Genomic DNA, 55,007 nt, shown 5'->3' with positions numbered 1-55,007 from the left:
ATCTTCCGAAAATGAAAGCACGCAAAAAACGCCCAGCGGCCAATTTCTCGGCCACTGGGCGCTACATATCTCTTGCTCGTTAGCTAAACTTCCCCCAATAATTCAACCGCTTATTCCCGCTGGCATTGCCCGAGGCGAGATAACCAAAGCTGCCACCGCTGCGTGGCTGCCGCAGCCAGACATAGCCGCCGGCATAGGCGAAGGCGTCGTACTTGATTTGTTGACCGGCCTTGATCACGGCGATCAATTTGCCACTGGTGCTGGCCGCGGTGCGCAGATTGATCGCGCGATCCGGGGTGAACGTACCGGTTTCTTTGTGCCAGGTCACGGCCGGGGTGGCAACTTTGGCCGGCGAAGAAGTGGCAGGTTTGGCTGGCGCGGCCACGCTGCCGCGGGCCCACGCCGCCCACAGTGCCTTGTCGCCATCGAACCGATCGAGGTCGAGATTGCCCGCATAGCCGGCTAGGCGGCCGGCGCTGGTGTATTGATGCAACAATGCTTTGCCCCAATACTTGGGCGTGCCGTTGAGCGCACGGGTTTGGTAGCCGTTGACCGTGGCCATTGAATTATATTGGGCCACCCACAGCGGATAAGTCTTGGCGACGCTACTCCAGTTCAGCGTGTTGGCGGGACTGAGGCTAATGTACAAGAACATGCGCACGCCAGTTTGTTGCTGAATGTACTGGAGAAACTTCAACGCCTTGGCCGGCCCGGCACTGTTCAACAAGCCGGCCGCCTCGAAGTCTAACGCCAAGATGCCTTGGCCGACATACGGCTGGCTTTTGCTGAGGAAATACTTGGCCTCGGCCACCGGATCGGCGGTGGTTTGGTAATGATACAGGCCGAATAATTTGCCCGCGGCCTTAGCTTGTTTGATGTGGTTGGCCATCAGCGGATTGGTGTAGCTGGTGCCTTCGGTGGCCTTGATGATGGCGAAGTCGCCGGGCACCTTCGTGAGGTCGAGGGGATTGTGACTGGAAACATCGATGCCGTTGAGCGTCATTTTGTTTTCCCTCCTTCGTTGGTGAGGAAGCGGTCGAGTTCGATCAGTAATTTCTGGATCTCGGTGGTCAGCACGTCGAACTTCTTCTCGAGGCGCAGGAGCACCACCATCGCAATGGCGAAGCCGCCTGCCTGCTCAAGGATGATTTTGACTGTTTCTGCATCCATGATGAGACTCCTTTCTAAAAATAGTGCGGATTCGATGCGTCGTCACCACCCGCGAGGCCACGGCGGTCTGCGCGGGCAGGGGGGCGCACCGAGTGGAGATTAATTTAACAGGTTCCGGACGGTGGTGTCGGTGACATAGACGCGGCGCAGTTGATCGCGCGTGTACACCGCCTCGGTTTTAAAGGCGAGGCTGCCGCCAATCATCAACATGGCTTGTTTCACCTGCGCAGGCGTTAGCTCGGCAGTGGCGTTGTGAATGCGCACGTGATATTCGTTGTAGTCGGTGCCGCGAAAGACTAAATCATAGTTTCTCATGGCGGCGCCTACAATTCTTTCAATTCCGTCAAGTCGTAGTCGTCAACGATATACACCCAGGCGTGGTTCAGGCGCATGTTGGCATAGAACATCTCCAAACCGGCGCCCAACAGCGCAATGCTATCGGCGTGGACGAAGTAATCGATGCCGCTGAGGTGAACACGCTGGGTGATTTTCGGATTATCCTTATCAACAAACAGATACGTGACAGTGGCGCCGCCCACACCGGGGCTTGGCGCGTGACTAATATCGTACATGGGCGGACTCCTTTCTGGCCCCGGGTCAAGGTTGTGACCAATAAACGCGGTTACTTTGGCGGCGGGCTAGGCTAGGTACAGTGCATGGGTTTCCGTGACGACGCCGTTGGCCGCCACTGGCGTCGCATAAATGACGTTGTCGTCCTTCTTGAACAGTTTCGTGTCGGCGATGGCTTGCATCGCTTGGCGAATCACGTCGGCGTCAGGGGCTTCGGCGCGGGCCAGGGAAAGCACGCGGCGGCCGCCATTCGTGTCGGTGAAGATGAGCTGCAGGGTTTGCATGATGTCACCTCCTTTCTAGCGCTGATGGGGCTAAGCCTGAATGAGGTAAGTCGGGTTCAGCGTCACGGAGACTTGCGCGCCAGGGTAAAACGTGAGGATCGCCTGGGCGAAGGCAAGCATGTCTTCGTCGGTGGCGTCGTTAGACGTGTTACTGAAGCGGCGAGAAACGGTAACGAAACTCGGATCGTCGGGCTTGGTGATGTTGATGCCCGTGATCTGGTTCTGCAATACGCGTGCCATGTGCTGCACCTCCTTTCGGTGGAAGTTAAGGTTTGCACCTTACACAGATAAATGTCATTGAGAATGCAAAATGTTAAGTTTTTGGCCAATTAGCCCCGGTGTAATAGCATTTCCATTTTGGCAATATTTTGGATTTCGGCTTTTATCCATTTAAACGAAAAAATGGCGGTCGACTTGATGGGAAGGACTGCTCCAGAAAAAATGAGAAAATTCTCATCAAAATCAGTGGCTGTAACCCTTGGTACAATAGGCTTTTGAAATTTGTTGAATTTGCGACCTTAACATTTGGCGATCTCAATGACATTTATAGGTGTAAGGGTCATCACCGGCCGGCAAAAAATGTCTCACACAGACTCGGGCAGTCAGCACCATTTCGTCCAGGCGGGAGCGCCAGCAAGATTTACTCAGGAGGGAATCGCCAGCTTCATCGATTCAGGTGCGAGCACGCCGGCAACCTTTGCGCTCAGACTCGGACCGTCAGCTTTAGTCGTCTAGGCTTCGGGCCGCCAGCACCATTCGCCCGATGACCTGTAAATCTCCTGACCGTGCATTAACGGCGCAAGCCCGCGCAGCTCGAGATGAACAGGCCTGTGATTCAACGACCACTTTGGACCAACTGCGCATCTCGCCACGCGGACATGAGTGAGAACATTGCGTTTCTCCTCACCATTCGCTCAGGGCTTGCCGTGCCTAGCGGATCCGTCAGTTGTTGAATCACAAGGTGTGCGAGCGAACCGGCCGGTGATGCCGCACAGACCTGGGCAGTCAGCAATATTTCGTCTAGGCTTTGTGCCGCCAGCTTCAGTCGCCCATACCTGTGAATCTCCTGACCGTGCATTAACGGCGCAAGCCCGCGCAGCTCGAGATGAACAGGCCCGTGATTCGATAACCATATTGGACCAACTGCGCATCTCGCCACGTGGACATGAGTGAGAACATTGCGTTTCTCCTCACCATTCGCTCAGGGCTTGCCGTGCCTAGCGGATCCGTCGGTTGTTGAATCACAAAATGTGCGAGATTCTCGCACAGGCTGCGGGCCGCCAGCACCATTCGCCCAGCTTCAAACCATCGCGTCGCTTTGCCTTCATACTTGCAAGATGAAGGCGACACCCGGGCCGCGGAGACGTCCGCAACTCTGGTGGTGACAGTCGGCTGCATGCACCGGTTGCCCGCGAGGCAAGATGTTCTAGACATCAAGGATGGTTTGAACGCACGAACAGCCCGCCGCTGAGAAGCAATCTCTCGGTGACGGGCTATTCGTGTGGGTGCAACGCCAAAATTCATCACCAAATCATTGTACAAAAGTAAGTTGCTCGCTGTATAATAATCGGGAAAATTTGAAGATGCGCTCGACAAGCTTAATGTTGATGATTAATGATTGGCAATTTCTTGAATCGAGGTGTATCAGTTATGGCAATGTTTCAACTTGTCCTCACGAATGTTCATACTATTAAGGCACTGCAAGGCGTCATTAAGTTAGGCGAGGTGAAGGCCAGTCAGCAATCCCCGGGTCTCGCTTCAAGCGATTTGATTATCGCCATTGATGGGCCGCCGGGGGCAGGAATTCTGGCCATCGTGAAAGACGTTGGGCCAGTGATTTTAGACCGACGTTTGGCCACGTTGTTAGATCATATTAGTGGCGGCTATTTCGCGGCGAGTATAGAAGTAACCGAAAGTGCCAAACGACGAATGGCGGCCGGTGGTACTGGGATGCGGCGGTTGCCGCTGATGGTGCCGGCTGGTGAAGGAATGTTGACTGGCACCATCACCGGGGCGGTATTTAACACGCAATATCTCGCGACAGTTCGCGTTATCAATCAGCACAAGGTTGAATTTGATATCGTGATTTCACGCCAGCGGCATTGCACAGCGCAACTGACGATGCCTAAGACCAATGTGAGCAATTACGCGGCTAAGTTTGAATTTGTGAAGCCTTACGCCCAACTTCAATATGCGGTGAATATTCTCAAATATGGGCGGGCGACTGGGCGGACCGAAGCCGATCTTCAAGCTGCGCGAGCCGTGGTTACCCGAGCTGGGATTAACAGCGCTAACTTAGAACAAATCGGTAATCTCCGCCGGACTGCTACGCGACTTGCCGATGTAGCAGAGGCGCAAACATGGGTAGTGCTGGCGGAACGGAAAAACCGTCACGTGAGCGACATTCATCTGGTCAAAATCGTGCGCAAAACAGTTTATCACGCGCTGATGCACACAAGATAAGGATCGAAATCTAGTGATGGCGGCAGTTTGTCGTCATCACTTTTTTTATGCGCCGTGAAAGTGCCAGTGTGAAAGGCTTTTGCGCGAAACTCGTGGGCGCGCACGAATAGGGCAATCGCTATACACTAACCATGCATTACCGGTAATGCAATTTCTTAATTCTATGGAGGAATTGCATGATGAACCAACCAGTTGAAGATTCAGAACGTTCCGCGCGAGCTTTCGAACTGTACCTGCAGAATCAGTCCGTGGTGTACGCGGCGGTGTGGCGGACCGGGTTAGTCAAAACGAAGGATGAGCCGCGATTTGATGAACTGGTAGACGAGGGGATGTGGGCATACCACGATTTTTATCTGAAGTATCCGCAGGCGCTAGACTCTGACGACGCCCTCACCAAGTTCAACGCGCTCGCATTGCAAGCGGTGAGCTGGGCGCTGAAGCGTTACTTAGCAACTGAAAGAGCACATGCTGCGACGAACAATGAAGTTCTTAATGATCCAGCGATTGGACGCGACTGGCATGACGAGTCGACGCCAGATTGGTTGGTAGATGAAGAAGCCAGTAAGTTATATGGACGCTTATCCCGGGTGGAAAAGCAGGTATTTCGGCTCTTGTACGACGAGGAATTAAGTCCGAGTGAAATCGTGAAGCAAACGGGCCGTAGCACGGTTAGGATTTCGCAGATTCGCAAGCAAATTCAGGCGAAGTATTTGGCGTTGCAGGCAGAAGAAAATCGCTAAAGTTTACACTAGCTGTAAAATAAAACTGGCGGTCATCGAAATGCGATGGCCGCCAGTTTTGTAACGCGAAAGCTTAGGCGACTTGGGCGTACTGAGGCGAATCCATCGTGGCAAAGATTGAGGCAGTAGCCAGACCGCTGTGGATTAAACTGTTCAGCAGGCAATATTCTCATGACCGTGTCAAAGATATTTGACATTCCAGATGATTACCGCTATTCTGACGGTGTCAAAATGTGTGACTTTACAGGAGGCGAAAATCGTGAGAAAGAACGATGAGATGTATCAGATGTTCAGCAATCAAGGCCTTAAGGTGGCATATGGTTATGTTGTCATCGCAATTGCAGGCTACGTGTTGTATCAAGTACTGATTCAACATCAACTGGCGCCTTTCTGGACTTTTGTCATGGCGTCACAGGGGGTGATATGGATCATCGCGACGCAGGTTTTCCAGATCCGGCGGCTTGGTCGAGCAGGTGTCAGCAAGGGCACCTGGGTTACTTTGGTCATGGTGAGTATTTTGCTGGCATTACTGTTAATTGTGAATGGCTTTGGTTTGATTGCCCTGGTGTTGCACTAATGCGAAATCACATCAATGAACGGCGAACGCAAGCGGGCCTGACGCAACAGGACTTGGCAAATGCCTGCGGAGTATCCCGTCAAACAATTAATGCGATTGAAAATGAGAAATATGATCCCACCTTGAAGCTAGCTTTTGCCTTGGCGAAGCACTTGCACACGACAGTGGATGAATTGTTTCAATATAGTTGAAGCAGGAATCCTCTGATTTCAATCGGGGTAAGAAATGCCGCCGGTTGATTATTGGCAAGACAGCTACAGCGACGCTGGAACTGGTTGACGTCATTTAGGTTATTCAGTCATTGATTCATCTGGTTCAAGGAGAGAATATCTTCGCAGCCAACGATACCAATACCTTCGCGAACATTACCACCACTGCCTCTTTCTATGTGATCGGCTTGCTGCACTATCACTGCAAATATCACGCATAGGGCTTCTAAGCTGGGAAGCAGCATGATTATGCTGATCATTCGTGGCGGAGATGCATTGTAGCCGGCTAAGTGGCAGGCCAAAGCCGGTAACTGAACAATTATGGTAATGCCTCGACGAATGCGATATTTGCCTCACAATAAACTGGCGGTCAGCGCAACGCGCTGGCCGCCAGTTTTTTGAATTCCTAGTGTCTTTTCTGCTTGTGCATCACAACTGACGCAACCACTAGGAGGTACACGGGATAAAGTAATACCGCAACAACAGAAAACAATAGAATCAAATTGAAGAACCGGTGAAAGTACAACTTAGAAATGACTAACGCGACAACAAGGACTGCGACAAAAACGAGATCTCGTGGTCTAGCAGTTTCTAGTATTTTCCTCATAGCAAAGAAATACAACATCGGGTCAATCTCGTCAAGTTCATTTTATCTGCCAAATTTTCTATCTTCCTTGCTTGACAAGTTAGTGCACAGCACATATTCTTGCATTGCAAGATAGTGGGAGGCGGACGAATGCGCAGATTACCATCACAACTGTTAAAAGGCTCGCTGGAAGGGGCGTTGCTTCAAGTCATCGCCAATCGCGAGACCTACGCGTATGAGATTCACCAAGCGTTGGTTGATGCTGGGTTTGGCGAAATCGCCGATGGCACGATTTATCCACTGCTGCTCAAGCTGGAGAAGGCCAACCAGATTTCTGGCGAAAAGCGCGCCTCTCCAAATGGCGGACCGCCGCGCAAGTATTATCATCTGTTGCCGGCTGGCCAAGCGGCGTTAGCGGCGTTTGATGCGGACTGGACGCAACTGGCAACGGCGATGCGCCGACTGAAGGGGGTAGGGAAATGAGTGAGACACTTTTGCCGCGCAATCAGGAGTATTACGATCGGCTGGCGGCGTATGTCACTGACGCAATCGGCGTCGATGGCAAGGCGGCTGAAGAAACAATGGCGGAGATTCATGCGGATTTGTTGCAGGCTCAAGCCAATGGCATCAGCGCCGCGGATTATTTTGGCCATGATCCGAAGACCATCGGGAATCAATTGGTGGCCACCCTGCCGCATCTGACGTGGCAAGACTGGTTGCGATTTGCGGTCATTACCTGGGCCATTTCGTTTTTGGTGTTCGCTTGGCGCTATATCTTCAATGGTCTGAGCCGAGTCCCGCTTGGCACCGCAGCAGTCCTGGCCATCATCCTGCCAGTTGGCGTCCTAGTGGGGATGGCAGTTTATCGCTCCGGCACATTCACGAGGAAAAAGTTTCGTGACTCCGGCATCGTTGTGCTGATTGTGTGCCAAACGATGCTCTTGCCGGTGAGCGATCTTTTTCCAAAATTCGGTCGCGTCGTGATTCCGCCTACAGCACTCGCCGTTATCGGCTTCGGCATGGCATTGGTGTTGATTGGGTTCGGGATTTGGCTGGGGATGCACTCGTGGGTGTTTGCGGCGCTGTGCAGCGTGTTCGCGACTTTGTTCGCGCTACCGGCCGCCGACGCGCTTGGCACGCTGCCCGGCTGGTGGGGGCGGTTGTTGATTCCGGGGATGTTTCTCTTGTTTATGCTGATCATTCGCGGCGGGGATGCATTGTGGCCAGCCAAGTGGCAGGCCAAAGCCGGTGACTGAATCATTATGGGACTGCCTCTGCGAATGCAATATGTTTTCCAATAATCAACTGGTTGTGCTGTTGAACAGCTGATGAGAATCATGCTCACCGACGTATTCGCTGGCGGTCATCGTGTTTTGATGGCCGCCAGTTTGTTTGGTTTGGCGTAGATAAAAAAAGCTTGTTGTGGCCTTCGTAGCCGGGTATACTTCATCTGCGTAGGGAATATATATATTCCCTTAGAGGGGGTGCTCACTTGCAGAACCAGGTGAAGGCGTTTCGGTTAGCCCGGCAGCTGGCGCAAAAGGAGGTCGCTGCCGCGGTTGGAATTACGCGGCAGACGCTGCGGTTAATTGAACACTTTGATTACAATCCGTCGCTGAAGCTTTGTTTACGAATTTGCTACGTGTTGGGCACGACGCTTGATGAGACGTTTTGGGTCGATGAGGATCAATGGGAGGCTGAAAACTGATGCACAAAATTACTGATGAGCGCTTAATTAAGCGTAACTTAATGAATATTCGTGTGGCGTTTGCTGTGGAAAATCTTGCGATTCTGGTGATTTTAGGTGTTCAGTTTGTGAAGGGGATGCCTTGGGGGCAAGTGGTGAGTTACACCAATCTGCCATTTCTCATTCTAATGATTGGCTGCTTTACAACTGTTGTCATGTCCGTCAATATCTCCGCACCGACGGCAGACAAGCGCAAAGTTCCGGTAAACCGGGTACTCCTGCAAGGACTGGTGGCCTGGGTGATTTTTGCGCTACTCTTCCGGGTCATGATTGGCGGGCGTCCTTGGTTGAGCCTGTTGTGTGGATTGGTGGTGGCGGGCGTAGTGACTGGCATCATGTTATTCGCCAACCATTATCGTGATAGTGACGATGCGGACTGAACCATGAGTTAAAACACCCGCCCCACGTAAGGCCGGTAACTGATGCCCGCAAAATCATACGTCGCCAGCTCGGCCAAGGACACGACGGCCGTGGCGCCCACAGCCGGCATCAGATTGACGTCGGCGCCTGGCGCGTCGGGCAACACGAGGACCACCGGTTTGTGGCTGGCAAAAGCGTAGCCCATTTCCCATAAGGCGCCGTGGTCGGTGTCGGCGGGACGCGGATCCAGCAAGGCAATCAGGCAGTCGGTGGCGTCGATGCCGCGAATATCGGTGGCAAAAGTCGCCAGCTGCCACTCGGGGTTGGCGAACATCTCCGGCTGGGTGGCCGGCGTCCAGCCGCGGTAAACGTGCTGTTCCGGGAAGAAGCAATGGGCCCAATCCAGCGTCGGGTTGTGGTGAAGCTGCGCGTAAGCCTGGGTTTGTAAGTCGCGTTGGGCTGGGGTAAACCAGCCGCCCGCCAAGTATGCTGTAGTCATGAGGCACCTCCGTTTCGTTGGCTTTAGCTTAAGCGCCGCCCGGTCAGGCGTCAACTATGCTAAAATCAAGAAAACGCGAAAGTAGGGGCTCTTTATGCAAGTGATTATTACCGTCATTGGCACCGACAAAGTAGGGATTATCGCGCAGGTGACCACGAAGCTGGCGACGCTAGACGTGAACATTCAAGACGTCTCGCAAACCATCATGCAAGGCGCGTTTACCATGATGCTGGCCGCCCAGCTGCCGCCGCAAGCGGACTTTAGTGAAGTCAAAGCCGCGCTGCAGGCACTAGGCGACCAGATTGGCGTGGAGATTCGCGTGACGCGGCAAGAGATTTTTGACGCGATGCACAAGTTGTAGGAGGCCGCGATGGAAACCGAGCAAATCAAAGAAACCATCGAGATGATCAGCGAGGAAAACCTCGATATTCGCACGATTACGATGGGCATCTCGCTGTTAGATTGCGTCACCGGCGACACCGCCACCACTGCTAAAAAAGTCTACGCCAAGATCACGCGCGTGGCGGCGCAGCTGGTGCCGGTGGCCGACGCCTTAAGCAACGAATACGGCCTGCCCATCGTCAACAAGCGCATCGCCGTCACCCCGGTGGCGCTGTTGGCCGGCGCCGACCCGCACCCGGATTTTCTCCCGATTGCCCACGCCTTAGATGACGCGGCGCAGGCGATTGGCGTCGACCTCATCGGCGGCTACGCGGCGCTGGTGGCCAATGGCTGCACACCAGCCGACACGGCGTTAATGCAAAGCTTGCCTGAGGCGCTGGCGACGACCGAGCGCGTGTGCGCGGCGGTGAACGTCGGCAGCTCCCGCGCCGGCATCAACATGGACGCCGTGGCGCAAATGGGCGAAACGGTCAAGGCGATTGCCGCCATCGACCCGGTGAACGCGATGAAGCTGGTCGTGTTCTGCAACGCCGTGGAGGACAATCCCTTCATGGCCGGGGCGTTTTGGGGTGTGTCGGAAGGCGACGTCGCCATCAGCACCGGCGTCTCCGGGCCCGGCGTCGTTCAGCGCGCCGTGGCCAAGTTGCCTAACGCCAGCTTCGAGGTGATTTGCGAGACGATTAAGCAGACGGCCTTCAAGGTGTCGCGCATGGGCGAGTTCATCGGCCAGGCGGCGGCCAAGCGCCTCGGCGTGCCGTTTAACATCGTCGACTTGTCGCTGGCCCCGACGCCGGCGCCGGGGGATTCGGTAGCGGAGATTCTCGAGACGCTGGGGCTCAGCCACGTCGGCACGCCGGGCACCACCGCGGCGTTGGCGTTGTTGAACGACGCGGTGAAAAAAGGCGGCATCATGGCGGCCGCCCGCGTCGGCGGGCTGTCGGGGGCGTTCATTCCCGTCTCCGAGGACCGCAACATGATTGAAGCCGCGCAAGCCGGGCACATCACGCTGGAGAAGCTCGAGGCGATGACCGCGGTGTGCTCCGTCGGCTTAGACATGGTGGCGGTGCCGGGCGATACGCCGGCGACGACCCTGGCCGGCATGATCGCCGATGAGGCCGCCATCGGCATGATCAACAACAAGACCACGGCGGTGCGGGTGATTCCCGTGCCAGGCAAAACGGTGGGCGACACCATCGAGTTCGGCGGCTTGTTCGGCCGGGCGCCAATCATGCCGGTGAACACCGGCGACGCCAGCGCCTTTATCGGCCGCGGCGGCCGGATTCCGGCGCCGATTCATAGTTTTAAGAATTAAGGGAAAACGGCCACGCATGGCGTAATCATCTTCAAGGGGATGATGCGAATGTTCGTGGCTCAAACCACCACCCACGCGTTGGTGACGTTGCGCTCGCATGAACAAGCAGCCGCGTTAACCGGCGCGTTTTTCTGTCCGCAATGCGGCGGGGCGTTGATCATCAAGAATGGCCAGGTGCTACCGGCGCATTTTGCCCACCGCGGCCACGCCTGCACGCCGAGCGAACCCGAGTCGCCGACCCACATGCGCGGCAAGCTCTGGCTGGCGGAGTTAGGCGAGCGACTGGGTTACACCGTGGCCATGGAGCAGTATTACCCAGAGATTCAACAGCGCGCCGACGTCGTGTGGACGCGCGGGGAGACGACCTTGGTGCTGGAGTTTCAGTGCTCGCCGCTCTCCGGCGCGCGGCTAGCCGTGCGCACGCAAGGCTACGCCAAGCTCGGCCTCCGGTGCGTGTGGATTCTCGGCGCACCGTATTTGCGTGGTGCATTCGGCCGGCGGCAGGCGAAATTCTTGCAGTGGTCGGCGCGCGACGGCTGGCACTGGTGGGGGTTTGACGGTCGGCAACTGGTGGTGCACGCCACCAGTCTCACGCGCCAGTGGGACCACGGCTACACGACCGCCGGCGAGTGGCAGCGCGCCCGCCCACTGGTGGCTCAAGCGCTGGCCGAGGCGCGGGCAATCGGGCGGCGGCTGTATTATCGTGACGGCTTAGCGATGGGGCTGCAGGCGCTGGCGTATGTTCAGCAGCGCAATCTCGCCGGGGTGCCGTGGCTGGTGCACGCCGAGCCGACGCGGTTGCCGGGGTTGCTGGCGCCGGAGTGGGCGCTGCGCACGGAATGGCTGTTAACGGTGGGTCGCCAAGACTTCACGGCGGCCGCCGATGCGGCGTGGTGGGCGCACCAGGCGGCGCAGCAGGCGCTACTGACGCCGTTACTGGCGGCCGCGCCGCCGCTGGCCGCGGTGCGCCAGCGCTGGTTGGCGGTATTAACGGCCAGCGGCGCCATCGAAAAAACCGCCACCGGCTGGCGGTGGCGGCAGACATTGCAGTGGTATGACACGTTAGAGGCCAAGCTCACAGCGGGTGCGGCACGGCGGTCCAATTCGGGTTGACGAGAATTTGTTCACACATGCTTTTGAGGCGGTCGTAGCTTTCGAGGTTGCCGATGCGCATGCCCGGGGCATTAGGTTGGCGATTGTCGAACAGCACCATGGCCGGGGTGGAGGTGATGCCCATTTCCCGGGCAATCTTTTGGTCGGAGGCGAAGCAGTCGTGCATCGCCGTGCGCTTGCGGTCGCGGCTGAACACGATGGGATCAATGCCGTGGGCGGCAATGGCGTGGGCGGCAAATTCGCCGCGGTAGCGCCAGTCGTTGTGGTGCAGGAGATTTTGCTCGGTAAATAACAGCGCCCGGGCCTTGTGGTTGCCTTGGAACTGGGCGGCTTTGTAGTCCAGCGCAATGTGGTAGGCGGCTTGGAACAGCTGGTTGCGCAAGGCCAAGTTGTGGGAGTTGAAGCCTTGAACGTTGATCACGTGGTCGATTTCCCGCGGCGACAGCAACAAGACAAAATGCAGCGTGAAGTCAGCGGCCAGCTCTTCTGCCAGCTGCGTGACCGCCAGCTCCGCTTGTTGGGCCACGGTACCGATGGGATTGACGAACAGGAACACTTCAAACATTCGAGTCACCGACTTTCTGGGCGGAGTAGTTAATCTCAGTCTAACAGGTTAACGCCCTGATGCAATAAATATGGTTAGCAATTGGCGGCGGCGCGGGCCACCTTGTTTTGCGGTGGCGTGGCGGTGATGCCAAAGCGGGTCAAGATGGCCTGGAAGGTCGCCGCCGCGGCGTCGCGGTGGTGGTATTCAAGCTCCAGCTCCCAGTCGCTGCGGCCGTTGCCGTAGGTCGTGTGATCAAGCGTCAACAAGCCGGCGGGGAGCTCGGCCAGCCGGCGCTTTGTGGTGGCCACGGCGAATTCTGTCAGCGGCGCGGTGATGCCTTGCGAGCGCAGCCAGTGGCCGACGGTGTTGGTGGCCGTCAGCTGCAAACTGGCGGTGCCGGCGGGCAAGGGGTCAGTGAGCTCGGTGAGCGTGCGGCCCGGGCCGGTGGGGACCTTTAGGGTTTGTTCGGCGTGATCGGCGAATTGGCGCAGGCGCAAGCCGACGTGCAGCTGGCGCAAGGCGCCGCTAGCCGTATCAAAATAGTGGTTGGTTTGGGTGAAGGCCGCGGCAAATGGGTAAGCGGCCGCGATGGCGTGAGCCTGGGCGGCGGTGAGAATGGTTTTAAATTCGCGTTCAATATTCGTTGACATGGCTTCTCCTTGCGTTGCGCCGGTTCGGGTCTATTGTATGCTAAAATACTAACAGATAGACGCAGGAGGCGCAGAGATGACACGTGACTGGGATAGTTTTTTGATGCCGTATCAGCAGGCCGTAGACGAGTTGAAGATTAAATTCCGCGGCATGCGCAAACAATTCCAGCAGGCCAATGAACATACGCCGATTGAATTCGTCACCGGCCGGGTGAAGCCCGTCGATTCGATTATTGAAAAACAGGCGCGGCGCTACATTTCAGACGAATTGCTCGAACAGGACATGCAAGACATCGCCGGGTTGCGGATCCAGTGCCAGTTCGTCGAGGACATTTACCAAATCGTCGACTTGCTGCACCAGCGCACCGACATGAAGGTGGTCGAGGAGCGCGATTACGTCACCAACGTCAAGCCCAGCGGCTACCGGTCGTATCACGTGGTCATCGAATACCCCGTGCAGCTCGTGCACGGCGAGAAGAAGCTCCTGGCCGAGATTCAGATTCGCACCATGTCGATGAACTTCTGGGCCACTATCGAGCACTCGCTGAATTACAAGTATCAAGGCGAGTTTCCCGATGAGCTCAAGGCCCGCTTGAAGCGCGCCGCCGAGGCCAGCTTCATGCTGGACAAGGAGATGTCCGAGATTCGCGAGGAGATTCAAGAGGCGCAGCAATTATTCTCCTATGGCAAGGGCCAAAGCGTCCCGCCACGCCAATGGAATGAGGAGGAGCACGATGAAAATCGCCATCATCAGCAATAGCGGCGCCAAGTCGCAGGCCGCCAGCACCGCCTTGCGCCAGCAGCTCACCGCCGCCGGGTTTGACTTGGGCACCAAGCAGCCCGACGTCGTGATTACCGTCGGCGGCGACGGCACCTTGCTGTCGGCCTTTCACCGCTACGCCGACAGTCTGGCCACCGTGCGCTTCATCGGGGTCCACACCGGCCACCTCGGGTTTTACACCGATTGGCGCGACTACGAAATCGGCGACTTGGTGACGGCCTTGCAGCACGACGCGGGCCAAAGCGTCAGCTACCCGCTGCTGGACGTGCGCGCCGAATTCGCTGACCACACCAGCGCCCATTATTTGGCGTTGAACGAGGCCACCTTGCGCCGCTATGGCTCGACCATGCGTTGCGACGTCGACATTCGCGACAACTTCTTTGAGAACTTTCGCGGCGACGGCTTGTGCGTGTCCACCCCGACCGGCTCCACGGCGTATTCCAAGAGTAACGGCGGCGCCGTGATTCACCCGCGGCTAGACGCCTTGCAGGTGACGGAAATCGCGTCGATCAATAACCGCGTCTTCCGCACGCTGGCCGCACCGATGCTGCTGGCGCCGGATGAATGGGTGACGTTAAAACCCGAACCGCGCGAGGATTATTTGATGACCGTGGATCAATTCACGCTAGACCCGCAGCCCATCGTGTCGCTGACGCTGAAGGTGGCGCAAGAACGCGTGCATTTCGCCCAGTATCGCCACATGCACTTCTGGGACCGCGTGGAAGACGCGTTCATCGGGGCCAAGCAATAATGGAGTTGACCTGGCACTATGCAGGGCCGGCGATTTTGTTGCGCCATTTTCTGCGGCAAGCCGGGTTCTCCCGGGCGCAAATCAAGCACCTGAAGTATCACGGCGGTGCCATTCTCGTCGACCGCCGTGCGCGCCACACCAACTTCTTGGTGCAACCCGGCAGCGAGATTCTGGTGCGCTTGGCGCCGGAAGTGCCGGCGGACACCGTGGTGCCGCAGGCCGGACCGGTGGCGGTGGCGTATGAGGACCGCGACTATCTGGTGGTGAATAAGCCCGCCGGCGTCGCCTCGATTCCCGATGCCGCAAAAGGCGATAACAGCATGGCCAACTGGGTCAAGGCTTACCTGCAGGCGACCCACGCCGAAAGCACGGCCATTCACGTCATCACCCGGCTGGACCGCGACACCAGCGGCTTGATGTTGTTTGCCAAGCACAGTCTGGCCCACAGCCGCATGGACGCCCAGCTACATTCGCCGCGCCTAGAGAAAACCTACCTGGCCGTCGCCGCCAACCCCACGCCGTTGCCGCCGCATGGCTGGATTGTGTTACCCATCGCGCGCAGCCGCGAATTTTACATGCGGCGGGCCATTGTGCTCGGCGGCAAGCGTTCCGTTACCGAGTACTGGCGGCAAGCCGCCACCGGTTCGGCGTTACTGGCGCGGGTGCGGCTGCACACCGGCCGCACGCACCAGATTCGCGTACACTTCGCCGCGGTGGGGCACCCGCTTTACGGCGACGACTTGTATGGCGGGCCCACCGGGTGCCCGCGCCAGGCGCTACACTGCGCCGAGTTGAAGTTCTGGCAGCCATTTACTGAGCAGTGGGTGACCGTGACTGCGCCGCTACCGGCGGATCTCCAGGCCCTGGTTGACCACTTGGGCTTAACTCAAACTGCCGCTAGTCGAGACTGACTGGCGGCAGTTTTTTTTTCGGCTAATTGAGCCGGCAGCCACCTTTCGCTGGTGGCACACCACCATGCGCACACATTAAGCACACTACACGAGCGTCGCGGCCTCTGGCCGCGGCGCTTTTCGCTTGCCCAAAGCCGGCGAAAAACATTTGGCCCGCTAGTTGACAGCCGCCGCTTGCGGCAGTATCTTAGTGGCGAAGGTTAGTTACTTGAGTAATTAACCAAATAACCGCAAGGAGGCCGCCCATGAAATTTGATGCCAGCAGCGTGGTGCCGCTGTACCAACAAATTGCCGATCAGTTTATCGCCGGGATTCTCAGTGGCGCGTTTCCCGAGCAGGCGCAGATTCCCTCGACGACTGAGGTGGCGAAGACTTACGCCATCAACCCGGCCACGGTGCTCAAGGGGATGAACGTCTTGGTCGACTTGGGGTTAATCGAGAAGCGGCGCGGCATTGGCATGTTTGTGGTGCCCGGCGCGCAGGAGCGAATCAAGGCGAAGCGCAAGCACGATTTTTATGCCGAACGCATTGGGGAGCTGGTGGCGGCCGCAAAGGCGCTCGACATCAGCAAGGCGGAACTGATCGTCGCAGTGGAAGAGGGGTATGCGCAATGACGATGGAATTCAAACAAGTTACCCGCAATTTTGGCCGCAAGCAGGTGCTGCGCGGCGTCAACATGACCTGGGACGCCGGCCAGCTGTACGGCTTGCTGGGCCGCAATGGCGCCGGCAAAAGCACGCTGATGAAAATCGTCAACAACCGCCTGTTTCCCACGGCGGGCAAGGTCTTGCTGGATGGCAAAAGCGTCACGGAAAACGCCGCGGCGCAAAATCGCATCTTCTTGATGAGTGCCGCGACGCTGTATCCCGGCGACAGCCGCATCGCCCAGTTGTTCACGCTGACTCAGCAAATGTATGGGCGCTTTGACGACCAGCTGGCCGCGCACCTGGTGCAGGCCTTTGGGTTAGATCCCCACCAGCGGCTGCGCAAACTGTCCACCGGGTATCGCACCATTGCCAAGCTGATTATCGCGCTGTGCGTGCCTTGCGACTTTGTCATGTTGGACGAGCCGGTGCTGGGCCTAGACGCGAATAACCGCGAGATTTTCTATCAGGAGCTGGCCGCCACCTTCGCCAAGCGGCCGCGAACGTTCATCATCGCGTCGCACCTGATCGAGGAAATCGAGAACCTGGTGACGCATGTGTTCGTGCTCGACGGTGGGACCATTACCTTGGATGAAGACGTTGCTGACTTGGCCGTCAAGGGCCGCGTCGTCACCGGCCCAGCCGCCTTGGTGCGCGAGTGGCTCAGCGGGACCTGCGTGCTGCGGACGGTGCAGTTAGGCGGCATGGTGACGGCGTATACGCTGGATGCGCCGCTTGAAAAGCCGCTGCCAACCGGGGTCAGCGTGGACGGCATGGACCTACAACAGCTGTACCTGGAGCTGACGCGCACGGGAGGTGGCCCCCATGTCGATTAAATTTCAGGTAATGCTGAAGCTTCAATTACAAATGATGCGCATCGTGCTGGTCGGCGGCTTGATTGGCTGGCTGGTGCTGGTGGTGGAAAATTTATTCGGGGGTAGCACTGAGATCGGCGCCTGGTCCGCTGAGTTTATGGCCTTGTACATAGCCGCCATTCTCGGCTACTTCGCCACCCCGTGGGCGCTGGGCGCCGCGTTTCAAAATGGCGTCAGCCGCCAGTTGTTCCTGCGTACCGCCGCGGTTGGGCTGGGCTTGTGTGCCATTTTGATGAGTGGGTTTGTCACCATCACCGGGAGCCTCCTCGCCAGTGATGGCGGTTTTTTGGCCGCGATGTATCACCTCAGCGGGGCGGGCGGCATCGTGCTTACCGCCGTCATGCGCGTGGTGGCGTACTTGGCCATTGCGGCGTTAGGGGTGGCCATCGGCTTTTGGACGCTGCCATGGCTCGGCAAAGCGCGGTTTGCCTTTGTGTTTGTGATTTATGGGGTGATGGTGTTACCGGGCATCATCCTGGCGGTAGTGCTGCAGGCGGCACCGAATCTGCCAGCTAGGTCTGGCGGCTTGCGCGGCTGGCTGGCGCTGGTGGGCTTGCCGTGGCACGCCGCCCCGCAGCCGTGGCGCTTGCTGGTGCTGTTGCTGGTCTTGCTACTTGGCGGTGGGGCCCTAGCCATCCACTTGGGCCGGCACGTCGAGTTGACCGACCGGATTTAGGAGGCCCGCTGATGAAATCACGCGTCATGTTGAAAATGCAGCTGCTTGAGCTGCTGAAGCCGTTTCTGGTGTTCGCCGTGGCGATGCTGGGTATCAGCCTCCTGGGCATCCTGGCGTTAAATGCCATGATTGGCGCCAAGCCGGACTGGAATCAACCCTTTGGCAACACGATGATCGTGCCGCTAGCGTTGTTTGCCTACCTTGCCGGGATGGTGCTGACGACCAAATGGCTGCGACTGGCCATGCAATTTGGCCTGCCACGTTGGCAACAATTTTGGCTACAGTTGACTACTTGGCTGTGCTTTGGCGTGGTCGGCTTGGCCTTCGACTGGCTGACCATGAGCCTCTTCGGCACGCCGGTGTTGTTCATCAAGGAGCTCGGTTACGCGGGCTCAGCTTGAGCGATGGCGGCACTGGCCAACGCGGTGTTCATCGTCTTGGCGTTTGCGATATGCGGCGGCGTTGGGCTATTGGTGAACGTGTGGCTGCAGCGGGTGAACCGAGTGGCCGCCGTCTTGACGCTGTGCGGGATCATCGTCGCCTTTGCGTTGGCCTGGTTCCCGGTTGGCCGGCTCATCGCCCCGTCACGTAGCGCGGCCGCCGTGCTGACCCGGCACCTCGCCAGCGGTTCCTTGACGCAGACGTTGCCCGCCGCGCAGGCGAACCCGTACTTAATTGTCGGTGCGGCGGCAGTGGCCTTTGCCGTGATCTTTGGCTTGATTGCGTTGGGGATGCGCCGCATGAGTGTGGCGGAACAGTAGGGAAAAGTTAAGGTTGGTGTGCGCAATCAACGCACAGGGAGGATGCTCATGGCTCATTTAGAGGATGACTTAAATCAGCAAAATCATAATCATTATTACGGCGTGGGCGGGTTACGGACAATTAAGGCGTTCTTTGCGAATTATGTTAATTTCACTGGCAAAAGTAATCGCCGAGAATTCTGGTGGACCACGCTGTTTGAAACCGTGTTTCTCGTGATTCTGTTATTTTCGGCTGGGGCCATTGTCGTGCAGCATGTGCTTAAAGTCATCAACAGTGGGCACTTCGCCAAGGGTAGTGGGCTCTCAGACCTGCTCGGGGGCTCAGTCGTGGCTTTAATCATTCTCTTGGTCGTGATGATTATCCTGTTGTTACCTTCGCTTGCATTAACCATCCGCAGATTTCGTGATGCAGGCGTGAGCTGGATGGTGTATGTCGCATTAGTGCTAATCGGTATCGCCAGCGTGCTGATCTTCTCGAATAATTCGGCTGTTTCCTCTGTCGTTACCGGGTTGGTGAGCACTGCAATGATCATCATCGAACTGTTGCCAACGAAGGCGGATTGATTGACGGCTAGACAAGAATATGCCATGATAGCGTTTGCATACATAACTGCTGAATGAATCACCTCAGGCTGGCGCCGCTTGTTGGCTGATGCAACAAGATAGTCGCCATCACAATCAGACAGGAGGAAGTGACAGATGCGTAAATGGGTTAAGCTACTCAGCATCGGGCTGCTGGTGGTACTGGTAGTGGCGGGGGGCATTGGCTACTATTTCCATCTGCGCAACAGCAATTCGTCGCCTGTGGAGGTGGCTTACGCCATTCCCAATGACCGGCGGGTGCCGCTGCTTCGCACGTATCGCCAGCAAACAATCGCGAAGAAGTCGGCCAGACAACAACAGCAGATTGCCCAATCGGTGGTGCAGCTGAATGGTGAAGGCCCACTGCTCGAGTTCCACGGTCAGGCGCAAACACTTAAATTTCGCTTTACTGCTCACGGGCAGCGAGTCACGCCGACGGGGCGGCCGAAGCTGGAGGTGATTGCTAAAGTGTATGATCACCGCTCGCAATCCGTGACCAAACACTATTCCCTGGCGAAAGGGGCCGGTGGAAATTATCAAGTCACGCTACGTGATTTGTTCCCGCAAGCCAAACTTACCGCCAAATATAATGTTGTGGCAATCTATCAGCTAGCGCTTTACTACACCATTCACCACGTGAGTTATGTGACCTTTACCGCATTTATCACTGGCCATTAACGAGCTGAATTCCTGCCACGCAAAAACGTCGGGTTGCGACCATCATCGCAACCCGACGTTTTCAGTTTACAGCAAGTGCGTGCCATGCACCGCCGGCACGCCGAGCTGTTCGGCGATTGGCGCGGCGTTGGCAGCGGTGATGCCGCCGCCGGGCAGAATCTCCAGCTTGCCCGCGGCCGCCGCGACGAGTTCCTGCAAGTGCGGCAGGGTCTCGGCAATCGGCTGGCTCAGCGGGCCGCCGTGGGTGAGAATGCGGCTGACGCCATGGGCGGCCAGCCAGTCAATGGCGGCCGGCTGCGCTGAATCCGGGATGGCATCAAAGGCCATGTGCATCACCACGGTCATGCCGCCGGCTGCGGCAATCAGGTTTTCCATCGCGTCTTCATCCAGCGCGCCGCTTGCGGTGAGCACCCCGAAGGCCACGGCGTCGACGCCTTGCGCCTGCGCCTCGAATAAGTCTGCCTCCATAATCTTCAACTCGAGATCGTGATAGACGAAGTCGCCGCCGCGCGGGCGAATCATCGCCACCACGCTGGCGTCGTGGTCGTGGGCGTAGGCGGTGGCCTCCGCCATGACACCTTTAGACACCGTGGTGCCGCCCACGGCTAAGTTGTCGTTGAGCTCAACGCGGTGTACCCCGGCGGCCAAGGTCGCCGGCAAATCGGTAAAGTTTTCCAGTGCCACTTCTTTTAACATGGTATCCTCCTATAAAAACAAGACGAGTATGACGACGAGCCCCAAGGCGATGCGGTACCACCCGAACGGCTTGAAGTCGTGGCCTTGGACGAAGTGTAACAGCCACTTGATGGTGGCCCAGGCGACGACAAACGACACCAGCGTCCCCGTGAGCAGCACGGCCCATTCCTGCCCGGTGAAGCTACCGCCGGTGAGTAAGAACTTGCCGATTTTTAAAATAGACACGCCGAACATCGTCGGAATCGCCAGGAAAAACGAGAACTCGGTGGCCACGTACCGGCTGGTACCCAGGATGATGGCGCCGAGAATCGTGGCGCCGGAGCGGCTGGTGCCGGGCACGATGGACAGGGCCTGAAACAAGCCGATGAACAGCGCGGTGTTGAAGCCGATTTCGGCGAGGTTGGTGATGCGTGGCTGGCGGTGGCGGTACAGGTTTTCGATGACGATGAACAAGATGCCGTAGAGAATCAGCATGCTGGCGACGACCAAAGGCTTGTGCAGGTGCGTGTCCATCCAGTCGTTCAGCGGCAAGCCGATGATGACGCTGGGGATGACCGCGACGATCACCTTGCTCCACAGCACCCAGATTGAGCGCCGCTCGGGCTTGGTTTTGCGCGGGTCCAAGGGGTTAAGCTTGTTGAAGTACAACAGGATCACGGCGAAAATGGCGCCGAGTTGGATGACATAGGTGAACATCGCCGTGAAATTCGCGCTTTCATGCAGGTGAATGACGCTATTCACGAGGTCGATGTGGCCGGTGGAACTAACCGGTAGAAACTCGGTCAGCCCCTCAACGATGCCGATGATCACGGCTTTGATAATTTCTAACATGACGCCTCCTTAGATGCCAGTCCATTATAAAAAACGCGCCACCGGATTACCAGTGGCGCAGTTGGCCTTACAAGTAAATTAGTAAAAGCACACGTTGGTGGCTTCTGGGGCGGGGATATCCTGCACCAGCGGCGTCAATAACCCGGTGTCGCTGGCGCGCTTGTACAACGTCGCGTTATCGGACTTTTGGTTCACCGCCAGCACGAAGCCTTGGCTGGGGTCGAGGTCAAAGTCGCGGGGGAAATCGCCGGCGGTGCTGATTTGTTGCACCTGGGTCAAGCTCGTGCCGGTAGTGGCGACGGCATATACCGTCAAACTATTGTGCCCGCGGTTTGACGTGTACAAGAAGCCGTCGTCGGCGCTCAGGCGAATCGCGGCCGCGCCGTTGAAGGCGTGCCAGTCTGCCGGAATCGTCGACCAGGTTTGGCCCAAGGTGAAGGTGCCGTCTGCATAATTTAACACGCTGACCTGACTGGACAGTTCGCCCAGCAGGTAGGCGATTGGCAGGCGGTGGTGGAACACGAGATGCCGCGGGCCGTAGCCGGCGGGCAGGGTCAAGGTGCGCTCGTCGCTGAGCTGGCCGCCGGCGCTCACGGCATACGTCGTGACGGTGTCGTTGCCAAGATCCACCACGGCCAGCCGACCATCCGGCGCGACGGTGGTGAAATGCACATGCGCGCTATCTTGTTCCGGGCGCGGGCCGCTACCGTGGTGCTGCACCGTGTCGGTGTGGGTGAGGCTGCCATCGGCGTTGATGGCGTACACATCCACGCGACCTTCGTGATAGTTGCCGGCAAAGACAAGCTGGCGGGGTTCATCCACGCTGATGTGCGCGGGGCTAGTGCCGGGCTGCAACAGCTGGTTGAGTTGCTTGGGTTGCGCACCTAAGGCAAAACTGGTGACGCCGCCCACGCCGTCGCCGGCCGTGACGGCGTACAGCGTTTTGCCACCGGCCACCGCCAGGTAGGTGGGACTGCCGAGGCTGGTAATATACGGCTGCGGCGTCGTGACCGTGGCCGTGTCCGGGTCGAAGCTGGCCGCGTAAATCCCGGCGCCGCCGCGTTTGGTGTAGCCGCCAATCAGAAATTTTTCAATCATGGAGTGCCTCCCAGCAAAATTTTACCTTCAGTATAGCATGGTTTCGTTTTCCCCAGTTTTATCGGTGTTATGATTCTGGTAATAATTACTGGGGGGACAGCAATGGTAGTGAAAGCGACGGTGGCCGCCATCGGCCAAGACGCGTACGAACCTGCAGAACCAATCTTAATCTTATTCGGCAAAGACGCCACGCCGGTGTTGCGCGACGTCGCCTTGATTCAGTGCTTCGACGGCACAGCGACTCAGCAACAACTGGTACCAGAGCGCGGCACCAAGGTCCAAATCGACGATCAAGTCTACCACGTGACCCACGTCGGCGACCTGGCCACCAAGAACCTGCAGACGCTGGGCCATGTGACCCTGGTCTTCCAGCCGGTGCCCGAGCATGACGCGCTAGAAAGCGCGCTGTATTTGGCGCCAGCCGTGATGCCCAAGGTGCATGTCGGCAGCCACTTGATGTATTGCAATCCGGAAGAATAGATGATCGCTTACTGAACTCGTTTGGGCTTTGCCTGAACGAGTTTTTTGACCAGTTAGCTGCTGAAATGGCAGTTCTTTACAGTAACGCAGCGACCGTGAACGCGGACGATACTCTAAAGAAAATTGACTGAAACGTTCTACGCGCGTAGCATGGCGATAAGCCAATCTTCGATGAGATTGACGAAATGGCAAAAACTCTTGAAGCGCGCAATTGATCATCAAGAAGCTGGCACACGCATTCTTCCTGGGGGCCGAGCAGTCACGCTTGGATGGACGCAGCTAAGTGCCTTCCTAAACTACCGTCATTTAGAAAGGAGCGTTTCTCAATGATGCTCATCAAACGTATTTTAGTATACTTGCTAATTGATATTGTTGTGGCTACGGGGATGGCCATCTCCTATGCCACCACGACGTTAATCTTTAATGGCGAGAACTTCATCCACTCAGTCACATCGTCATTCCCACTCCTGCTCTTAGTCGCTCCGGTCTACTTGATTGGGAATTACTTATGGGACCAACGAAAGAAAGTGCGAAGTGCCAAAGATAAGTAGCTACTGACGCGTGTTGGTTAGACTAAGATCAGCATCAAGCACACCCGACCAACAGTACGCAACCGCATTAAACTAGATTACCGCTTCAGTATTTTGCTAACTTTAGGCTAGTGCAAACAACCCGCTACGATCTTTTTCACATGATCGTAGCGGGTTGTTTTTGAGTGGTTGCGCGGCTGGGGTCTCGCGTGCTATTAGACGAACCCACGGCGGCCATCGAACACGACTTGCATGACCGGTTCTCGAAGCTGAGCGCACACAAACCGTTTTGTTCATCACGCGCCGGTTGGCCTCGGTCGCCATGGCCGATCGCGTCTTATTCATCGCGGCTGGCTGCGTCGCCGGCTGAATCGAGCCTGCGGCAAACAACCATGACGGGAGAGCCTGAAATCTGCTGTCTATCACAGCATTGATTAAGCAGTAACCTTCAATTTTAAATGTAATCCGAGCCCGGCAGCATAGCGGGTTAACGTGCTAAGAGTTGGCATAGCGTCCATCCGCTCGAGCTTAGCGAGTTGAGGTTGCTTCATGCCGATCTTATCTGCAAATTCCCGCTGAGAAATCCCTCGGCGGATCCTTTCAGCTTGCAAATAAGTTAATGTATCCATTACTGACAATTCTTCCGGCGTAAAGGATGTCATGGTGTTTTTGTATTCGTTCCAAGTTGTCATTTTGAGCGCTCCTTTCGAGTTAACCAGTCGTCAAGCAGCCTGAGTGCCCGCTCGACTTGGCGTGAATCCGTCGCGTTTTGCTTCTTGGTATAGTGTGACAGTAGGACATATCGCCCATCCGTCCAAGCAGCATAGAATATTCGCTCGGGAATTGGTCGTAGTTCAAATAGCGGGTGGCGATAGCCTTTTAAATATTTAGCTTGAGGCTCATGCAGTGTGGGTCCTAATAATTGGAGAAGATCCAGCTGATGAGTAATTTTACCAAGCAAGACTTTTTTGGATTTTTCGTTACTTTGATCTAAGTCGTGAAAAAATTCCAGAATTTCGCAGTAGCCGTCGCTGTCTTCGTATAGATCAATCTCATACATTCTCGTTGCCGCCTTAACTCATTTGCTATCACTAATATAACTCGAATGCAATCACGATGCAAGCTGGTGTTTCTTTCGCGTATGCCGGATACAAAAACTCGCTCCAGCTTAGCCGGAACGAGTTTTTATGTTACCACGAAGCCTTGCGGACGCCGGGAATCTGACCTTTATGGGCCAGCCGCCGGAAGTTCAAGCGAGACAGGTGGAACTTGCGCATGTAAGCGTGCGGCCGACCATCGAGTTCGTCGCGGTGATGCAGACGAACCGGGCTGGCGTTACGCGGCAAGGTTTGCAAGGCGGCATAGTTGCCGCTAGCCTTGTATTCCGCGCGCACCGCCGCATACTTCGCGACGGTGGCGGCCATTTTCTGTGCTTTTGCGATTTTTGATTTCTTCGCCATGGTGCTCCTTTCCCCAAAGTGGGTGCTGTGAGCATTCAAACATTCACCACTTACTTTAACACAGTGAACGACGCATGGCTAGTACTGGTCGCCGTTAAAAATCGAATTCTTAACGATGACGTAATCGACCTTGGTCAAGGCGGCGAGGTCGCGGCCGCCGGCATAGGAGACGGCCGACTGCAGGTCTTCGTGCATCTCGTTGAGGGTGTCGGCAATCTTGCCTTTGATCGGCAGGAGAATCTTCTTGCCTTCAACGTTTTTGTGCTGGCCCTTTTGGTATTCGGAGGCCGAGCCGTAGTACTCCTGATACTCCTGGCCGTCGACGGTGACGTGGCGGCCGGGCGTTTCTTCGTGGCCGGCAAACAGCGAGCCAATCATGCACATCGTGGCGCCAAAGCGCAGGGACTTGGCGATGTCGCCGTTGTTGCGAATGCCGCCATCGGTGATGATGGGCTTGCGGGCCGCCTTGGCGCACCAGCGCAACGCCGCCAGCTGCCAGCCGCCGGTGCCGAAGCCGGTTTTCAGCTTAGTGATGCAGACCTTCCCCGGGCCGATACCGACTTTCGTGGCGTCGGCGCCGGCGTTTTCCAGCTCGCGCACGCCTTCGGGAGTCCCAACGTTGCCGGCAATCACGAAGCTCGCCGGCAACAGGCGCTTGATGTGCTGAATCATGTCGATGACGATTTGCGCGTGGCCGTGGGCGATGTCAATGGTGATGTATTCCGGCACCAAGTCGGCGCTGGCGAGTTGTTCAATCAAGGCGAACTCGCTGTCCTTGACCCCGACGGAAATCGAGGCGAACAAGCCGGCCTGGTGCATCTCCTTGACGAAGGCCAGCCGCCGCTCCGGGTTGAAGCGGTGCATGATATAAAAATAATCGTGCTGCGCCAACCATTTGGCCAGGGGTTCATCAATAATGGTTTGCATGTTTGCCGGCACTACCGGCAGCTTAAAGGTGCGGCCGCCGAATTCGGTGGTGGTGTCCACCTCGGCGCGGGAGCGCACGATACATTTATTCGGAATTAACTGAATATCTTCGTAATCAAAAATCTGCATGACAGTCTTCCTTTCGTTAAAGCCGAACAATTAGCCGATGGTTGGCGTCTGAAACACCACCGGCTACTATACGGAATTGTTCGGAAAAAGTCAACGCATCGAGCGGACTTCCAGAATAAAGTTCGTGATTTTGTCAACTTATCGGCATAGTTCGGCCGCCTAGCGCACAATTCCCGATCATTCGCGAAGAAAAACCCGATTCGGCAGGTTACCGAACCGGGCATCAGATTAGAAGTATTTGTTCCGCCAGAACTGCAGGGCCAACAGCGCCCCGATGATTAGCGAAATGATGATGGTGATGATCCAGCTGACGTGCAGGTTCGCCCACGGGAGCTCGACATTCATGCCGTAAAACGAAAACACCAGCGTGGGGATGGTCAAGATGATGGAGTAGCTGGTGAGGAACTTCATCACGCCGTTCATATTATTATTGATGATGTTGGAATAGGTGTCGGCGGTTTCGTTAATAATGGAACTGGAAATCTGCGCCATTTCCGTGCCTTGTTGATTTTCAATGATAATATCATCAAGCAGGTCGGCATCGTCCTCATTGAGCTGCAGGGGATTGCTGCGCTTGAGCTGGTCGAGCACGTTGCGGTCGGTTTTGAGGCTCATGACGAAGTACACCAAGCCGCGCTGCATCTGCATCAAGGCGTAAAGTTCTTCGTTTTTCAAGTTGTTTTGCAGCTTGACGTCGGTGGCCTCGCGAATCTTGTTGATGTCGCGCAGGTAGGCGAGGTAGGCCACGGTGACTTGGTACATCAGCTGCAGCGCCGCGGTTTGCCGGTGCGCCGGGTTGAAGTTGGCCACTTGATTCTCGGCGAACTTGGCCAACAGCGGCTGGGCGGCGGCGTCGATGGTGATGATCGCCGTGGTGGTGAGGATGATGGCCAGCGGCACCGTCGAGTAATTGACGCGGCCCTTGGCGTCTTGCGCGACGACGGGCATGTCAAAAATCAACAGGTGGGTGTCGGCGTCTTCGTCGTATTCGTAGCGCGCCCCTTCGTCTGGGTCCAAGCCATAGAGCAGGAAGGCTTCCGGGACCCGCGCCTTGGTTTGCAACAGATTCAATTCGTCAGGCGTGGGGTTGACGGCGTTGATCCAGACATCCGCCGTAATTTTGGTTTGTGTCCGCAGCGCCCCAGCATTATCATCGAACTTGTAGATTGCGAGCATGGCGTCCTCCGATTCGTTTTCTTTAGTCTACCGAATTGAGCCGGGACGTCAATGGAAGGACGACAGAATGCGTAAAATTGAAACCAAGGCGGCGTGGCTGGCGGCGCACTCGCCACTGTACGCCTGTCCGGTGTGCGCGGCGCCGCTGGCCGTCAGCGGCACCAGCCTGCTGTGCGAAAACGGCCACCGCTACGACCTGGCGAAAAAAGGCACGGTGAACTTTCTGGCGAAGCCCGTGGCCACCGAATACACCAGCGAAATGCTGGCCGCGCGCCGGCGGGTGCTGCAGGCGGGCTTGTTCACCCCGTTTTTACAGGCCATTGCCGCGCAGTTGCGCACCAGCGACAGCCTGTTAGATATCGGCTGCGGGGAAGGCACCCCGACGGCAATGTTGAGCAACAGCGTGGCGGCGGCCGTGGGGTTTGATATTTCCGCCCCGGCGATTCAGCTGGCTGGCGGGTTGACCACGAGCGCGGCATTTTGCGTCGCCGACTTGGCACACCTGCCCTTTGTCGCGCACCGGTTTGACGTCATCACCGATTTGTTTTCGCCAGGGGCGTATGCCGAGTTCGACCGGGTGTTAAAACCAGGCGGCCGCGTGCTCAAAATCGTGCCCACCGGCGGCTACCTGCGCGAGTTGCGCGAAGGGTTGTACGCCGGCACGGCCAAGGCTAGTTACTCCAATGCCGACGTCAAGGCGCGCTTCTTGGCGCATTACCCCGCCGCCAGCGTGACGCCGATCACCTATGACTGGCCGGTGAACGCCACGAGCTTTGCCGACGTGGTGACGATGACGCCGTTATCTTGGCAGGCGCCGGCGGCTAACCGCGCGGCGCTGATCGCCAACCCGCCGGCGGCCATTCACGTCGCGGTGGAATTATTGGCGACCAATGTGTAGACACGTGTTCATGGTTTGACAACAGAACCGGACCGGGGCTGAACCCGCGAAAAATCAGGCTTTTGCTCGAGGCAAAAACCGTTCGTTAGGGGGTTGCAAAGCCCGCGTTCGGGTGTTAAATTACTTTTAAGCTTTTTTATTTCTGGCTTTTATCAGGGCTTGCTTTTGGGAAATTGATAAAAGTTAGCGATAGAAGGACTCACTAACGTATCGTCTCGCCGTGCTAGACACCGAGGTGATGCGTTTTTTTTATGGCCATTGCCGGCTCGAAACTGAACCCGGCTGCGCACCAAGCGGCAGAGTGTGGTTAAATAGAACAAGATTGATTAATAGGAAAGTAGGCATGATTTTGACCAACCATATCGTGTTGTTTGAACCGTTGATTCCGGCTAACACTGGCAATATCGCCCGCACCGCCGCGGCCACCAATAGCGTGCTGCACCTGATTCGGCCGCTGGGGTTTGAGGTGGACGACAAGCACCTGCGTCGCGCCGGGCTGGATTACTGGGCTAGCGTCAACATCGTCTACCACGACTCGCTGGAAGACTTCTTGGCCACCGTGCCCGACCAGCGCTACTTGTACCTGATCACCAAGTTTGCCGATGAGACCTATAGCGACCGCGATTTGTCGGCCACCGACGTCGACCACTACTTCCTGTTCGGCAAGGAAACCACCGGCCTGCCGGAGCCGTTCATGCGCGCCAACCCCGAAAAGGCGCTGCGCATTCCGATGACCGACAAGGTGCGGGCGTTGAACCTCTCCAATTGCGCCGCCTTGGTGGTGTATGAGGCCCTGCGTCAGCAGCGCTTCGCCGGATTGGAAACCACGCACACGTACCCGCATGATAAATTGAAGTAACACCTGATCTTGGAGGAAACCATGGCTCAACAACGACGTAAAACCACTCGAAAACCGACGACCAAGCGGCCGTCCACGCGCAAGAAAACCGACCTGACCCTGAATTGGCTCGGCGTCGTCTTTGCCGTGGTCGGCGTCTTTGCGCTGGGCCGCCTGGGGCTGGTGGGGACGTTGTTGGCCAATTGCTTCCGCCTGCTGGTGGGCAACACCTACCTGTTCGGCGCGGCGGTGTTTACGCTGTTTGGCGTGTGGCTCGTGTTTAGCGGCAGCCTGCCACACCTGCGCCCGCGGGTGTTGTGGGGCGCGGCGTTGACCTACGTGGCGCTATTGCCGATCTTGACCGCCAACACCATGGCGCAAAACGACTGGCACTCGGCGTATTTTCAGCACACCAGCGCCTTGTTGAAGAACGATTTTGCCTTGATGACCACCACCAGCGATGTCGGTGGCGGCGGGCTCGGCGGCATCTTATACGCCGGCTTAGGCCCGCTGCTGAGCCGCGGCGGTGCCGTGTTTGTTTGCGCCGTGTTGATGCTGGTGGGGGTGTTGATTATCTTTGACGTCCGCCCGGCGCAGATTTTTGCCGTGTGCAAGCAAATTGGCGCTGGCCTCGCCAGCGCCAGTGGCCGCGTGCAAGACGCCGTCGCCACCGCGCGCGCCAATCGCCAAACCCGTACCGCCGCCAAACCAGCCGAGTCGACGAAACCTGAGCCTGCGGCCAAACCGCAACCAGTCGCGGCGAGCGACCCCGAGCCCGACGACTTTACGATTAACGCGCCCAGCGTCGACGAAGACGCCTCGGCGCCACCGCAGCCGGCGCCGCAACCCGCACCGCAACCAAGTTCGAGCAGTGCCCCCAGCACGAGTGAGGAACCGGCCGATTCAACCGCGACGGATGACGGCCCAGAAATGGCACTGGGCACTCCCGAAGCGGATTATCAGCTGCCCGACATGGCGCTGCTCAGTGCCCCGGCGGCGGTGGATCAGACGAGTGAGTACAACGCAATCAAGCGCAATCGCGGCAAGCTCAAGGACACCATGGCTAGTTTTGGCGTCGACGTGACGGTGAAGGCCGCCACCCTCGGCCCGTCGATCACGCAATACGAGATTCAACCGGCCACCGGCGTCAAGGTGTCCAAAATTGTCAACCTCGCCGACGACTTGGCGTTGGCCTTGGCCGCCAAGGATATCCGGATCGAAGCGCCGATTCCCGGCAAGTCCTTGATCGGGATTGAAGTGCCGAATGCGCATGTGGCCACCGTCGGCTACCGCGATGTCTTGATGCACACACCGAAGCACCCGGATAAGCCGCTGGTGCTGCCGCTAGGTAAGGACGTCAACGGCAACGTTGTCACGTTTGATTTAACCAAGATGCCGCATCTGTTGATTGCCGGTGCCACTGGGAGTGGGAAGTCCGTGATGATCAACGTGATTATCACCAGTATTTTAATGACCACCAAGCCCACCGAGGTCCGCCTGATGCTCATCGACCCCAAGCGCGTCGAGCTGTCCGTGTATAACGGCGTGCCGCACCTGTTGACGCCGGTGGTCACCGAGGCTAAGAAAGCCCCGTCGGCCTTGAACAAGGTGATCGACGAAATGAACCGGCGCTACGAGCGCTTTTCTGCCGCCGGCGTCCGCAACATGGGCGAGTATAACCGCAAGGCGCAAGCAGCCAGCAAGGACGATCCGGCGATGGAGAAAATGCCGTACATCGTCGTCATCGTCGACGAGTTGGCCGACTTGATGATGGTCGCCGGCGCCGAAGTCGAAACGGCCATCGTGCGCCTGGCGCAAATGGCCCGGGCGGCCGGGATTCACATCATCATTGCCACCCAGCGCCCGAGTGTCGACGTCATCACCGGCTTGATCAAGGCCAACATTCCGTCGCGCATCGCCTTTGCTGTTTCTAGCGGCGTCGATTCGCGCACAATCCTCGATACCAACGGCGCCGAGCGGCTGCTGGGCCGCGGCGATATGCTGTCCCAGCCGATGGACGCCAGCAAGCCGCTGCGGGTGCAAGGTGCGTTCATTCCGTCCAGCGACGTCGAGGCGGTGGTGGCCGCCATCACCGAACAAGTCGCGCCGGCCTACGAACCGGACATGGCCCCAAGTGACGTGCCGGAAACCACAGCCGGCGGCGATTCGGAAGACGAATTATATGACGACGCCAAGGCCTTCGTGCTCCAACAAAAAACGGCCTCGACCTCGAGCCTGCAACGGCGCTTCCGCATCGGCTATAACCGCGCTGCGCGCCTGATCGATGACCTCGAGCAGCACCACATCGTTGGCCCCAGCTCCGGCTCCAAGCCGCGCGAAGTCTACGGCGACCCCGACCAGGCCCCAACCAACGACCAGCCGCCATTTTGATGTATAGGAAAGGACCCTCATGCCAGATACTTTGCAACCGGGCGTGCGCCTTAGCGTATTGCCCACCGATCAATTCAAAACCACGCGCATCTCGGTGCACTTCATGGCGCCGCTGGACCCGGCGACGATCAGCGCCCGCACGCTGCTGACCAGTCTCTTGGAAACCAGTAGCGCCGAATTTCCCACGCAGGCGGCCCTGTCCGCCGAATTGGAGCGCATGTACGGCGCCGATTTTGGCATCGGCGTGAACAAAGACGGCCAGGTGCACCGCCTCACGGCCACGCTGAGCGTCGTGGCCGACCGCGTCGCCGGCACGGATTTGTTGCGTCAGGCCTTTGCCTTTCTGCAGTCGACGCTGCTGCACCCGTTGTTGCCGCAGGGGCAATTCGATGCCGCGACGTTTGCCCGTGAACGCGAAAATTTGGTGCAGTACCTGGCCAGCCTGGCTGAGGACCGCCAAACGCAGGCCGGCCTAGCGCTGCAGGCGCTGTATTTTGCCGCCGAGCCGAAGCAGGCGGTGCCGAGTTTTGGCACGGCCACTGCGATGGCGGCGGTGACGCCGGCGCAGGTGCTGGCCGCGTATCACCAAATCATCACGCAAGACCAGATCCTGATCACCGTGTTGGGCCCAGTCGACCCCGCGGCGGTGCGCGAGTTGGCCGCCGGGCTGGGCTTTGCCGCCCGCTCTGCTGATTCGCTCACCGTCAGCGTCGACCGGCCGGTGAGCGAGTCGGTGGCGGCCAAGCGCGATGAAGCGCCGGTGGTGCAGGCCAAGCTGAATCTTGGCTACCACGTCGACACCGACATCTATGGCCCGCAGTTTTACGCGGCCAGCGTCGCTTCGGCCTTGTTTGGCGGCTCGCCGCTGTCGCTGTTGTTTACCAACGTGCGGGAAAAAGCGAGCCTCGCGTATTACGCCAGCAGCGTGCTAGATCCCTTACGCCACTTCATGATGGTCCAAACCGGCATCGATACCGCCACGGCGCCGCGGGTGGCGGCGCTGATTGCTGAGCAGCTGCGCCTGGTGCAAACCGGCGAATTTAGCGCCGACTTGTTGGCCAACGTCAAGCAAGGCATGTTGACCAGTCGGCTGATGGCCTACGACTCGCCGCGCTTCTTGGCGCGGCAAGCCTTGCTGCGCAGCCTGGTGCCGGGCGTGCCCGCCGACTATGACAGCTACGCCCAAGCCATTGGCGCCGTGGATCGCGCCGCGGTGATGGCGGCGGCGCAAGGCATGACCTTGCAGGCGCAATACCTGCTGGCGGGAAAGGAGTCACAATGACCACAACGCATTATGCGGCGTTAGGGGAGACCCTGGTGCAAGAGACGATGGACAACGGCCTGCGCGTGAACATCGTGCCGCGCCCGGCGTTTCACGAGACGTTTGCACAGCTGGCCGTGGATTACGGCTCGGTGGACACCCACTACCGCGACATCACCGGCGCGGCGGCCAGCGACCCGGCCGGCATCGCCCATTTTCTCGAGCACAAGCTGTTTGAAAAAGAAGACCACGATGCTTTCGACTTGTTCGGCGCGACCGGCGCAGACGCCAATGCCTTCACTAGCACGAACCGCACCGCGTACCTGTTTTCCACGCCGCGGGCGGTCAAGGAGAACCTGGCGACGCTACTGGATTTCGTGCAGTCCCCGTATTTTTCCGCTAAAACCGTGGCCAAAGAAAAAGGCATTATCGGCCAGGAAATTCAGATGTATCAAGACGACCCGGGCTGGTTGTTGTACAACGGGTTGTTGAACCAGCTGTACCCCGGCGAGCCAATTGCCCAAGACGTCACCGGCACGCTGGCCTCGATTGCCGACATCACCCCGGAGTTGTTGTACCGCGCCTATGACACTTTTTATCAGCCAAGCAACTGCACGCTGACCGTGGTGGGGCCGGTCGACCCGGCGGAGATCCTGGCCTTGGTGGCGGAGAATCAAGCCGCCAAGCCGCAGTTTGCCCAGGAGTTGCCGCAACGGCTGGATGATTTTCAAGTCGCGCCGGTGGCCCCGGCGCGCACGTTGCACGCCGCCGTCGTACGTCCCAAGTGGGTGCTCGGCGTGCGCGGGCAGACCCCGCTAGCCAACGACCTAGCCGGCACGCGGTTTCAAATTGCCACGCAACTCTTGTTGGAGATGCTGTTCGGTGATTCCGGCGCCTGGTTCCAGCAGGCCTATGATCAAGGACTGTTAGACGATTCGTTTGACTACGACTATTCGGTGCAACGCCCGGCCAATTATCTGACCATCGGCGGCGACACCAGCGATCCGGCCGGCTTGGCACAAGCCGTGCAGGCGGTGATTGCCGCCGGCGCCGACCAAGCGCAGCTCACGCCAGAGCGCTTTGCCCGCATTAAGCAGGCGGCCATTGGCAAGTACGCTATGGGCTTGAACGCCGTGGAAAGCGTGGCTAGCCAGATCAGCGCGCAAAGCTTTAGCCAGGTGAACTGGTTTGATTATGGGCAATTGCTGCAAGACACGACGCTGGCGGCGGTGCAAGCCGCCGCGGCACGGTGGTTTGACCCGGCGGCCTGCACCACGCTGACGGTCTTGCCTGAGGAGGCGGAACATGCCTAGTGCATTAATTCTCGGCGCGTCCGGCGACATCGGCACGGCAATTGCGCGGCGGCTGGCCGAATCCGGCTGGTCGCTGTACCTGCATTACCACGCCCATGAAAGCCGCGTGACGGCGCTGCAAAGTGAACTGGCCACGGCCTATCCGAAGCAGGACTTTTTGCCGGTGGCGTTTGACCTGACCCACCCGGAGCGGCTGGATGACCTGTGCAGCCAATTGTTCAGCGTCGACGCGGTGGTGGTAGCCGCCGGCGGCACGACGTATCAATTGTTTCATGACACCACCGAAGCGGCGCTGACGACGTTGATGCAGGTTCACCTGCTGACGCCGATGTTGTTGCTCGCGCAGCTGGAGGCCAAGCTCGCAGCGTCTGGACACGGGCGCATCGTGTTCATCGGCTCCGTGTATGGCGGTGCCGGCAGCGCGATGGAAGTCGCGTATTCGACGGTGAAAGGGGCGCAGTCGGCGTTTGTTGCGGCCTACGCCAAAGAAGTGGCCAGCCTAGGCATCACGGTGAACGTCGTGGCGCCTGGTGCCGTGGCGACGCAGATGAATGAAAAAATGTTTGATGCTTCGGCGCTATCGGCGGTGCAGGCGGAGATTCCTGCCGCCAGATTTGCGACGCCAGCCGATGTCAGTTATTATGTGAGCATGTTAGTCGCGCCCGCCGCCAGTTATCTGACCGGGCAGACGCTGTACGTGACAGGAGGGTGGTTGCGCTGATTCGCCGCGGCGAATCTGGGGCTAGTTACGGAAAATCGGGGATGTAACGTTTTTGCAATAATCGGGGTGAAACGGGGCTGGGCCGCGTTTGTTAAGATTTCAGAATTATGACAAATCGAATCATTTATTAATTCATCGCAAGCGGCGGTATGCTATACTGAAAACAGTCAATCTAACCTGGCAGGTGAAGCAAACAAATGGACGAAATCGGTCAAAAATTGCGGGCTGCCCGCATCGAAAAAGGCTACACCCTTGATGATTTGCAGCAAATCACCAAAATTCAAAAACGCTATCTGATTGCGATCGAGGAAGGTAATTTCGACCAGCTGCCAGGTGATTTTTACGTGCGCGCCTTCATCAAGCAGTACGCCGAAACCGTCGGCATCGACAGCGACGCCTTGTTGAACCAGTTTCAACAAGACATTCCCGATCCGCAGCCCGAAGAATACGTGCAGGCCTCCGTCCAAAACCAGACCCGCGCTAGGCGCCAAGCCGAGCATTCACCTGCCAACCAACTGCGGCGCCGACTGCCGCAACTCGGCCTCTTGCTGCTGGGCATCCTCATCGTGTTTGGCGTGTATTACATCACCATCGTCAAGTCCCACGATGAAGCCAAGCAGGCGATTCCTGATGACAGCTCCAAGGTGACGCTGTCGACCACGCGCAAGAAGTCCTCAGCCAAGTCGTCCAGCAGTGCCGCAGCCAAGTCCAGCTCGAGCAAAAAAGCTGAGTTGACCATCAAGGCCGCCGCGGCCACCGGCAACACGCAAGCCGTCACCGTCAGCAACATGCCGAAAACCGCCAGCAAGCTGTCCGTGTCGGCGACGACTGCCGCCGCCTGGGTAGCGGTGGTGATCGACAACCAAACCACGTGGCAGGCGTCGCTGGCCGCCGGCAGTTCCCATGACGTGACCATTCCTAGCGGCACCACCAGTTTTCAGGTGCGCTCCGGTAACGCCAAGGCCACCGGCTTGAAGCTCAACGGCAAAACCGTCGACATCAGTAATGGCACCAGTGTCGTGCGCACCATCACCTTCACCGTGAGTGCCGCAGACTAGAAAGTAGGGGAAGTCGTGAATTTACCTAACAAGCTCACCACTATTCGCATGATTCTGATCCCGGTGTTCACGTTGCTGTTGGCGCTAAACTGGCCAGCCGGCAGCGTCACGATCCTGGGGACGAAGATTGCGCTGAGCTGGTTGATTGCCGTGATTATCTTCATTTGCGCCTCGTTGACCGACCTCGCCGATGGCAAAATCGCGCGCCACAATCACCTGGTCACCAACTACGGTAAGTTCGCCGATCCGCTGGCCGACAAGCTGCTGGTGATGACCGCGTTCATCTTCCTCGCCGCGCGTGGCACGATTCCGGCGTGGGGTGTGGCCATCATCTTGTGGCGGGAGCTGGCGGTAACCGGCCTGCGCCTGTTGCTGGCAAACGGCGGCGAGGTCCTCGCGGCAGCTTGGCCCGGCAAGATCAAGACGGCGACGCAGATGTTTGCCATTATTTTCTTGATGCTCAACAACCTTGGCTTCGCGGCGATTCACGTCCCGTTTGGCCAGATTCTGTTTTACCTGGCCGTGTTCTTCACGCTGTATTCAGGTATTGAATACTTCTACAAGAACCGCGGCGTCTTCGCCGATTCGTTTGGCAAGTAAGGTGCGCTGCGCAGAACGGCGGGTTTGGATTCGACTGGCGTAGCTAGCTGTTCGAATCCGGCCTTTCGGAGCGTAACACTGCTGGAATAGTCGAGTAGATACTTGGGAGGATGACGCAGGTCAGACTCCTTTTTTTGTCGGCTGGGTAGTCGTGATATAATGGCGTAAAAATCTGGTGGAGGCTGAAATGATTACAACAATGCGTTCCGTGCTTTACTGTCAGGATGTGTGGCGGGCGTTGAGCTTTTGGCAGTTTTACTTTGCCGCCAAGCTTGTCGATCAGGTGCCGCTATCCGACACGGAGAAGTCCTTCGTGCTGCAGCTGACCGGCGGCGCCGAGCTGGCGTTGATGCCCAAGTCGTTTCTGCCGGATGAGGCGACCAAGCTCGCCGACACCGCCCCGGCGCTGATGTTTTTCTGCGCCGCGGCGACGTTCACGCAGCTGCACGGCGAGCTGCCTGGCGCCGGTGACATCAATGAAAGTGGCGACACCCAGGCGTTTTCCTTCGTCGATCCGGATGGGCACGCGTTTGTTCTAGCGACACGGGGTTAAGCGGTACGGTTGCGTAGTTTATGACTGGAGGGCAAATTTGAAGGCAGAAATTATTGCGGTGGGCACCGAGATTCTTCTCGGCCAAATCACCAACACGAATGCCAGCGTCGTCGCCAGGGCCTTGGCGACGCTTGGCATCGATTCGTTGCACCAACAAGTTGTCGGGGATAATCCCGAGCGGCTAACGGCGGCCATCGACTTGGCCGCACACCGCGCCGACTTGGTGGTGCTGATTGGCGGGCTGGGGCCGACCAAGGATGATCTGACCAAGCAGACACTGGCGGCCTATTTACACGTGCCGCTGGTGGTGAATTTTCCCGCCCATGAGAACCTGCGCCGCTACGCCAAGCAAAGCGGCCACGCGATGACGCCGAATAACTGGGTACAAGCCAAGCTGCCGTTTGGTGCGCAACCGCTGACCAACCATGTTGGCTTGGCGGTGGGGGCCATCGCGAGTCGCGGCCCCCAACATTTTGTCCTGCTGCCAGGGCCGCCGCGCGAGTTTGAGCCGATGGTGCGCGACGAGCTGTTGCCGGCGTTGGCCAAGCTTGCCGGCGGCCACGCCGTGCTGCGCTCGCGGGTGCTGCGCTTTTTTGGTATTGGCGAATCCGCCTTGGTGACCCAGATTGCCGACTTGATCGATGGCCAAACCAATCCCACCGTCGCGCCGTACATCAAGGACTTTGAGGTGACCGTGCGGGTGACCGCCAAGGCCGCCAGCGACGCCGAGGCGGATGCCTTGATTGCGCCGATTGCCCAGGAATTATTGACGCGGCTGGCCCCATATTGTTATGGGGACGGCGACGACAACAGCCTGGCGCAAACGGTGGTGCGCGGCTTGGCCGACCGGCAGTGGCAGCTCACCGCCGCCGAAAGCCTCACCGCCGGCGCCTTGCAAGGGGCGCTGGGCGACGTGGCCGGCGTGTCTGAGTGGTTCAAGGGCGGTTTTGTCACCTATAGTAACGCCACCAAGGCCAGCATGTTGGGCCTGGATAAGGCGACCATCGACGCGCATGGGGCAGTGTCCGAATACACGGCCAAGGCGATGGCGAAAGGCGCCTTGCGCCAAGTCGGGGCCGACATTGCCGTATCCCTTACCGGTGTCGCGGGCCCCGGTCCCAACGAGGGCCAACCCGCCGGCACGGTGTGGATCGGCGTGGCCACTGCGCAAGGCGTGACGGCGCAAGAATATCACTTCGCCGGCACCCGCAACTCGGTGCGCGGGCGGGCGGTGAAGGCCGGGTTATTCGCCGTCATTCAGGCGCTGCAGAAATAGGAACGTTTGTTCGATTTTTGCTTGCCTTTCGCGCCGGCGACCGGTAAACTGGACTCAGTAGGAAACGGGTCAGCCCGTTACGCGAGATGATTCCCGCGGCTAAAGGAGGAACCGAATTGGCAACTAAGGATGATAAAAAAGTGGCTGACGAGCGGCAAAAAGCGCTCGCTGACGCCTTAAAGAAAATCGAGAAAAACTTTGGTAAGGGCTCAATCATGCGCATGGGCGACAAGGTGGATACCCGCATTTCCACCATTTCCACCGGGTCGCTGGCGCTCGACGATGCCTTAGGGGTCGGTGGTTTTCCGCGCGGCCGGATCATCGAGATTTACGGCCCAGAATCCAGTGGTAAGACGACCATTGCGTTGCATGCCGTAGCCGAGGTCCAAAAGCAAGGCGGCACCGCGGCCTACATCGACGCCGAAAACGCGATGGATCCTAAGTATGCCTCTGCGCTAGGCGTCAACATCGACGACTTGCTGCTGTCCCAGCCGGATACCGGTGAGCAGGGCTTGGAAATTGCCGATGCCTTGGTGACTTCTGGGGCCGTGGACATCGTCGTCATCGACTCCGTGGCGGCGTTGGTGCCACGGGCGGAAATCGAAGGCGAAATGGGCGATGCCCACGTCGGCTTGCAGGCACGTTTGATGAGCCAGGCGCTGCGCAAGCTGTCCGGTTCCATCAACAAGACCAAGACGATTGCGTTGTTCATCAACCAGATTCGGGAAAAAGTCGGCGTCATGTTTGGTAACCCCGAAACCACGCCGGGCGGCCGGGCGTTGAAGTTTTACGCCACGATTCGCCTCGAAGTGCGGCGCGCCGAGCAGTTGAAGGATGGCACTAACGTCATCGGGAATCACACCCGCATCAAGGTCGTGAAGAACAAGGTAGCACCGCCATTCAAGGTCGCCGAAGTGGACATCATGTACGGCCACGGGATTTCTCAAACCGGGGAGATTCTGGACATGGCCGCCGAGAAGGACATCGTCAACAAGGCGGGCTCCTGGTATAGCTACGGCGACGAGCGCATTGGCCAAGGCAAGGAAAATGCCAAGGCCTACCTCGACGAGCATCCCGACGTTAAAGCCGAAATCAAGGCCAAGGTTCGCACCGCGTATGGTATGGACGACATGCCAACTGAGGAGAACGTCGAAGCCAAGGAAGAAGCCGAACAAAAGGCTGAAGAAACTGACTTGTTGAGCGGCACTGAAGAGAAATAATGATGGGACCACCGGGCGCTTTGGCCGGTGGTTTTTTGTCTGTTGGCACGAGGTGGGTGCGATTGACACACTAGTTTCGAATCGCTACAATTGGTATGTTCCATGGTACAACTAAAAATCTAACTAGCATCAGTGAATGAAGATCACTAAGCATGATGCGGAGGTGGCAACATGAGTACAGAGATTCTGCTCTCAATCATCCTCGCAGTCATCGCTTTAGCGGTCGGCGGCTTGATTGGGAGTTTGATCCAAAAGCGGCTCCATGAATCCCGAGTGGCAGAAGCGAAAGATTCTGCCGCGGCCATTATCGCCCAGGCAAAAAAAGATGCGGCAGCTGAGAAAAAGGCCGCAATCGTCGAAGCCAAGGACGAATCACACCGGTATCGGGCCCAAGTGGAAGCAGAACTAAAGGAACGACGGGCAGAGGTCCAACAGTCTGAGCATCGCGTGGTCCAACGCGAGGAGAGCCTTGATCACCGGGATGACACCCTGGATCGCAAGGAGCAAAGCTTAGCGGACCGAGACCGCAATCTCAACCAAAAACAAGACCAACTGGATGAGCGTGAAGCCTCCATCCAGACGCTGATTGATTCTCAGCAAACTGAACTTGAACGGATCGCAGGACTGACCAAGAACCAGGCAAAAACAGAAATTTTAACCGAAACGAAGACGGAGCTCGCGCACGAACGAGCGATGTTGATTAAAGAAAGCGAAGAAACGGCCAAGGAAACGGCTGACCGGCAGGCCAAGTCGTTAATTGCCGACGCCATTCAACGTTCCGCCTCCGATATTGTCGCCGAAACCACGGTGACGGTGGTGACCCTGCCGAACGACGACATGAAGGGTCGCATCATCGGGCGGGAAGGGCGCAACATTCGCACCTTAGAAACCCTGACCGGCATCGATTTGATCATCGATGACACGCCGCAAGCCGTCGTGCTCAGCGGCTTCGACCCGATTCGCCGCGAAATTGCGCGCATCGCGTTGGAAAAGCTGATTCAAGACGGCCGCATCCATCCGGCCCGCATCGAAGAAATGGTGGAAAAGGCCCGCAAGGAAGTCGATGACCGCATTCGTGAAATTGGCGAACAAGCGATTTTCGACGTGGGCATCCACAGCATGCACCCCGACTTGATCAAAGTACTTGGGCGGCTTCACTTCCGCACGAGTTACGGCCAAAACGTCTTGGATCACTCGATTCAAGTGGCCAAGCTCACCGGCGTCATGGCCGCAGAGCTCGGCGAAGACGTCACCATGGCCAAGCGTGCCGGGTTGTTACATGACATTGGCAAGGCGCTCGACCACGAAGTTGACGGCTCTCACGTCGAAATCGGCGTCGAGCTGGCAACAAAATACAAGGAACCGGCCACGGTGGTCAACGCGATTGCGTCCCACCATGGCGACACGGCCCCGACCAGCGTCATTTCTGTGCTGGTCGCGGCCGCCGACGCGATTTCCGCTGCCCGGCCTGGGGCACGGTCGGAATCGCTTGAGAACTATTTGCACCGCCTAGAGAAGCTTGAGGCCATCGCCAACAGCTTCAAGGGCGTTGATCACAGCTTCGCCATCCAGGCGGGCCGTGAGATCCGCGTCATCGTTAAGCCGGACCAGCTTAACGACGAGCAATCAGTTGTGTTAGCCCGGGACGTGCGCAACCGCATCGAGAAAGAACTCGAATATCCAGGGCATATCAAAGTAACCGTCATCCGCGAAAAGCGAACTGTCGAGTATGCAAAGTAAAACCAAGGGCGAAATCAGCCGATTTGAGGCCGATGCGTAGCCTAGCTAAGAGGCCCTGTCTCCCGTTCTTTGGGAGACAGGGCCTCTTAGCGTCGCTAGGCACTCGGCCTCAGGCTGATTTCGCCCGCCGCTGCCGCGAGATACTTCTGTACTTTGGAAGACAGGGGTGTTTGCGTAGCTAAGTGCTCGGCATCAGCTCACGTTCGCCCGCCGCTGCCATGAGCGGTCTCCCGTACTTTGGAAGACAGGGGTGTTTGCATCTCTAAGTGCTCGGCGTCGGCTTGCGTTCGCCCACCGCTACCACCCCAAAGACATTCCAGTTTGCCCCGCCTAGGCTAGATTTGTATAATAGGCAGGACTGGGAGGAAGCGCTGATGCCGATGTTTAAGATTATGGTGAGCTTATTTGTCACCGTGGTGCTCGCCGCGGTGTTGACGCCGTTCGTGCGCCGCTTAGCGTTTATCCTCGGGGCGGTCGATCAGCCCAACGCCCGGCGCGTCAATAAGATTCCGATGCCAACGATGGGCGGCTTGGCCATTTTCTTCGCCTTTAACTTTTCCACGTTCGTACTGTTGCGCCCGCAGTTCAACACGCACCTGCTGTTCTCGTTGTTTCTGGCGCAGGCCGTCATCATTCTCACCGGGATGATCGATGACATTAAGGAGCTCACGCCGCGGCAAAAAATGCTGGGCATTTTCATCGCAGCCTTGATCGTGTACTTCCTGGTGGGCACGCGGATGAACGACATCAACATCGGCAGCTGGCACATTGAGCTGGGCTGGTGGAGCTTCCCCGTCACAATCATTTGGATTCTGGCTATTACCAACGCCATCAACCTGCTGGACGGCCTCGATGGCTTAGCCACCGGCGTCTCGATCATTTCGCTGATGACCATGGGCACCATCGGCTTTTTCTTCCTGTCGGTGGCCGAAGTCGGCACGCCGATTATGGTCTTCGTCTTGGCCGCCGCACTGATGGGCTTCCTGCCGTATAATTTTCACCCGGCCAAGCTGTTTCTCGGCGACACCGGGGCGCTGTACATCGGCTTCATGCTCAGCGTCTTGTCGCTGCAAGGCTTGAAAAACGTCACGTTCATCACGCTCATCATCCCAATCATGATTCTCGGCGTGCCGATTACCGACACGACCTACGCAATTATTCGCCGCGTGCTGAATAAAAAACCGATCAGCCAGGCCGACAAGCACCACCTGTTTCACCGGTTGATGCAAATGGGCCTGACCCATCGGCAAACCGTGCTGGTCATTTATGGCATTTCGCTGATCTTCTCGCTGATTGCACTATTGTTCCCGTTGAGTTCGCTGTGGGCCACCGTGTTCCTGACCATTTTCGTGCTGTTGGGCATCGAGGTCTTCGTCGAATCCATCGGCTTGCTAGGCAAGGACCGCGCGCCGCTGCTGCACCTGATTCGCCGTTACGTCGGCAAACTGACGAAATAAATCGACCCCCGTTGCCATAAGCAGCGGGGGTTTAGTCGGTCACGGGAACTTCGGCGAAGCTGTGCGCGCCGGTGGCCAAGTCGACCTGCCCGTTGAGCAAATCGGTGATGGCCGTCTGAGTCGCCGTCAGTTCGCGGTCGGCCACGTTGACGGTGAGGCTGACGCGCTCGGTGTACTGGCTGGCGACAATCGGCAGGCCATTAGTGGCCAGCCAATGTTCTAGCGCGCCAAGTTGCGGATAGGCCAGGGTCAGGATCAGCGCGGTTTGCGGCACCCGGGCCACGATGCCGACGCTGGCCACCGCGGCCGAAACGCTACCCGCATACGCGCGAATCAAGCCGGAAGCGCCAAGCTTGATGCCACCGAAGTAGCGTGTCGTCACCGCCACGACGTCGTGCAGCTGTAACTCCTGCAAGACGCGCAGCATCGGCACGCCGGCGGTACCGCTGGGCTCGCCGTCATCGGTGGCGCGTTGCACGGCGTCGGTGCTGTCCAGCAGATACGCCGGCACATGATGATTGGCTTTGGGGTGGGCGGCTTGCACGCTTTGGACGAATGCTTCGGCCGCTGCCTTCGAGGTCACGCGCGCCACGGCGCAGATGAAGCGCGATTTTTTGATGATCTGCTCATTTTCGCCGGCGTGGGCGATGGTGCGGTAACTGGCTGCGGGCATGCGTAATCTCCTTTCGAGGTGATGACAATGGATGTGGCAGGCATGCAACTGAGTGACGACGAAGTGGCCGCCGCTGGCATGACTCAAGCCCCGGCGGCACAGGTGCCGGCGTTGGTGCAGCGGCACGGCCGCTGGTGGTGTGAGCGCTGCGGGCAAACCAATTTGGTGCGCCTGCCGGATGGGCGCTGGTACTGCCCGCACTGCGTCGTGCTGGGGCGGTTGACGTCTACCAGTCAACTATACCGCTTTGCCAATGCCGCGGCTACGGCCGGCCCGCTGACGTGGCACGGTCAACTGACACCGGCGCAGGCGCAAGCCGCTCGCGAGGTCACGGCCGCGGCATTGGCGCGCCGGGATCATTTGGTGTGGGCGGTCACCGGCGCCGGGAAAACGGAGCTGCTGTTTCTGGCGGTGGCCGCCGTGTTGGCCCGCGGTGAGCGCGTGGCCTGGGCCAGCCCCCGCGTCGACGTGGTGCTGGAGCTGGCGCCGCGGCTGCAGGCGGCCTTTGCCACGACGCCGGTGGCCGTGCGCTATGGCGGCGCGCCTTGGCCCAGCGTGGCGGCACCGCTGGTGGTCACGACGACGCATCAACTGTTGCGCTATTATCACGCCTTTGGGTTGATCATCGTCGATGAAATCGACGCGTTTCCCTATGCGGCAGAGTCTGGGTTGGCGTATGCCGTGCAACAGGCCAAGTTGGGGGCAATGATCGCCTTAACTGCCACGCCGAGTGCTACCTTGCGCCGTGCGGTCAGCCGGCAGACCATCGGCGTCAGCCGCCTGACTCGCCGGTTTCACGGGCACCCGTTGCCGGTGCCGCAGCTGCAATTGGTGCGTGCGGCGCAGCTCCCGAACCGGTTGGCGCCGCGTTTGCTGCGGCAAATCGCTCGAGCGTTAGTCGGGGCCGGGCGGCTATTGCTGTTTGTGCCGGCGGTGGCGTGGCTATCAGTGGTGGCGCGTCAACTGCAACAGCTGGGGCACGTTGCCACCGTGCACGCCACGGATCCGGCGCGTCAGGCCAAGGTGCAGGCCTTGCGCCGCGGCGCGGTGGACATTCTGGTGACCACCACAATCCTGGAGCGGGGGGTGACGATCCCACACTGTGCCGTCATGGTGCTCGGCGCCAATTCGCCGCTATTTTCCGCGGCTGCCTTGATTCAAATGGCCGGGCGCGCCGGCCGGGCCAGCACCAGTCCGGACGATCCGGTATGGTTCGTCACGCCGCATGTGACCCGCAACGTCTTAGCGGCGCGGCGAGAGATTCGCGCGTTGAACCGGGCGGTGGCGCCATGAAGTGCTTATTATGCCGCCAACCCCTGACGCAGAATTGGGTCCTGTCGCAACTTGTGTGCGGCGCACCGGTGCGCTTGCCCCCAATCTGTGCCAATTGTGCTGCGCAATTTGATCCAATCGATCCGGCCACGGCTTGCCCGGGGTGCGGTCGTGCGGATTCGCCGACCCTGTGCGCGGATTGCCAACGGTGGCAAGCCAGCGGCGAACCCTTGCTGCACCACCGCGCACAGTTTCAGTACACGCCAGCGATGAAGGCGCTGATTTACCAGTTCAAGGGGCTGGGTGATTACCGGCTGGCCGGCGCTTTTGCCGACTTGCCTCGGCCTGGGCGGGCCGGGGATGTGTTGGTGCCCTTGCCCAGTGAACCGGGCCACTGGCGCGAGCGCGGCTTTGATCCGGTGCTGGCCTTGTTTGGTCACTGGGGCTTGACGCCGCTGTTGGCCAAAGCCGACACGGCGGCGCCGCAAGCCAGCAAGACCCGCGCCCAGCGCCTGGCCACGCCGCAAAGTTTTCGCGTCGTGCGACCGTTGCCGCGCCGGCGCATCATCTTGCTTGACGATGTTTACACCACCGGGCGCACGTTATATCACGCTGCTGATGCGCTGCGGGCGGCGGGATTTGCCGGTGAGGTCGTTAGTTTTTCGTTAATTCGCTGACTGATGCGGGTATTCATTGGCAACCCATGCTCAGTTCGGTATAATAAAGACAGAGGATACAGCGCTTACGTGCCGCATCCGCGCCGGTTTTGGCCGGCGAAAGAAAGGGGAGAAGTGTTATGCTCACATACAACGTTCGTGGTGAGAACATCGAGGTGACCGATGCGATCCGGAATTACGTTGAGAAGCGTATCAGCAAACTGAATAAGTTCTTCGAGGACTCAGTTGAAGCCATCGCCGATGTTAACCTCAAGGTGTATCCAGACAAGACAGCCAAGGTCGAGGTGACGATTCCATTGAATTACCTGACCTTGCGCGCTGAGGAAACCAGTCCTGATCTGTATGCCAGCATCGACCTCGTGACCGATAAGCTGGAGCGCCAGGTCCGCAAGTATAAGACGAAGATCAACCGCAAGTCGCGTGAAAAAGGGTTCGCCCCGATTGACGTGGCCGAACCAGCGGATGACGCGGCAGAAGAAGAGTCAGACTTGGCCGTGGTCCGGACGAAGCGCGTTTCCCTGAAGCCAATGGATGCCCAAGAAGCGATTCTCCAAATGGATATGTTGGGCCACAACTTCTTCATCTTTTCGGATGCCGACACTAACGGCACCAGCATTGTCTACAAGCGTCGCGACGGCAAGTATGGCCTAATCGAGACGGATGAATAACTAGAGCCAAGGAGCCGGCGACGGCTCCTTTTTCATTGGCGCGAAGGCCCTTTTCAAGGACTGAATTCAATGCTAGAATAATTAAGATACTGTCAGTAAGTGTACCTATTTTGTATGACAGGAAGGAATGTTCATGGCTAATCCACTAAAAAAATGGGTCGAAAACGATAAGCGCGAAGTCAATCGAATCGGCAAAATCGCAGACAAAGTAATGCAATACGAGGACGAATACGCCGCATTAAGCGACGCGGAGCTGCAGGCGCACACGCCGGCGTTCAAGGAGCGTTTGGCCAATGGCGAAACCCTCGATGACATCTTACCCGAAGCCTTCGCTACTGCGCGTGAAGGCGCCAAGCGCGTGTTGGGCCTGTTCCCATTCCGCGTGCAAATCATCGGCGGCATCACGCTACACGAAGGCAACATTGCCGAAATGAAAACTGGTGAAGGGAAAACCCTGACCGCTACCATGCCGGTGTACCTGAATGCCTTAGCCGGCAAAGGGGTGCATGTTGTCACGGTCAACGAGTATCTGAGTGCGCGTGACGCGACAGAAATGGGCGAACTCTACAACTGGCTGGGCCTCAGCGTGGGCTTGAACACCCATGACAAGTCCAGCGACGAGAAGCGCGAGGCGTATAACGCCGACATTACCTACTCGACCAACAGTGAGCTCGGGTTTGACTACCTGCGTGACAACATGGTGGTCTACAAGGCGCAAATGGTGCAGCGCGACTTGAACTTTGCCATCGTCGATGAAGTCGACTCCATCCTGATCGATGAAGCCCGGACGCCATTGATTATTTCTGGCGGGGCCGAAAAGAGTAACGGCTTGTACATCCGCGCCGACAAGTTCGTCAAGACCTTGAAGGAAGATACCGACTACAAGATCGACTGGCCGACCAAAACCGTCGCCCTCACCGAAGTCGGGATTCGCAAGGCCGAGAAGAGTTTTGGCCTGAAGAACCTGTATGACACGGAGAACACGGCGCTGACCCACCATTTGGATCAGTCCCTGCGCGCCAATTACATCATGCTCAACGATATCGACTACATGGTCAAGGACGGCGAAGTCTTAATCGTCGACTCCTTCACCGGGCGGGCGATGGAAGGCCGGCGTTTTTCCGACGGCCTGCACCAAGCGATTGAGGCCAAGGAAGGCGTCGAGATTCAAGACGAGAACTCGACCATGGCCACGATTACCTACCAGAACTTTTTCCGGATGTACGACAAGCTGGCCGGCATGACCGGGACGGCGAAGACGGAAGAAGAAGAATTCCGCGAAATCTACAACATGAACGTGTTGTCGATTCCTACCAACAAGCCGGTCATCCGGGTGGACGCACCGGATGTCTTGTACCCGACCTTGGACTCGAAGTTTAAGGCCGTCGTCGAAGACATTAAGGAACGCCACGCCAAGGGTCAGCCGCTGTTGGTCGGCACCGTCGCCATCGAATCCAGTGAGCGCTTGAGCCACATGCTGGACGAAGAAGGCATTCCGCATAGCGTCTTGAACGCCAAGAACCACGCCAAAGAAGCCGAAATCGTCATGAACGCCGGTCAGCGCGGCGCCGTTACCATCGCCACCAACATGGCCGGGCGGGGGACCGATATTAAGCTCGGCCCTGGCGTCCGCGAAGTTGGCGGCCTGGCCGTGGTCGGTACTGAACGCCACGAAAGCCGACGCATCGACAACCAGCTGCGGGGCCGGTCCGGGCGCCAAGGCGATCCGGGGTCCAGTCAGTTCTACCTGTCGCTAGAAGATGACCTGATGAAGCGGTTTGGTTCCGAGCGCATCAAGGCCATCCTCGACAGCTTGAAGCTGGAAGACGACGACCAAGTGATTCGCAGCCGCATGATTTCCCGCTCCGTCGAATCCGCCCAGAAGCGAGTCGAAGGGAACAACTACGACACGCGGAAAAACACGCTGCAATACGATGACGTCATGCGTGAACAGCGCGAAGTCATTTATAAGCAGCGCCAACAAGTCATCAACGAAGAAAAGACGCTTAAGCCGGTGTTGATGGCGATGATCACGCGGTGCATCACCCGCATCGTCCAAAGTCACACGCAAGGCAAGCCAGACACCTGGCAGCTGGATAAGATTTACGATTTCGTCACCACCAACATGGTGCCTTCTGACGAGTTCAAGGCCAGTGCGCTGGAAAACCAGTCGCAAGCTGAGTTGATTGCCAAGCTGCAAGGCCTGGCCGAAGCCAACTACGATGCCAAGTTCAAGCAGCTTGGGGATGAAGCCCAAATGCTGGAATTTGAAAAAGTCGTCATTCTGCGAGTCGTCGATTCCTTGTGGACCGACCACATTGATGCCTTGGATCAGCTGCGTCAAAGTGTCGGTTTGCGGGGTTACGGCCAGATGAACCCGCTGGTCGAATACCAAGAAGAAGCCTACCGCATGTTTGAAGAAATGATTGCGAACATGGACGACGGTGTGACCCGCCTGTTCATGAAGGCCCAGATTCGCCAAAACATCCGGCGCTAGTTGCTTTTGGCAACGCCACTCTCAAACCGCTCAGCATCAGTTGCAGGCGCGGCCATATCCAGCGGGTATGGCCGTGTTCTGTTGTTTACCCAGAAAAAGGAGCATTACGCAATGGAAGCAAGTGAAGCGCGTCACCGGCTCGCCGCGGTACAGGCGAAAATAAAGCAGTTTAGGGGGTCGCTTTGACCTCGATGCCTTGAACGAACGCATCGCAGAAAACGAAGGTCGCATGAGCGAGCCCGGTTTTTGGAATGACCAAGAGGCGGCCCAGAAACTCATCGCCGCCAACAACGAACTCAAAACCAAGCACGACCAGTATTACGACATGGCGAACGCCTATGCTGACCTTGAGGCGACCAACGAGTTGTTGAGCGAAGAACCCGACCCGGAGCTGGCAGCCGAGTTTGAGCAGAATCTCACCAAGCTTGAAGCGACGATGCAGCAATATCAGCTGCAGCTGTTGCTGAATGGCAAGTACGATCACAACAACGCGATCCTAGAAATCCACCCCGGTGCTGGCGGCACGGAGTCTCAGGATTGGGGCAGCATGTTGCTGCGGATGTACCAGCGCTGGGCCGAGCAAAACGGCTACCAAGTCGAGCTCGCCGATTACTTACCCGGCGATGAAGCCGGCTTGAAAAGCGCGACGCTGGTCATCACCGGCACCAACGCGTATGGCATGCTGCGCAGCGAAAAAGGGGTGCACCGCCTCGTGCGAATTTCCCCGTTTGATTCCGCCGGGCGGCGCCACACGAGTTTTGCCTCGGTGGATGTGATGCCGGAGCTTTCTGACGATATCGACGTTGACCTGCGACCGGAAGACATCAAGATGGAAGTCTTCCGCAGTAGCGGCGCCGGCGGCCAGCACATCAACAAGACTTCTAGTGCCGTGCGGCTGATTCACATTCCTACCGGCATCGTGACGTCCAGCCAGGCCCAGCGCTCGCAGTTTCAAAACAAGGCGACGGCCATGGCGATGTTGAAGGCCAAGCTTTACGAACGCGAAGAAGAGAAAAAGGCGCAAGAAGCCGCCGCCATCAAAGGCGTGCAGCAAGACGTCGCCTTTGGTTCACAGATTCGCTCGTATGTCTTTCACCCCTACACGATGGTCAAAGACCACCGCACCAACCACGAAACCAGTAACGGCCAGGCGGTCATGGACGGGGATTTGAACCCCTTCATCAACGCATACTTGCAGTGGCGATTAGCTGAGCGGAATCCCGATTAAGTTTGTAACGGCTTTGCAATCAGTTTGTTGTCTTCGCCTGCTATAATACGTAGCAGTTTCAGAAAGGGGACGCACCATGACCACCATTCAAATCAAAAACGCGATGAAACGCTATGATAATGGCGTAATCGCGGTCAAAGGCATCTCCCTCACCGTCGAACCGGGGGAGTTCGTCTATGTGATCGGCTCCAGTGGGGCAGGCAAATCGACGTTCATTAAGCTCTTGTACCACGAATTGGCCTTGACCGAAGGCATGATCAAACTCGGCCGCTTTAACTTTGGTGAAATGAAGGACCGCGATGTGCCGTACATGCGTCGCGAAATCGGTATCGTGTTTCAGGACTTTAAGCTTCTGCCGCGTCTGACTGTGTTTGAAAACGTGGCCTACGCCATGCAGGTTATCGAGACGCCGACGCGCAAGATCAAGCCGCGCGTGATGCACGTCCTGCGCCTGGTCGGCCTGGAGCAAAAGCTGCGCCGGTTTCCAAGCGAACTGTCCGGCGGCGAGCAGCAGCGGGTGGCCATCGCCCGCGCCATCGTGAACTCGCCGGAAGTCGTCATCGCTGACGAACCCACCGGGAACCTCGATCCGGACACCAGCGATGAAATCATGGATATTTTGGAACGCATCAATAGCGACGGGACGACCATCATCATGGCGACCCATAACCGCGAGCTGGTGAACATGCGGCCGCACCGGTTGCTCGAAATCGCCGGCGGCCGGCTGGTTCGCGATGAAGAAGGGGGCGCCTACGGGAATGAAGATTAGAACAATGGGGCGCCACGTTGGCGACTCGCTGCGCTCCTTGCGGCGGAACGGCTGGATGAGCCTCGCTGCCGTCAGCGCCGTGACCGTTACCTTGCTATTGGTCGGGGTCTTCATGGCCTTGCTGCTGAACGTCAACCGCGTCACCACCCAGGTGGAAAATGACGTCCGCGTGCGCGTCTACATCGATGCCAACACCACCAAGGCCGACACGGCGCAACTCAAGGGCCAACTGTCCGCCTTGAAGGATGTGAAAACCGTCAAGTACCGGTCCCGGGCCCAGGAGCTCAACGCAATCGTTGGCGACTACGGGGATCAATGGAAGATGTTTGCCGGGGACAAGAACCCGCTGCAAAACGTTTTTCTCGTGGATACCGCTAGTCCGAAGGCAACAATGTCGGTGACCAAGCAAGCGGCCAAGCTCGACCACGTCGCCTCTGCGTCTTATGGGGGCCAAACCGCCAAGCGATTATTTGGCGCCGTCGACACCGTGCAAAACTGGGGAATTGGCTTTACCATTGTCTTGCTATTCGTGGCGGTGTTCCTGATCAGCAACACCATTCGCATCACCATCCTCTCGCGGTCCGATGAAATCGGGGTGATGCGGCTGGTCGGCGCGACCAACGCCTACATTCGCTGGCCATTCCTGCTGGAAGGGGCCTGGACCGGCCTGTTCGGTTCGCTGATTCCGATGGCAGTGGTCGATGCCGGATACAGTGTCGTGTATCACAGCTTCGGCTTCACCCGCGCGGCCAATGGTTTCTCGCTATTCCCCACCATGCCGTTTCTGGTGTGGCTCGACCTGGCGTTAGCCGGTATCGGGATCATCATTGGGGCACTTGGCGCGTTAATTTCGATGCGGCGCTTCTTAAGAATTTAAGCCACGACCTTTTCGCTTACGCGGAAAGGTTTTTTTGTGCCAGTTGAGGTTTTTTTGAATCTGCGCCGTTTCTGCTATACTGACCACAGGAGGTGGCGGCTCATGGCACTCGCCTGGTTATTCATCATTAATACAGTGGCGGGGACGCTGTCAGCATATGGGTGGCACCGTCAGCGCTTGACGCATGAACGCAAGCTGTTCGGTCAAGCCATCGACCGCCAGGCGCTGAACCTGTGGGCCTATCTCATCGGCGGCGTACTCGGCGGTTTCGCCATCAGTGTGGTCGCCATTGGCTTGGGCCTGCGCCTGCCGAATGGCGTGCTGGTGTGGCTCAGTGCACTAACCCTGCTCGCTTTGGCGCTGGCTGGGCTCGGTTTTTCACCTTGGTGGCTCAGCTTTGCCGGCTTGTTTGCCAGTGGCATCGGGCCGTTGCTGCCCTGGTCATGGGCGCAGGCGCCAGCCGCTGCCGGGTGGGCCTGGCGTTATTTGGCCTTAGTCGCCTTGGTGTGGGCCGTTAACGGCGGGTTGTTGCGTCTGATTGACCCGCCCAGCGCCGTGCCCACCGTCGTCAGTGGCAATCGCGGCGCCGACATTGCGCAATACACCCACCGCCAGTTTTACTGGTTGCCGCTGGTGCTACCGGTGCCTGGTCCCTGGTTGGCGGCGCTGCCGTGGTGGCCGGCCTTGCACGTCGGGGGGACGAGTTTTGCCTTGACCTTGCTGCCCTTGATCATCGGGGCCGGGTTGAAAACGCGGCGCACGCTGCCGAGTCACGTGGTGCGCAGGTGGGCCTGGCAATACTGGGGGGCAGCCGGCGCCTTAGTGATTCTTGCCGGGTTGGCCTGGGGCTGGCCGGCGCTGGCCATTGGCTGGCTAGCCGCCGCAGCCGGGGTTGGCGTTGTGCTCGGCGGTGTCAACGCCATGAGCCTGTATCTGGGTAACAATTATATTTCCCGCACCGACCTCGGCGTGCGGCTGATCGCCGTGCAACCCGGGACGCCGGCGGCCAAGATGCACCTGCAAGCCGGCGACATTGTGTTGACCTGCAACGGCCGGGCCGTGCGTGATGCCGCCAGCTTATACGCAGCAATTCAGACTCAACCGACGTATTGCCGGCTGAAGGTGCAGCGCTTTGACGGCGCGCTGGAGCTGACCGAGACGGCGATTTTCCAAGGCGCCCCGCATGAACTAGGAATGATTACCTTTACGGAGGAACCGCAGTGAAAAAGATTTTGGTGGTAGATGACGAACCGGCAATCGTGACGTTGTTGCAATATAACCTGGAACAGGAGCATTATGCCGTCTCTGTTGCTGCAGATGGCGACGCCGCCTTGCGCCTCGCCTTGGCGGAACACTTCGACTTCATTATTCTCGACTTGATGCTGCCTGGTCTCGACGGCTTGGAGGTGACCAAGCAGATTCGCGCCGCGCATGACGCGACGCCAATCATGATTCTCACCGCCAAGGACAGCGAAACCGATAAAATCGTCGGCTTGGAACTTGGTGCCGACGACTACGTGACCAAACCGTTTTCGCCGCGAGAAATCGTGGCCCGCATCAAGGCCATCGAGCGCCGGGTGCGGCCGAATCCTGCTGCAGCTGACCGCCAGGTGCTTAGCGTCGGCGAGTTGCGGTTGGACCTCGACAATTACCGCGCGAGCAAGAATGGCCAGCCGCTGACGCTCACGCCGAAGGAATTCGAGTTGCTGGCGTATTTTGCCAAGCGCGTCGGCAAGGTCTTGTCCAGAGACGCGTTGCTCAATGGCGTGTGGGGCTTCGAGTATCCCGGCGAAACGCGCATGGTCGACATTCAAGTCAGCCATTTGCGCGACAAGGTCGAAACCGACCCGAAGCACCCGCAGTACATCAAGACGATGCGCGGGTTTGGTTATCAAATGGAGGATCCCACCGATGAATAAACGGTTCAAGCGGCGGGTGTGGTGGTTAAGCCTGCTGGCATTGGCAGGCTTTTTCTGCTTGTGGTTCGGCGCCAATCGCCTGCTATATCAACAACAAACTGCCCACCTGCGCGGGGTGTACCAAACCTACCGGGCGCTAGGGGCGGAGGAGGCGGCACCGGTGGGCACCTTGGCCACCGATAACGACGTGGTAATTACCGCCCAACACGGCACACCGCAAGGAACTCGGCAGAAAATGCTGAAGAACCTCGTCGACCGCGAGCGGACCATCGCCAATCACGCCACCACCCTGACGGTGAACGGGCAGGCAACGCAGGTCTTCGTCGGCCAACGCGGCCAAACGTTCTATGGTGTGTGGCAGCGCCGCGCGAGCCTGACAACCGTTGCGCCAAAGGCTTTTGCCGCATTTGTCATCGGCTACTGGTTCATCGTCGCCGGGTTGCTGTGGCTAGCCGCTCGGCAGCAGCGTTATTGGCAAGGCCACCTGGCCGCCATGGCGGCGAATTTACGCCGCATGCAGCACAACGAGCCGCTAGAACCCCTGATTTTAACGCCAGACTCGCCGTTTCTGGCCCTTGGGAACGCGGTGGATGCGCTTGACGGCAGCGTCAGCCACTTGCGGCAAAAAGTGGCGCTGCGTCAGGCCAGTTTTGATCGGTTGATCGACCACCTGCCGCTTGGAGTTTTGCTGATTGACAAGCACCGCAACGTGATTCTCAGCAACCCGGCCTTGAGCACCTTCGTCGGGCACACGGTGGCCGATACGCGCCACAATTATCTCGATGACGTGAAGACTTACGCCTTGGCTAAGATGATCGAGCACACCTTCCGCAACGGCAAGAGCCACCACAAGGAGATCACGCTGGTCGCGACGCAAAAGGAAGTCGACGCCAACGTCATGGCGTTGAACACCGACCCGGCCCGCGAGCAGGTGCTGGTGCTGCTGTATGACGTCACCTACCTGCGGCAAGTCGAGCAGATGCAGCTCGATTTCGTCGGCAACGTGAGTCACGAACTGAAAACGCCGGTTACCGCCATCAGTGGCTTTGCCGAAACGCTACTCGCCGGAGCTAAGGACGATCCGGCTACCGCTGAGAAGTTCATCGGTATCATCGCTTCGGAAAGCCAGCGTCTGACCCAGCTTATCAATGACATCTTGACGCTGAGCCGGCCGCAAGCCACCCAGCCGAAACTGACGGCCGTCGACCTGACGGCGCTGGTCGACTCGACCCTGCAACCGCTGGCGCAACCGATTAAGGAAAAACAGCTTCAGGTCCAGCGCGACATGCCGGAGAGCTTGGTCATCACGACCAGCGCCCCGAAACTGTCGCAAGTGGTGCGCAACCTCGTCAACAACGCGGTTTACTACAACCGCGTAGGCGGCCGGGTGACGATTACCGCCGTGAAGTCCGCGGACCTGTTGACCTTCACCGTCCGCGATACCGGCATTGGTATCGCCGAAGCTGATGTGCCGCGCGTGTTTGAACGCTTCTACCGCGTCGATAAGGCCCGGTCTCGGCATAACGGTGGCACCGGTTTAGGCCTGGCCATCGTGGCCGAAACCGTCCAGCAACTGGGCGGCGAGATCACCGTGCACAGCCAGCTTGGTGTCGGCAGTACCTTTACCGTGACTCTGCCGTTGGAGGAAACGGAACCGGAGATTGCGGCCGATTAGGCGGGTCGCTCAACCCACCTTTTCCGGGTGCCCGGCTAACGACAGATGGTGCGGGCTCCTGAGTCGCGGCGCGTAACGGGCTATGCCCGAACGCGCATAAACGGGCTCGCCGCCGGTCCCGGACTCCGCTTCGATGAGGACAAGTCATTGGCAAAAAACGCCATTGACTTGCCCTCAGTCCTGCGCTGCGTCTACCGTGGGTGGATTGTGT

64 protein-coding genes are annotated in these 55,007 nt (G+C 58.0%); 45 read left to right on the top strand and 19 right to left on the bottom strand.

Annotated features, from left to right (window positions below; all coding sequences use genetic code 11):
* Window positions 1–79 precede the first annotated feature (79 nt).
* The 6 genes from FD02_RS05850 to FD02_RS05830 form a co-directional block, all read right to left on the bottom strand.
* Window positions 80–1,003 (bottom strand): GH25 family lysozyme, encoded by a 924-nt coding sequence (locus FD02_RS05850; RefSeq protein WP_056951122.1) that lies wholly within the window; start codon window positions 1,001–1,003, stop codon window positions 80–82.
* Complete coding sequence (locus tag FD02_RS11195) at window positions 1,000–1,170, bottom strand: hypothetical protein (RefSeq protein ID WP_156408251.1); 171 nt, start codon at window positions 1,168–1,170, stop codon at window positions 1,000–1,002. Before FD02_RS11195 ends, FD02_RS05850 begins: the two co-directional genes overlap by 4 nt.
* A 99-nt stretch (window positions 1,171–1,269) precedes the next feature.
* On the bottom strand, window positions 1,270–1,485 hold the full coding sequence (locus FD02_RS05845; RefSeq protein ID WP_054723182.1) for a DUF2922 family protein: 216 nt from the start codon (window positions 1,483–1,485) through the stop codon (window positions 1,270–1,272).
* A gap of 8 nt (window positions 1,486–1,493) precedes the next feature.
* The gene (locus FD02_RS05840; protein WP_054723181.1) at window positions 1,494–1,742 is read right to left on the bottom strand and encodes a hypothetical protein; all 249 of its coding nucleotides are present in this window, start codon (window positions 1,740–1,742) and stop codon (window positions 1,494–1,496) included.
* A gap of 66 nt (window positions 1,743–1,808) precedes the next feature.
* Window positions 1,809–2,024, bottom strand: a complete 216-nt coding sequence (locus FD02_RS05835; protein WP_054723180.1) for a DUF2922 family protein — start codon at window positions 2,022–2,024, stop codon at window positions 1,809–1,811.
* Window positions 2,025–2,054: 30 nt separating this feature from the next.
* Window positions 2,055–2,264, bottom strand: coding sequence for a DUF1659 domain-containing protein (locus tag FD02_RS05830; protein ID WP_054723179.1), 210 nt, complete (start codon window positions 2,262–2,264; stop codon window positions 2,055–2,057).
* A gap of 1,410 nt (window positions 2,265–3,674) precedes the next feature.
* Between FD02_RS05830 and FD02_RS05825 the strand changes: the two genes are divergently transcribed.
* The 4 genes from FD02_RS05825 (at window position 3,675) to FD02_RS05810 (ending at window position 5,995) form a co-directional block, all read left to right on the top strand.
* Window positions 3,675–4,487, top strand: coding sequence for a hypothetical protein (locus tag FD02_RS05825; RefSeq protein WP_054723177.1), 813 nt, complete (start codon window positions 3,675–3,677; stop codon window positions 4,485–4,487).
* Between the two features lie 176 nt (window positions 4,488–4,663).
* A complete protein-coding gene (locus tag FD02_RS05820; protein ID WP_054723176.1) occupies window positions 4,664–5,227 on the top strand; it encodes a sigma-70 family RNA polymerase sigma factor in 564 nt (187 codons plus the stop codon).
* 259 nt (window positions 5,228–5,486) lie between these two features.
* Window positions 5,487–5,804 (top strand): hypothetical protein, encoded by a 318-nt coding sequence (locus FD02_RS05815; protein ID WP_056951120.1) that lies wholly within the window; start codon window positions 5,487–5,489, stop codon window positions 5,802–5,804.
* On the top strand, window positions 5,804–5,995 hold the full coding sequence (locus tag FD02_RS05810) for a helix-turn-helix transcriptional regulator (protein ID WP_054723174.1): 192 nt from the start codon (window positions 5,804–5,806) through the stop codon (window positions 5,993–5,995). Before FD02_RS05815 ends, FD02_RS05810 begins: the two co-directional genes overlap by 1 nt.
* Before the next feature lie 107 nt (window positions 5,996–6,102).
* Here FD02_RS05810 and FD02_RS11475 read toward each other — a convergent pair whose 3' ends face one another.
* A complete protein-coding gene (locus tag FD02_RS11475) occupies window positions 6,103–6,273 on the bottom strand; it encodes a hypothetical protein (protein WP_235806680.1) in 171 nt (56 codons plus the stop codon).
* Window positions 6,274–6,749: 476 nt separating this feature from the next.
* Here FD02_RS11475 and FD02_RS05800 point away from each other — a divergent pair, with 476 nt between their 5' ends.
* The 4 genes from FD02_RS05800 (at window position 6,750) to FD02_RS05785 (ending at window position 8,726) form a co-directional block, all read left to right on the top strand.
* Window positions 6,750–7,082, top strand: coding sequence for a PadR family transcriptional regulator (locus tag FD02_RS05800; RefSeq protein WP_054723172.1), 333 nt, complete (start codon window positions 6,750–6,752; stop codon window positions 7,080–7,082).
* Entirely contained in the window at window positions 7,079–7,855 is a 777-nt protein-coding gene (locus FD02_RS05795; RefSeq protein ID WP_054723171.1) for a DUF1129 domain-containing protein, read from the top strand. Before FD02_RS05800 ends, FD02_RS05795 begins: the two co-directional genes overlap by 4 nt.
* A 236-nt stretch (window positions 7,856–8,091) precedes the next feature.
* Window positions 8,092–8,307, top strand: a complete 216-nt coding sequence (locus FD02_RS05790) for a helix-turn-helix transcriptional regulator (protein ID WP_054723170.1) — start codon at window positions 8,092–8,094, stop codon at window positions 8,305–8,307.
* The gene (locus tag FD02_RS05785) at window positions 8,307–8,726 is read left to right on the top strand and encodes a hypothetical protein (RefSeq protein ID WP_054723169.1); all 420 of its coding nucleotides are present in this window, start codon (window positions 8,307–8,309) and stop codon (window positions 8,724–8,726) included. The genes FD02_RS05790 and FD02_RS05785 overlap by 1 nt, the downstream gene beginning before the upstream one ends.
* Window positions 8,727–8,734: 8 nt before the next feature.
* On the opposite strand, the gene FD02_RS05780 is transcribed toward FD02_RS05785, so the two are convergent.
* The gene (locus tag FD02_RS05780) at window positions 8,735–9,205 is read right to left on the bottom strand and encodes a nucleoside 2-deoxyribosyltransferase (protein WP_056951118.1); all 471 of its coding nucleotides are present in this window, start codon (window positions 9,203–9,205) and stop codon (window positions 8,735–8,737) included.
* 94 nt (window positions 9,206–9,299) lie between these two features.
* Between FD02_RS05780 and FD02_RS11190 the strand changes: the two genes are divergently transcribed.
* Genes FD02_RS11190 through FD02_RS05765 form a run of 3 tightly spaced genes read left to right on the top strand, consistent with a single transcriptional unit; the run spans window position 9,300 to window position 12,032 of the window.
* Window positions 9,300–9,566, top strand: a complete 267-nt coding sequence (locus FD02_RS11190; protein WP_054723167.1) for an ACT domain-containing protein — start codon at window positions 9,300–9,302, stop codon at window positions 9,564–9,566.
* Between the two features lie 9 nt (window positions 9,567–9,575).
* Window positions 9,576–10,919, top strand: a complete 1,344-nt coding sequence (locus FD02_RS05770) for a PFL family protein (protein WP_056951116.1) — start codon at window positions 9,576–9,578, stop codon at window positions 10,917–10,919.
* A gap of 48 nt (window positions 10,920–10,967) precedes the next feature.
* A complete protein-coding gene (locus tag FD02_RS05765) occupies window positions 10,968–12,032 on the top strand; it encodes a competence protein CoiA (RefSeq protein ID WP_056951114.1) in 1,065 nt (354 codons plus the stop codon).
* Here FD02_RS05765 and FD02_RS05760 read toward each other — a convergent pair.
* Together FD02_RS05760 and FD02_RS05755 are read right to left on the bottom strand one after the other, a co-directional pair.
* Entirely contained in the window at window positions 11,995–12,597 is a 603-nt protein-coding gene (locus FD02_RS05760) for a DsbA family protein (protein ID WP_054723534.1), read from the bottom strand. The two genes, FD02_RS05765 and FD02_RS05760, sit on opposite strands and share 38 nt — an antisense overlap.
* Window positions 12,598–12,671: 74 nt before the next feature.
* Window positions 12,672–13,229, bottom strand: coding sequence for a CYTH domain-containing protein (locus tag FD02_RS05755; protein WP_056951112.1), 558 nt, complete (start codon window positions 13,227–13,229; stop codon window positions 12,672–12,674).
* Between the two features lie 76 nt (window positions 13,230–13,305).
* On the opposite strand from FD02_RS05755, the gene yjbM reads away from it, so the two are divergent.
* The 10 genes from yjbM (at window position 13,306) to FD02_RS05705 (ending at window position 19,888) form a co-directional block, all read left to right on the top strand.
* Window positions 13,306–13,989 carry a GTP diphosphokinase gene (gene yjbM, locus FD02_RS05750; RefSeq protein WP_056951110.1) on the top strand — a complete coding sequence of 228 codons (684 nt, stop codon included), beginning with the start codon at window positions 13,306–13,308 and terminating at the stop codon, window positions 13,987–13,989.
* The gene (locus FD02_RS05745) at window positions 13,964–14,761 is read left to right on the top strand and encodes an NAD kinase (protein WP_054723536.1); all 798 of its coding nucleotides are present in this window, start codon (window positions 13,964–13,966) and stop codon (window positions 14,759–14,761) included. The genes yjbM and FD02_RS05745 overlap by 26 nt, the downstream gene beginning before the upstream one ends.
* Window positions 14,761–15,672, top strand: coding sequence for an RluA family pseudouridine synthase (locus FD02_RS05740; RefSeq protein ID WP_056951109.1), 912 nt, complete (start codon window positions 14,761–14,763; stop codon window positions 15,670–15,672). Before FD02_RS05745 ends, FD02_RS05740 begins: the two co-directional genes overlap by 1 nt.
* A 245-nt stretch (window positions 15,673–15,917) precedes the next feature.
* On the top strand, window positions 15,918–16,286 hold the full coding sequence (locus FD02_RS05735; RefSeq protein WP_054723537.1) for a GntR family transcriptional regulator: 369 nt from the start codon (window positions 15,918–15,920) through the stop codon (window positions 16,284–16,286).
* Complete coding sequence (locus FD02_RS05730) at window positions 16,283–17,152, top strand: ATP-binding cassette domain-containing protein (protein ID WP_054723538.1); 870 nt, start codon at window positions 16,283–16,285, stop codon at window positions 17,150–17,152. The genes FD02_RS05735 and FD02_RS05730 overlap by 4 nt, the downstream gene beginning before the upstream one ends.
* Window positions 17,142–17,867 (top strand): hypothetical protein, encoded by a 726-nt coding sequence (locus FD02_RS05725; protein ID WP_056951107.1) that lies wholly within the window; start codon window positions 17,142–17,144, stop codon window positions 17,865–17,867. The genes FD02_RS05730 and FD02_RS05725 overlap by 11 nt, the downstream gene beginning before the upstream one ends.
* Before the next feature lie 11 nt (window positions 17,868–17,878).
* Window positions 17,879–18,268 carry a hypothetical protein gene (locus FD02_RS05720; RefSeq protein ID WP_056951104.1) on the top strand — a complete coding sequence of 130 codons (390 nt, stop codon included), beginning with the start codon at window positions 17,879–17,881 and terminating at the stop codon, window positions 18,266–18,268.
* Window positions 18,269–18,271: 3 nt separating this feature from the next.
* Entirely contained in the window at window positions 18,272–18,628 is a 357-nt protein-coding gene (locus FD02_RS05715) for a hypothetical protein (protein WP_056951102.1), read from the top strand.
* A 48-nt stretch (window positions 18,629–18,676) separates the two neighbouring features.
* Entirely contained in the window at window positions 18,677–19,192 is a 516-nt protein-coding gene (locus FD02_RS05710; RefSeq protein WP_056951100.1) for a DUF805 domain-containing protein, read from the top strand.
* A 135-nt stretch (window positions 19,193–19,327) separates the two neighbouring features.
* The gene (locus FD02_RS05705) at window positions 19,328–19,888 is read left to right on the top strand and encodes a hypothetical protein (protein ID WP_054723133.1); all 561 of its coding nucleotides are present in this window, start codon (window positions 19,328–19,330) and stop codon (window positions 19,886–19,888) included.
* A gap of 66 nt (window positions 19,889–19,954) precedes the next feature.
* Here the strand turns inward: FD02_RS05705 and FD02_RS05700 are convergent, their stop codons facing one another.
* The 3 genes from FD02_RS05700 to FD02_RS05690 form a co-directional block, all read right to left on the bottom strand.
* Window positions 19,955–20,584: a copper homeostasis protein CutC gene (locus tag FD02_RS05700; protein ID WP_054723132.1), complete on the bottom strand. Its 630-nt coding sequence runs from the start codon at window positions 20,582–20,584 to the stop codon at window positions 19,955–19,957.
* 9 nt (window positions 20,585–20,593) lie between these two features.
* A complete protein-coding gene (locus tag FD02_RS05695; protein WP_054723131.1) occupies window positions 20,594–21,415 on the bottom strand; it encodes an undecaprenyl-diphosphate phosphatase in 822 nt (273 codons plus the stop codon).
* Between the two features lie 78 nt (window positions 21,416–21,493).
* Window positions 21,494–22,513 (bottom strand): lactonase family protein, encoded by a 1,020-nt coding sequence (locus tag FD02_RS05690; protein ID WP_056951098.1) that lies wholly within the window; start codon window positions 22,511–22,513, stop codon window positions 21,494–21,496.
* A gap of 102 nt (window positions 22,514–22,615) precedes the next feature.
* Here FD02_RS05690 and FD02_RS05685 point away from each other — a divergent pair, with 102 nt between their 5' ends.
* A complete protein-coding gene (locus FD02_RS05685) occupies window positions 22,616–22,993 on the top strand; it encodes a PTS glucitol/sorbitol transporter subunit IIA (RefSeq protein ID WP_056951096.1) in 378 nt (125 codons plus the stop codon).
* Between the two features lie 964 nt (window positions 22,994–23,957).
* On the opposite strand, the gene FD02_RS05675 is transcribed toward FD02_RS05685, so the two are convergent.
* From FD02_RS05675 to FD02_RS05655, 5 genes are all read right to left on the bottom strand, one after another.
* On the bottom strand, window positions 23,958–24,215 hold the full coding sequence (locus tag FD02_RS05675; protein ID WP_056951094.1) for a helix-turn-helix domain-containing protein: 258 nt from the start codon (window positions 24,213–24,215) through the stop codon (window positions 23,958–23,960).
* Window positions 24,212–24,583 carry a type II toxin-antitoxin system RelE/ParE family toxin gene (locus tag FD02_RS05670; protein WP_056951093.1) on the bottom strand — a complete coding sequence of 124 codons (372 nt, stop codon included), beginning with the start codon at window positions 24,581–24,583 and terminating at the stop codon, window positions 24,212–24,214. The genes FD02_RS05675 and FD02_RS05670 overlap by 4 nt, the downstream gene beginning before the upstream one ends.
* Before the next feature lie 130 nt (window positions 24,584–24,713).
* Complete coding sequence (gene rpsN / locus FD02_RS05665; RefSeq protein ID WP_054723128.1) at window positions 24,714–24,983, bottom strand: 30S ribosomal protein S14; 270 nt, start codon at window positions 24,981–24,983, stop codon at window positions 24,714–24,716.
* 78 nt (window positions 24,984–25,061) lie between these two features.
* Window positions 25,062–26,039: a GMP reductase gene (locus tag FD02_RS05660; RefSeq protein ID WP_054723127.1), complete on the bottom strand. Its 978-nt coding sequence runs from the start codon at window positions 26,037–26,039 to the stop codon at window positions 25,062–25,064.
* A gap of 228 nt (window positions 26,040–26,267) precedes the next feature.
* A complete protein-coding gene (locus FD02_RS05655; protein ID WP_054723126.1) occupies window positions 26,268–27,215 on the bottom strand; it encodes a magnesium transporter CorA family protein in 948 nt (315 codons plus the stop codon).
* A gap of 67 nt (window positions 27,216–27,282) precedes the next feature.
* On the opposite strand from FD02_RS05655, the gene FD02_RS05650 reads away from it, so the two are divergent.
* The 13 genes from FD02_RS05650 to FD02_RS05590 all read left to right on the top strand — a co-directional run bounded on the left by FD02_RS05650 (window position 27,283) and on the right by FD02_RS05590 (window position 42,541).
* Window positions 27,283–28,113, top strand: a complete 831-nt coding sequence (locus FD02_RS05650) for a methyltransferase domain-containing protein (RefSeq protein ID WP_056951091.1) — start codon at window positions 27,283–27,285, stop codon at window positions 28,111–28,113.
* A 349-nt stretch (window positions 28,114–28,462) separates the two neighbouring features.
* Window positions 28,463–28,972 carry a tRNA (uridine(34)/cytosine(34)/5-carboxymethylaminomethyluridine(34)-2'-O)-methyltransferase TrmL gene (trmL, locus tag FD02_RS05645; RefSeq protein WP_056951168.1) on the top strand — a complete coding sequence of 170 codons (510 nt, stop codon included), beginning with the start codon at window positions 28,463–28,465 and terminating at the stop codon, window positions 28,970–28,972.
* A gap of 21 nt (window positions 28,973–28,993) precedes the next feature.
* Complete coding sequence (locus FD02_RS05640) at window positions 28,994–31,342, top strand: DNA translocase FtsK (protein ID WP_056951089.1); 2,349 nt, start codon at window positions 28,994–28,996, stop codon at window positions 31,340–31,342.
* A 19-nt stretch (window positions 31,343–31,361) separates the two neighbouring features.
* Window positions 31,362–32,624 (top strand): EF-P 5-aminopentanol modification-associated protein YfmF, encoded by a 1,263-nt coding sequence (gene yfmF, locus FD02_RS05635; protein ID WP_056951087.1) that lies wholly within the window; start codon window positions 31,362–31,364, stop codon window positions 32,622–32,624.
* A complete protein-coding gene (yfmH, locus tag FD02_RS05630) occupies window positions 32,621–33,916 on the top strand; it encodes an EF-P 5-aminopentanol modification-associated protein YfmH (protein WP_056951085.1) in 1,296 nt (431 codons plus the stop codon). The genes yfmF and yfmH overlap by 4 nt, the downstream gene beginning before the upstream one ends.
* Entirely contained in the window at window positions 33,909–34,637 is a 729-nt protein-coding gene (ymfI, locus tag FD02_RS05625; protein WP_056951083.1) for an elongation factor P 5-aminopentanone reductase, read from the top strand. Before yfmH ends, ymfI begins: the two co-directional genes overlap by 8 nt.
* 197 nt (window positions 34,638–34,834) lie before the next feature.
* The gene (locus tag FD02_RS05620; RefSeq protein ID WP_056951080.1) at window positions 34,835–35,695 is read left to right on the top strand and encodes a helix-turn-helix domain-containing protein; all 861 of its coding nucleotides are present in this window, start codon (window positions 34,835–34,837) and stop codon (window positions 35,693–35,695) included.
* Window positions 35,696–35,710: 15 nt separating this feature from the next.
* Entirely contained in the window at window positions 35,711–36,295 is a 585-nt protein-coding gene (pgsA, locus tag FD02_RS05615; protein WP_054723125.1) for a CDP-diacylglycerol--glycerol-3-phosphate 3-phosphatidyltransferase, read from the top strand.
* A 187-nt stretch (window positions 36,296–36,482) separates the two neighbouring features.
* Window positions 36,483–36,848 carry a VOC family protein gene (locus tag FD02_RS05610; RefSeq protein WP_054723124.1) on the top strand — a complete coding sequence of 122 codons (366 nt, stop codon included), beginning with the start codon at window positions 36,483–36,485 and terminating at the stop codon, window positions 36,846–36,848.
* 37 nt (window positions 36,849–36,885) lie between these two features.
* Complete coding sequence (locus FD02_RS05605; RefSeq protein WP_056951078.1) at window positions 36,886–38,124, top strand: competence/damage-inducible protein A; 1,239 nt, start codon at window positions 36,886–36,888, stop codon at window positions 38,122–38,124.
* A 140-nt stretch (window positions 38,125–38,264) separates the two neighbouring features.
* A complete protein-coding gene (gene recA, locus FD02_RS05600) occupies window positions 38,265–39,344 on the top strand; it encodes a recombinase RecA (RefSeq protein WP_054723540.1) in 1,080 nt (359 codons plus the stop codon).
* Between the two features lie 171 nt (window positions 39,345–39,515).
* Window positions 39,516–41,084, top strand: coding sequence for a ribonuclease Y (gene rny / locus FD02_RS05595; RefSeq protein ID WP_054723541.1), 1,569 nt, complete (start codon window positions 39,516–39,518; stop codon window positions 41,082–41,084).
* Window positions 41,085–41,464: 380 nt separating this feature from the next.
* On the top strand, window positions 41,465–42,541 hold the full coding sequence (locus FD02_RS05590; RefSeq protein ID WP_056951166.1) for a glycosyltransferase family 4 protein: 1,077 nt from the start codon (window positions 41,465–41,467) through the stop codon (window positions 42,539–42,541).
* Window positions 42,542–42,572: 31 nt separating this feature from the next.
* Here the strand turns inward: FD02_RS05590 and FD02_RS05585 are convergent, their stop codons facing one another.
* Window positions 42,573–43,214 (bottom strand): YigZ family protein, encoded by a 642-nt coding sequence (locus FD02_RS05585; RefSeq protein WP_056951076.1) that lies wholly within the window; start codon window positions 43,212–43,214, stop codon window positions 42,573–42,575.
* A gap of 27 nt (window positions 43,215–43,241) precedes the next feature.
* On the opposite strand from FD02_RS05585, the gene FD02_RS05580 reads away from it, so the two are divergent.
* The 10 genes from FD02_RS05580 to pnpS all read left to right on the top strand — a co-directional run bounded on the left by FD02_RS05580 (window position 43,242) and on the right by pnpS (window position 54,796).
* Window positions 43,242–44,507, top strand: coding sequence for a DEAD/DEAH box helicase (locus FD02_RS05580; protein WP_056951074.1), 1,266 nt, complete (start codon window positions 43,242–43,244; stop codon window positions 44,505–44,507).
* The gene (locus tag FD02_RS05575) at window positions 44,504–45,163 is read left to right on the top strand and encodes a ComF family protein (RefSeq protein WP_235806679.1); all 660 of its coding nucleotides are present in this window, start codon (window positions 44,504–44,506) and stop codon (window positions 45,161–45,163) included. Before FD02_RS05580 ends, FD02_RS05575 begins: the two co-directional genes overlap by 4 nt.
* 119 nt (window positions 45,164–45,282) lie before the next feature.
* On the top strand, window positions 45,283–45,831 hold the full coding sequence (hpf, locus tag FD02_RS05570) for a ribosome hibernation-promoting factor, HPF/YfiA family (protein ID WP_054722125.1): 549 nt from the start codon (window positions 45,283–45,285) through the stop codon (window positions 45,829–45,831).
* A 133-nt stretch (window positions 45,832–45,964) separates the two neighbouring features.
* On the top strand, window positions 45,965–48,328 hold the full coding sequence (secA, locus tag FD02_RS05565) for a preprotein translocase subunit SecA (RefSeq protein WP_056951072.1): 2,364 nt from the start codon (window positions 45,965–45,967) through the stop codon (window positions 48,326–48,328).
* A gap of 111 nt (window positions 48,329–48,439) precedes the next feature.
* Window positions 48,440–49,556, top strand: a protein-coding gene (gene prfB, locus FD02_RS05560) for a peptide chain release factor 2 (RefSeq protein WP_156408249.1) whose coding sequence is annotated in 2 segments (ribosomal slippage) — window positions 48,440–48,511 and window positions 48,513–49,556 — 1,116 coding nt in all. Because the reading frame shifts where the segments join, the coding sequence is not laid out codon by codon here.
* Window positions 49,557–49,632: 76 nt separating this feature from the next.
* A complete protein-coding gene (gene ftsE / locus FD02_RS05555) occupies window positions 49,633–50,325 on the top strand; it encodes a cell division ATP-binding protein FtsE (protein WP_054722127.1) in 693 nt (230 codons plus the stop codon).
* Entirely contained in the window at window positions 50,315–51,202 is an 888-nt protein-coding gene (gene ftsX / locus FD02_RS05550) for a permease-like cell division protein FtsX (RefSeq protein ID WP_056951070.1), read from the top strand. The genes ftsE and ftsX overlap by 11 nt, the downstream gene beginning before the upstream one ends.
* Window positions 51,203–51,304: 102 nt before the next feature.
* Window positions 51,305–52,426 carry a PDZ domain-containing protein gene (locus tag FD02_RS05545; RefSeq protein ID WP_056951068.1) on the top strand — a complete coding sequence of 374 codons (1,122 nt, stop codon included), beginning with the start codon at window positions 51,305–51,307 and terminating at the stop codon, window positions 52,424–52,426.
* Window positions 52,423–53,121: a response regulator transcription factor gene (locus FD02_RS05540; RefSeq protein WP_054722135.1), complete on the top strand. Its 699-nt coding sequence runs from the start codon at window positions 52,423–52,425 to the stop codon at window positions 53,119–53,121. Before FD02_RS05545 ends, FD02_RS05540 begins: the two co-directional genes overlap by 4 nt.
* Complete coding sequence (gene pnpS / locus FD02_RS05535; RefSeq protein WP_056951066.1) at window positions 53,114–54,796, top strand: two-component system histidine kinase PnpS; 1,683 nt, start codon at window positions 53,114–53,116, stop codon at window positions 54,794–54,796. The genes FD02_RS05540 and pnpS overlap by 8 nt, the downstream gene beginning before the upstream one ends.
* Window positions 54,797–55,007: the final 211 nt, after the last annotated feature.

Origin of the sequence: Lacticaseibacillus nasuensis JCM 17158, from assembly GCF_001434705.1 — a bacterium.
Taxonomy (GTDB): domain Bacteria; phylum Bacillota; class Bacilli; order Lactobacillales; family Lactobacillaceae; genus Lacticaseibacillus; species Lacticaseibacillus nasuensis.
Note: the sequence above shows the minus strand (reverse complement) of the source record. Positions and strands in the feature narration are given on the sequence as shown.

Coding starts and splice junctions, on each gene's coding strand:
- FD02_RS05740 (WP_056951109.1), top strand. CDS start 14,761: ATGGAGTTGACCTGGCACTATGCAGGGCCGGCGATTTTGTTGCGCCAT.
- FD02_RS05800 (WP_054723172.1), top strand. CDS start 6,750: ATGCGCAGATTACCATCACAACTGTTAAAAGGCTCGCTGGAAGGGGCG.
- ftsE (WP_054722127.1), top strand. CDS start 49,633: ATGACCACCATTCAAATCAAAAACGCGATGAAACGCTATGATAATGGC.
- FD02_RS05720 (WP_056951104.1), top strand. CDS start 17,879: ATGAAATCACGCGTCATGTTGAAAATGCAGCTGCTTGAGCTGCTGAAG.
- FD02_RS05785 (WP_054723169.1), top strand. CDS start 8,307: ATGCACAAAATTACTGATGAGCGCTTAATTAAGCGTAACTTAATGAAT.
- secA (WP_056951072.1), top strand. CDS start 45,965: ATGGCTAATCCACTAAAAAAATGGGTCGAAAACGATAAGCGCGAAGTC.
- FD02_RS11190 (WP_054723167.1), top strand. CDS start 9,300: ATGCAAGTGATTATTACCGTCATTGGCACCGACAAAGTAGGGATTATC.
- FD02_RS05545 (WP_056951068.1), top strand. CDS start 51,305: ATGGCACTCGCCTGGTTATTCATCATTAATACAGTGGCGGGGACGCTG.
- FD02_RS05835 (WP_054723180.1), bottom strand. CDS start 2,024: ATGCAAACCCTGCAGCTCATCTTCACCGACACGAATGGCGGCCGCCGC.
- FD02_RS05590 (WP_056951166.1), top strand. CDS start 41,465: ATGTTTAAGATTATGGTGAGCTTATTTGTCACCGTGGTGCTCGCCGCG.
- FD02_RS05695 (WP_054723131.1), bottom strand. CDS start 21,415: ATGTTAGAAATTATCAAAGCCGTGATCATCGGCATCGTTGAGGGGCTG.
- FD02_RS05650 (WP_056951091.1), top strand. CDS start 27,283: ATGCGTAAAATTGAAACCAAGGCGGCGTGGCTGGCGGCGCACTCGCCA.
- FD02_RS05840 (WP_054723181.1), bottom strand. CDS start 1,742: ATGTACGATATTAGTCACGCGCCAAGCCCCGGTGTGGGCGGCGCCACT.
- FD02_RS05580 (WP_056951074.1), top strand. CDS start 43,242: ATGGATGTGGCAGGCATGCAACTGAGTGACGACGAAGTGGCCGCCGCT.
- FD02_RS05825 (WP_054723177.1), top strand. CDS start 3,675: ATGGCAATGTTTCAACTTGTCCTCACGAATGTTCATACTATTAAGGCA.
- ftsX (WP_056951070.1), top strand. CDS start 50,315: ATGAAGATTAGAACAATGGGGCGCCACGTTGGCGACTCGCTGCGCTCC.
- FD02_RS05620 (WP_056951080.1), top strand. CDS start 34,835: ATGGACGAAATCGGTCAAAAATTGCGGGCTGCCCGCATCGAAAAAGGC.
- pnpS (WP_056951066.1), top strand. CDS start 53,114: ATGAATAAACGGTTCAAGCGGCGGGTGTGGTGGTTAAGCCTGCTGGCA.
- FD02_RS05685 (WP_056951096.1), top strand. CDS start 22,616: ATGGTAGTGAAAGCGACGGTGGCCGCCATCGGCCAAGACGCGTACGAA.
- FD02_RS05810 (WP_054723174.1), top strand. CDS start 5,804: ATGCGAAATCACATCAATGAACGGCGAACGCAAGCGGGCCTGACGCAA.
- FD02_RS05710 (WP_056951100.1), top strand. CDS start 18,677: ATGGCTCATTTAGAGGATGACTTAAATCAGCAAAATCATAATCATTAT.
- FD02_RS05690 (WP_056951098.1), bottom strand. CDS start 22,513: ATGATTGAAAAATTTCTGATTGGCGGCTACACCAAACGCGGCGGCGCC.
- FD02_RS05655 (WP_054723126.1), bottom strand. CDS start 27,215: ATGCTCGCAATCTACAAGTTCGATGATAATGCTGGGGCGCTGCGGACA.
- rpsN (WP_054723128.1), bottom strand. CDS start 24,983: ATGGCGAAGAAATCAAAAATCGCAAAAGCACAGAAAATGGCCGCCACC.
- yfmF (WP_056951087.1), top strand. CDS start 31,362: ATGCCAGATACTTTGCAACCGGGCGTGCGCCTTAGCGTATTGCCCACC.
- FD02_RS05820 (WP_054723176.1), top strand. CDS start 4,664: ATGATGAACCAACCAGTTGAAGATTCAGAACGTTCCGCGCGAGCTTTC.
- FD02_RS05765 (WP_056951114.1), top strand. CDS start 10,968: ATGTTCGTGGCTCAAACCACCACCCACGCGTTGGTGACGTTGCGCTCG.
- FD02_RS05730 (WP_054723538.1), top strand. CDS start 16,283: ATGACGATGGAATTCAAACAAGTTACCCGCAATTTTGGCCGCAAGCAG.
- FD02_RS05660 (WP_054723127.1), bottom strand. CDS start 26,039: ATGCAGATTTTTGATTACGAAGATATTCAGTTAATTCCGAATAAATGT.
- ymfI (WP_056951083.1), top strand. CDS start 33,909: ATGCCTAGTGCATTAATTCTCGGCGCGTCCGGCGACATCGGCACGGCA.
- FD02_RS05670 (WP_056951093.1), bottom strand. CDS start 24,583: ATGTATGAGATTGATCTATACGAAGACAGCGACGGCTACTGCGAAATT.
- FD02_RS05755 (WP_056951112.1), bottom strand. CDS start 13,229: ATGTCAACGAATATTGAACGCGAATTTAAAACCATTCTCACCGCCGCC.
- FD02_RS05830 (WP_054723179.1), bottom strand. CDS start 2,264: ATGGCACGCGTATTGCAGAACCAGATCACGGGCATCAACATCACCAAG.
- FD02_RS05850 (WP_056951122.1), bottom strand. CDS start 1,003: ATGACGCTCAACGGCATCGATGTTTCCAGTCACAATCCCCTCGACCTC.
- FD02_RS05585 (WP_056951076.1), bottom strand. CDS start 43,214: ATGCCCGCAGCCAGTTACCGCACCATCGCCCACGCCGGCGAAAATGAG.
- FD02_RS05675 (WP_056951094.1), bottom strand. CDS start 24,215: ATGACAACTTGGAACGAATACAAAAACACCATGACATCCTTTACGCCG.
- FD02_RS05640 (WP_056951089.1), top strand. CDS start 28,994: ATGGCTCAACAACGACGTAAAACCACTCGAAAACCGACGACCAAGCGG.
- FD02_RS05700 (WP_054723132.1), bottom strand. CDS start 20,584: ATGTTAAAAGAAGTGGCACTGGAAAACTTTACCGATTTGCCGGCGACC.
- FD02_RS05795 (WP_054723171.1), top strand. CDS start 7,079: ATGAGTGAGACACTTTTGCCGCGCAATCAGGAGTATTACGATCGGCTG.
- FD02_RS05770 (WP_056951116.1), top strand. CDS start 9,576: ATGGAAACCGAGCAAATCAAAGAAACCATCGAGATGATCAGCGAGGAA.
- FD02_RS05705 (WP_054723133.1), top strand. CDS start 19,328: ATGCGTAAATGGGTTAAGCTACTCAGCATCGGGCTGCTGGTGGTACTG.
- FD02_RS05610 (WP_054723124.1), top strand. CDS start 36,483: ATGATTACAACAATGCGTTCCGTGCTTTACTGTCAGGATGTGTGGCGG.
- FD02_RS05745 (WP_054723536.1), top strand. CDS start 13,964: ATGAAAATCGCCATCATCAGCAATAGCGGCGCCAAGTCGCAGGCCGCC.
- FD02_RS11475 (WP_235806680.1), bottom strand. CDS start 6,273: ATGATCAGCATAATCATGCTGCTTCCCAGCTTAGAAGCCCTATGCGTG.
- FD02_RS05725 (WP_056951107.1), top strand. CDS start 17,142: ATGTCGATTAAATTTCAGGTAATGCTGAAGCTTCAATTACAAATGATG.
- yfmH (WP_056951085.1), top strand. CDS start 32,621: ATGACCACAACGCATTATGCGGCGTTAGGGGAGACCCTGGTGCAAGAG.
- FD02_RS05575 (WP_235806679.1), top strand. CDS start 44,504: ATGAAGTGCTTATTATGCCGCCAACCCCTGACGCAGAATTGGGTCCTG.
- hpf (WP_054722125.1), top strand. CDS start 45,283: ATGCTCACATACAACGTTCGTGGTGAGAACATCGAGGTGACCGATGCG.
- FD02_RS05780 (WP_056951118.1), bottom strand. CDS start 9,205: ATGACTACAGCATACTTGGCGGGCGGCTGGTTTACCCCAGCCCAACGC.
- FD02_RS05735 (WP_054723537.1), top strand. CDS start 15,918: ATGAAATTTGATGCCAGCAGCGTGGTGCCGCTGTACCAACAAATTGCC.
- yjbM (WP_056951110.1), top strand. CDS start 13,306: ATGACACGTGACTGGGATAGTTTTTTGATGCCGTATCAGCAGGCCGTA.
- FD02_RS05845 (WP_054723182.1), bottom strand. CDS start 1,485: ATGAGAAACTATGATTTAGTCTTTCGCGGCACCGACTACAACGAATAT.
- FD02_RS11195 (WP_156408251.1), bottom strand. CDS start 1,170: ATGGATGCAGAAACAGTCAAAATCATCCTTGAGCAGGCAGGCGGCTTC.
- FD02_RS05760 (WP_054723534.1), bottom strand. CDS start 12,597: ATGTTTGAAGTGTTCCTGTTCGTCAATCCCATCGGTACCGTGGCCCAA.
- FD02_RS05715 (WP_056951102.1), top strand. CDS start 18,272: ATGGCGGCACTGGCCAACGCGGTGTTCATCGTCTTGGCGTTTGCGATA.
- rny (WP_054723541.1), top strand. CDS start 39,516: ATGAGTACAGAGATTCTGCTCTCAATCATCCTCGCAGTCATCGCTTTA.